General features: G+C 64.4%; 49 protein-coding genes (1 of these 49 running past the window's edge). 23 read left to right on the top strand and 26 right to left on the bottom strand.

Annotated features, from left to right (window positions below; all coding sequences use genetic code 11):
• From DL240_RS18415 to DL240_RS18385, 7 genes are all read right to left on the bottom strand, one after another.
• Positions 1–76, bottom strand: partial view of an acyltransferase gene (locus tag DL240_RS18415; protein ID WP_111731371.1) — the beginning only. 473 nt of this gene lie to the left of the window's left edge; 76 of the gene's 549 nt are visible here — the first part of the coding sequence; it begins with the start codon at positions 74–76; its stop codon lies beyond the left edge, outside the window.
• A 130-nt stretch (positions 77–206) separates the two neighbouring features.
• Complete coding sequence (locus DL240_RS18410) at positions 207–779, bottom strand: hypothetical protein (protein ID WP_111731370.1); 573 nt, start codon at positions 777–779, stop codon at positions 207–209.
• Between the two features lie 126 nt (positions 780–905).
• Positions 906–1,271, bottom strand: coding sequence for a response regulator (locus DL240_RS18405; RefSeq protein ID WP_111731369.1), 366 nt, complete (start codon positions 1,269–1,271; stop codon positions 906–908).
• Between the two features lie 105 nt (positions 1,272–1,376).
• Positions 1,377–2,849 carry a methyl-accepting chemotaxis protein gene (locus tag DL240_RS18400; RefSeq protein WP_111731368.1) on the bottom strand — a complete coding sequence of 491 codons (1,473 nt, stop codon included), beginning with the start codon at positions 2,847–2,849 and terminating at the stop codon, positions 1,377–1,379.
• 129 nt (positions 2,850–2,978) lie between these two features.
• The gene (locus tag DL240_RS18395; protein ID WP_111731367.1) at positions 2,979–3,890 is read right to left on the bottom strand and encodes an alpha/beta fold hydrolase; all 912 of its coding nucleotides are present in this window, start codon (positions 3,888–3,890) and stop codon (positions 2,979–2,981) included.
• A 136-nt stretch (positions 3,891–4,026) separates the two neighbouring features.
• Positions 4,027–4,791: an alpha/beta fold hydrolase gene (locus DL240_RS18390; protein ID WP_199589865.1), complete on the bottom strand. Its 765-nt coding sequence runs from the start codon at positions 4,789–4,791 to the stop codon at positions 4,027–4,029.
• 49 nt (positions 4,792–4,840) lie between these two features.
• Positions 4,841–6,928, bottom strand: coding sequence for a hybrid sensor histidine kinase/response regulator (locus DL240_RS18385; RefSeq protein WP_111731366.1), 2,088 nt, complete (start codon positions 6,926–6,928; stop codon positions 4,841–4,843).
• A gap of 479 nt (positions 6,929–7,407) precedes the next feature.
• On the opposite strand from DL240_RS18385, the gene DL240_RS18380 reads away from it, so the two are divergent.
• Both DL240_RS18380 and DL240_RS18375 read left to right on the top strand, forming a co-directional pair.
• Positions 7,408–9,234 (top strand): ABC transporter ATP-binding protein, encoded by a 1,827-nt coding sequence (locus DL240_RS18380; RefSeq protein ID WP_111731365.1) that lies wholly within the window; start codon positions 7,408–7,410, stop codon positions 9,232–9,234.
• Between the two features lie 90 nt (positions 9,235–9,324).
• Positions 9,325–11,847, top strand: a complete 2,523-nt coding sequence (locus tag DL240_RS18375) for a helicase-related protein (protein ID WP_146618411.1) — start codon at positions 9,325–9,327, stop codon at positions 11,845–11,847.
• Here DL240_RS18375 and DL240_RS18370 read toward each other — a convergent pair.
• Positions 11,844–13,175, bottom strand: coding sequence for an MATE family efflux transporter (locus DL240_RS18370; protein ID WP_111731363.1), 1,332 nt, complete (start codon positions 13,173–13,175; stop codon positions 11,844–11,846). The two genes, DL240_RS18375 and DL240_RS18370, sit on opposite strands and share 4 nt — an antisense overlap.
• 559 nt (positions 13,176–13,734) lie before the next feature.
• Between DL240_RS18370 and DL240_RS18365 the strand changes: the two genes are divergently transcribed.
• Both DL240_RS18365 and DL240_RS18360 read left to right on the top strand, forming a co-directional pair.
• The gene (locus tag DL240_RS18365) at positions 13,735–14,694 is read left to right on the top strand and encodes a hypothetical protein (RefSeq protein ID WP_111731362.1); all 960 of its coding nucleotides are present in this window, start codon (positions 13,735–13,737) and stop codon (positions 14,692–14,694) included.
• A 107-nt stretch (positions 14,695–14,801) separates the two neighbouring features.
• The gene (locus DL240_RS18360) at positions 14,802–15,533 is read left to right on the top strand and encodes a hypothetical protein (RefSeq protein WP_146618410.1); all 732 of its coding nucleotides are present in this window, start codon (positions 14,802–14,804) and stop codon (positions 15,531–15,533) included.
• 5 nt (positions 15,534–15,538) lie between these two features.
• Here DL240_RS18360 and DL240_RS18355 read toward each other — a convergent pair whose 3' ends face one another.
• Together DL240_RS18355 and DL240_RS20830 are read right to left on the bottom strand one after the other, a co-directional pair.
• On the bottom strand, positions 15,539–16,000 hold the full coding sequence (locus DL240_RS18355; RefSeq protein ID WP_111731360.1) for a DUF427 domain-containing protein: 462 nt from the start codon (positions 15,998–16,000) through the stop codon (positions 15,539–15,541).
• Positions 16,001–16,093: 93 nt separating this feature from the next.
• Complete coding sequence (locus tag DL240_RS20830) at positions 16,094–16,654, bottom strand: FKBP-type peptidyl-prolyl cis-trans isomerase (RefSeq protein WP_199589864.1); 561 nt, start codon at positions 16,652–16,654, stop codon at positions 16,094–16,096.
• A 525-nt stretch (positions 16,655–17,179) separates the two neighbouring features.
• On the opposite strand from DL240_RS20830, the gene DL240_RS18345 reads away from it, so the two are divergent.
• Positions 17,180–19,126 (top strand): response regulator, encoded by a 1,947-nt coding sequence (locus DL240_RS18345; RefSeq protein WP_158542766.1) that lies wholly within the window; start codon positions 17,180–17,182, stop codon positions 19,124–19,126.
• Here the strand turns inward: DL240_RS18345 and DL240_RS18340 are convergent.
• The 8 genes from DL240_RS18340 to DL240_RS18305 form a co-directional block, all read right to left on the bottom strand.
• A complete protein-coding gene (locus DL240_RS18340) occupies positions 19,115–19,768 on the bottom strand; it encodes a CatA-like O-acetyltransferase (RefSeq protein WP_158542764.1) in 654 nt (217 codons plus the stop codon). The two genes, DL240_RS18345 and DL240_RS18340, sit on opposite strands and share 12 nt — an antisense overlap.
• A gap of 5 nt (positions 19,769–19,773) precedes the next feature.
• Positions 19,774–20,451, bottom strand: coding sequence for a ribulose-phosphate 3-epimerase (gene rpe / locus DL240_RS18335; protein WP_111731356.1), 678 nt, complete (start codon positions 20,449–20,451; stop codon positions 19,774–19,776).
• 49 nt (positions 20,452–20,500) lie between these two features.
• On the bottom strand, positions 20,501–21,823 hold the full coding sequence (rsmB, locus tag DL240_RS18330) for a 16S rRNA (cytosine(967)-C(5))-methyltransferase RsmB (protein WP_111731355.1): 1,323 nt from the start codon (positions 21,821–21,823) through the stop codon (positions 20,501–20,503).
• Between the two features lie 12 nt (positions 21,824–21,835).
• Complete coding sequence (gene fmt, locus DL240_RS18325; RefSeq protein WP_111731354.1) at positions 21,836–22,849, bottom strand: methionyl-tRNA formyltransferase; 1,014 nt, start codon at positions 22,847–22,849, stop codon at positions 21,836–21,838.
• A 9-nt stretch (positions 22,850–22,858) separates the two neighbouring features.
• Entirely contained in the window at positions 22,859–23,419 is a 561-nt protein-coding gene (gene def / locus DL240_RS18320; RefSeq protein WP_111731353.1) for a peptide deformylase, read from the bottom strand.
• 123 nt (positions 23,420–23,542) lie between these two features.
• Positions 23,543–24,403 carry a J domain-containing protein gene (locus tag DL240_RS18315; protein ID WP_111731352.1) on the bottom strand — a complete coding sequence of 287 codons (861 nt, stop codon included), beginning with the start codon at positions 24,401–24,403 and terminating at the stop codon, positions 23,543–23,545.
• The gene (locus tag DL240_RS18310; protein WP_111731351.1) at positions 24,400–25,170 is read right to left on the bottom strand and encodes a hypothetical protein; all 771 of its coding nucleotides are present in this window, start codon (positions 25,168–25,170) and stop codon (positions 24,400–24,402) included. Before DL240_RS18310 ends, DL240_RS18315 begins: the two co-directional genes overlap by 4 nt.
• The gene (locus tag DL240_RS18305) at positions 25,170–25,922 is read right to left on the bottom strand and encodes a hypothetical protein (RefSeq protein WP_146618409.1); all 753 of its coding nucleotides are present in this window, start codon (positions 25,920–25,922) and stop codon (positions 25,170–25,172) included. The genes DL240_RS18310 and DL240_RS18305 overlap by 1 nt, the downstream gene beginning before the upstream one ends.
• Before the next feature lie 160 nt (positions 25,923–26,082).
• On the opposite strand from DL240_RS18305, the gene DL240_RS20825 reads away from it, so the two are divergent.
• From DL240_RS20825 to DL240_RS18290, 3 genes are all read left to right on the top strand, one after another.
• Entirely contained in the window at positions 26,083–27,663 is a 1,581-nt protein-coding gene (locus DL240_RS20825; RefSeq protein WP_158542762.1) for a serine/threonine-protein kinase, read from the top strand.
• Positions 27,664–27,690: 27 nt separating this feature from the next.
• The gene (locus tag DL240_RS20820; RefSeq protein WP_111731348.1) at positions 27,691–28,497 is read left to right on the top strand and encodes a tetratricopeptide repeat protein; all 807 of its coding nucleotides are present in this window, start codon (positions 27,691–27,693) and stop codon (positions 28,495–28,497) included.
• Between the two features lie 427 nt (positions 28,498–28,924).
• Positions 28,925–29,905 carry a penicillin-insensitive murein endopeptidase gene (locus DL240_RS18290; protein WP_158542759.1) on the top strand — a complete coding sequence of 327 codons (981 nt, stop codon included), beginning with the start codon at positions 28,925–28,927 and terminating at the stop codon, positions 29,903–29,905.
• A 15-nt stretch (positions 29,906–29,920) separates the two neighbouring features.
• Here DL240_RS18290 and DL240_RS18285 read toward each other — a convergent pair whose 3' ends face one another.
• From DL240_RS18285 to cls, 4 genes are all read right to left on the bottom strand, one after another.
• Entirely contained in the window at positions 29,921–30,655 is a 735-nt protein-coding gene (locus DL240_RS18285) for a DUF3015 family protein (protein WP_146618408.1), read from the bottom strand.
• Positions 30,656–30,743: 88 nt separating this feature from the next.
• Positions 30,744–33,539, bottom strand: a complete 2,796-nt coding sequence (locus DL240_RS18280; protein WP_111731345.1) for a lipoprotein N-acyltransferase Lnb domain-containing protein — start codon at positions 33,537–33,539, stop codon at positions 30,744–30,746.
• Between the two features lies 1 nt (position 33,540).
• Positions 33,541–35,781: a 3-dehydroquinate synthase family protein gene (locus DL240_RS18275; protein ID WP_111731344.1), complete on the bottom strand. Its 2,241-nt coding sequence runs from the start codon at positions 35,779–35,781 to the stop codon at positions 33,541–33,543.
• Between the two features lie 26 nt (positions 35,782–35,807).
• Complete coding sequence (gene cls / locus DL240_RS18270) at positions 35,808–37,352, bottom strand: cardiolipin synthase (protein ID WP_111731343.1); 1,545 nt, start codon at positions 37,350–37,352, stop codon at positions 35,808–35,810.
• Between the two features lie 274 nt (positions 37,353–37,626).
• Between cls and DL240_RS18265 the strand changes: the two genes are divergently transcribed.
• The 6 genes from DL240_RS18265 (at position 37,627) to frr (ending at position 43,208) form a co-directional block, all read left to right on the top strand.
• A complete protein-coding gene (locus DL240_RS18265) occupies positions 37,627–38,091 on the top strand; it encodes a hypothetical protein (protein WP_111731342.1) in 465 nt (154 codons plus the stop codon).
• 6 nt (positions 38,092–38,097) lie between these two features.
• Positions 38,098–39,456, top strand: coding sequence for a hypothetical protein (locus DL240_RS18260; RefSeq protein ID WP_111731341.1), 1,359 nt, complete (start codon positions 38,098–38,100; stop codon positions 39,454–39,456).
• A 416-nt stretch (positions 39,457–39,872) separates the two neighbouring features.
• Positions 39,873–40,709: a 30S ribosomal protein S2 gene (gene rpsB, locus DL240_RS18255; protein WP_111731340.1), complete on the top strand. Its 837-nt coding sequence runs from the start codon at positions 39,873–39,875 to the stop codon at positions 40,707–40,709.
• A gap of 102 nt (positions 40,710–40,811) precedes the next feature.
• On the top strand, positions 40,812–41,723 hold the full coding sequence (gene tsf / locus DL240_RS18250; protein ID WP_111731339.1) for a translation elongation factor Ts: 912 nt from the start codon (positions 40,812–40,814) through the stop codon (positions 41,721–41,723).
• Between the two features lie 108 nt (positions 41,724–41,831).
• Positions 41,832–42,554: a UMP kinase gene (pyrH, locus tag DL240_RS18245; RefSeq protein WP_111731338.1), complete on the top strand. Its 723-nt coding sequence runs from the start codon at positions 41,832–41,834 to the stop codon at positions 42,552–42,554.
• Positions 42,555–42,650: 96 nt separating this feature from the next.
• On the top strand, positions 42,651–43,208 hold the full coding sequence (gene frr / locus DL240_RS18240) for a ribosome recycling factor (RefSeq protein WP_111731337.1): 558 nt from the start codon (positions 42,651–42,653) through the stop codon (positions 43,206–43,208).
• An 89-nt stretch (positions 43,209–43,297) separates the two neighbouring features.
• Here frr and DL240_RS18235 read toward each other — a convergent pair whose 3' ends face one another.
• Complete coding sequence (locus DL240_RS18235; RefSeq protein WP_111731336.1) at positions 43,298–44,278, bottom strand: FHA domain-containing protein; 981 nt, start codon at positions 44,276–44,278, stop codon at positions 43,298–43,300.
• 38 nt (positions 44,279–44,316) lie between these two features.
• Positions 44,317–44,793 carry a hypothetical protein gene (locus tag DL240_RS18230; protein ID WP_111731335.1) on the bottom strand — a complete coding sequence of 159 codons (477 nt, stop codon included), beginning with the start codon at positions 44,791–44,793 and terminating at the stop codon, positions 44,317–44,319.
• Positions 44,794–44,915: 122 nt separating this feature from the next.
• On the opposite strand from DL240_RS18230, the gene mce reads away from it, so the two are divergent.
• On the top strand, positions 44,916–45,326 hold the full coding sequence (gene mce / locus DL240_RS18225; protein WP_111731334.1) for a methylmalonyl-CoA epimerase: 411 nt from the start codon (positions 44,916–44,918) through the stop codon (positions 45,324–45,326).
• 4 nt (positions 45,327–45,330) lie between these two features.
• Here mce and DL240_RS18220 read toward each other — a convergent pair whose 3' ends face one another.
• On the bottom strand, positions 45,331–46,014 hold the full coding sequence (locus DL240_RS18220; protein ID WP_233497089.1) for an endonuclease III domain-containing protein: 684 nt from the start codon (positions 46,012–46,014) through the stop codon (positions 45,331–45,333).
• A 323-nt stretch (positions 46,015–46,337) separates the two neighbouring features.
• On the opposite strand from DL240_RS18220, the gene DL240_RS18215 reads away from it, so the two are divergent.
• The 6 genes from DL240_RS18215 to DL240_RS18190 all read left to right on the top strand — a co-directional run bounded on the left by DL240_RS18215 (position 46,338) and on the right by DL240_RS18190 (position 53,976).
• Positions 46,338–48,398 (top strand): PrkA family serine protein kinase, encoded by a 2,061-nt coding sequence (locus tag DL240_RS18215; RefSeq protein ID WP_111731332.1) that lies wholly within the window; start codon positions 46,338–46,340, stop codon positions 48,396–48,398.
• Between the two features lie 114 nt (positions 48,399–48,512).
• Positions 48,513–49,628 (top strand): DUF444 family protein, encoded by a 1,116-nt coding sequence (locus DL240_RS18210; RefSeq protein WP_111731331.1) that lies wholly within the window; start codon positions 48,513–48,515, stop codon positions 49,626–49,628.
• Positions 49,629–49,663: 35 nt separating this feature from the next.
• On the top strand, positions 49,664–51,160 hold the full coding sequence (locus DL240_RS18205) for a SpoVR family protein (protein WP_111731330.1): 1,497 nt from the start codon (positions 49,664–49,666) through the stop codon (positions 51,158–51,160).
• Positions 51,157–52,269 carry a quinone-dependent dihydroorotate dehydrogenase gene (locus tag DL240_RS18200; RefSeq protein WP_199589863.1) on the top strand — a complete coding sequence of 371 codons (1,113 nt, stop codon included), beginning with the start codon at positions 51,157–51,159 and terminating at the stop codon, positions 52,267–52,269. Before DL240_RS18205 ends, DL240_RS18200 begins: the two co-directional genes overlap by 4 nt.
• Positions 52,270–52,359: 90 nt before the next feature.
• Positions 52,360–52,761 carry a hypothetical protein gene (locus DL240_RS18195; RefSeq protein WP_111731329.1) on the top strand — a complete coding sequence of 134 codons (402 nt, stop codon included), beginning with the start codon at positions 52,360–52,362 and terminating at the stop codon, positions 52,759–52,761.
• Positions 52,762–52,845: 84 nt separating this feature from the next.
• Entirely contained in the window at positions 52,846–53,976 is a 1,131-nt protein-coding gene (locus DL240_RS18190; RefSeq protein WP_158542755.1) for a UTP--glucose-1-phosphate uridylyltransferase, read from the top strand.
• Positions 53,977–54,080: 104 nt separating this feature from the next.
• On the opposite strand, the gene DL240_RS18185 is transcribed toward DL240_RS18190, so the two are convergent.
• Entirely contained in the window at positions 54,081–54,467 is a 387-nt protein-coding gene (locus DL240_RS18185; protein WP_111731327.1) for a hypothetical protein, read from the bottom strand.
• A gap of 239 nt (positions 54,468–54,706) precedes the next feature.
• Between DL240_RS18185 and DL240_RS18180 the strand changes: the two genes are divergently transcribed.
• The gene (locus tag DL240_RS18180; RefSeq protein WP_111731326.1) at positions 54,707–55,297 is read left to right on the top strand and encodes a hypothetical protein; all 591 of its coding nucleotides are present in this window, start codon (positions 54,707–54,709) and stop codon (positions 55,295–55,297) included.
• Positions 55,298–55,456: 159 nt separating this feature from the next.
• A complete protein-coding gene (locus DL240_RS18175; protein WP_111731325.1) occupies positions 55,457–56,368 on the top strand; it encodes a bile acid:sodium symporter family protein in 912 nt (303 codons plus the stop codon).
• Positions 56,369–56,477 lie beyond the last annotated feature (109 nt).

Below are 56,477 nucleotides of genomic sequence, written 5' to 3'. Positions count from 1 at the left end.
GGATGCGCTTGAAGCGCAGCCAGCGCATGTGGTGAATCAGGCGAAAGCGCAGGTGCTGACGCATCTGGTTGCTCATGACGACCTCCCGACCGCTGCAGGGGACTGGCCGGAGGTCAGGGATCGCCCCCCGGCGTCTTCGTCGTATGAGTCAAAGCTACCCACCACCGGCCCCCCGACCAGCCGGGGGGCGGTGCGCTGAGGTGGGCTTAAGGGGTGGGGGCCTGGTCGGCAGGGGCGCCTTCCTCGACCGGCGCGGCGTCGGTGGGGGGCTCGTCTTCCGGGGCTTCCTCGCCGCCGGGGGTACTCTCGTCGGTGGGTACGTCGTCGGAGCTGGTGGGGGCGTTGAGCGCGACGATGTCGAAGGCCGAGGAGGTGAGTTTCTTGAAGTCCAGGCCCACGGGCATCTCGATGGAGGTGGTGAAGCGGTAGCGGCCGGGCTGGAGTGCGGAGGCGTCAAAGCGGGCCTCGCGCACGCCGCCGGGGTTGACGATGACGTAGGCGTCTTCGCAGAACCAGGTCAGCTCCTGCTCGGAGGGCTCCCACTGCTGGTCGAGCTGCTGGTGAAGCTCGGCGTGGCAGAGGTTGGCTTTGAGGGGGCGTCGGGCGGTGTTCTCCAGGCGCAACAGCAGCTGGCCATCGTCGGTGGGGGCGGTGGTCAGGTGGATCAGGGTGAGTTCGGATTGCGCGGTGCCGGTCTCGGCGTTGGGGGTGGCGCAGGCGACGAGCGCCCCGGTGAGGAGGAGCGCGGCGGTGGCGTTGAGGATCGTGTGTCGGGACATAAGGGGCTCCGCTAAGAAAGAGGGAAGTCAGTCTATAAAGAAGCAGCGGCGGATAAGGATGCCACGAAAAAAAAGCGCCGACCGCGGGGCGGAGGGCGCTGATGCTATCGAGGTCAGGCGGGGGCCTTAGCCTTCGAGAAACGCATTCATCTTGCCGAGGAGGCGCTCGATGTCGACGGGCTTGGTTTCGAAGTCGTCGCAGCCGATGTCCAGGGCCTTGGTGCGATCGCTTTCCAGCGCGTGCGCGGTCAGGGCGATCAGGGGGATCTTGGCGGTGGGGGTGTGGGCCTTGATCTGGCGAGTGGCTTCCCAGCCGTCCATCACCGGGAGGCTCAGGTCCATGAGGATCAGGTCGGGCGACTCGCTGCGGCTCATGTTCACCGCCTCTTGACCGTCGGTGGCCACGGCCACGGTGAAGCCGCGGCGCTGGAGGCGACGCGCCAACATGTCGCGGTTCATTTCATTGTCTTCTACAAGGAGGATCTTCGCCATGCTGATACTCTCACTGCCTGGTGGTGGATGCTTTTTGGGAGACGTTGATGGATAGCATTGTGTACAGGACGCGCGTGGGCGCAAGTTTGTTCCACTCCCGGGGGGTCATGCTCCGTGGGCGGGATGGATGTCGAGGGCCGAGTCACGCTGCTGAAGTTGCCAGGGCTCCACGCCATGTCGTTCGCCTACGTCAAAGCGCTCTACCATTTCACGCAGGGATTCTGAAAGGGTGGCGAGTTCGGAGGCGGTGACGGTGACCTGGCGGATGCCGGCCACGGAGTTGGTAACCAGGCGGGAGAGGTCTTCCATGGCGCGGTTGACCTCGCCGGTGTTTTCGCGCTGATCCTGGGTGACCACTTTGATCTTTGTGGCGACCTCGGTGGTTTCTTCGGAGCGGTCCAGACCCTCCTGGCAGGCCACGGCGGTGGTGCGGGCGGAGTCCTGGATGTCGCCGACCAGGCTCTTGATCGCGCCGACCGACTCCATGGTGTTTTCGGCCAGGCGGCGCATTTCGTTGGCGACCAGGGCGAAGCCCTTGCCGGCTTCGCCGGCGCGGGCGCCTTCCAGGCTGGCGTTGAGTGCCAGGAGGTCGGAGCGGTCGGCGATGTCTTTGATCAGCTTGAGGATCTCGGAGATGCGCTCGCTGTGCTGGTTGAGTTCCTGGATGTGGGCGCCGATCTGGCGGTTTTTCTGGCAGGTGTCCTCGGCGGCGCGGGAGACCTGTCGGGCGCTGTCGGCGATGGCGTCGGAGGAGTTGAAGAGGCCCTCGACGGTGAGCTGGGTCTGGCGGATCTTGGCGGCCTGGTGCTGGGCGGAGTTCTCGTGCTGGTGGAGGACCTGGAGCATCTCCTCGGTGGAGGTGGCCACGTGCAGGGCGCTGCGCATGATCTCTTCGACAACCTCGCGCAGGCCGGTGACCATTTCGTTGAACACGTTGGTCAGATCGCCGTCCCCCTCGACCTGGCTGGTGAGGTCGCCGCGGGCGATCTCGCCGGCGCGTCCGGCCAGGTTGCGCAGGTTGCGGACCATCATGCCGAAGGCGTCGCCGAGCTCGCCGGGGAGCTCCTCGTCGAGGGCCGGGTTAAAGAGCTGGTCGTTGGCGATGATGTAAGCTTTGACGGTGAGGCGTCGCAGCTGGTTGGTGAGCTGGGCGAAGCTGCGGTTGAGATCGCCCTGGCTGGAGCTGGAGGGGAGGTCGACGGCGGAGAGTTGTCCGGTCTCCAGGACCTTGCTCTGGAGCTGGCGCACGCCGATGTAGCCGTTGGCCAGTTCGGTGGCCTCTTCGCTGAGCATGCGCAGCTGGGTGAGGAGCTGGTTGACGGCGGTGGCCATGCGGCCGATTTCTCCGCCGAGGGTCACGGTGAGACGAGGCTGGGTGAGATCGCCCTGGGCCAGTCGCTCGATGGCGTCGATGACTTCGCCGTAAGGGTTGAGTACCGAGCGGGTGTAGAGGATGGCTGCCAGTCCCCCGGCGCCGATAAGCAGGGCGCTGAGGTTGGCTCCCTGAACGAGCGCGGCGATGGCCCCGAAGAGGGTGGCCAGGCCGATTACCGCGGCGATCTTTTTCCAACTGCTCATCTGACCGATCCTGAACGCAATCTTGCAGACAAAAAAACGCCCGACCCACAGTCGTTTTACGCGGGCCGGGCAAAGCGGCCCGGAGCAAATAGAGGGCTCCGAGCCGGCATTATGCAGCAGGAGTGGCGATCAGTCGAGCCCACTGATGAAGGCGTCAATGTGCGCGGCGGTGGAGGCGGGATCTTCGACCAGGAGGTAGTGACCGCTGCCGGGGAAGTACTCCACCACGCTGTCGTCGATCAGGTCGCCGATGGCGGCCTGAAGGAGGGCCGGGTTCATGAAGGGGTCGTCGGAGACCAGGATCAGGGTGTCGACGTCGATCTTGTGGAGCTTGTCGGCGAAGTCAGCGCCGGTCCAGGCGTCGAGCGCCTGGCGGATGGCCTCGGGTTTGACCCCGGCGGCGTCGTCGGCCATCGCGGCGAAGTCTTCGGGCTGGAGATCGACGCTGGAGATCTGGATGATCAGCTCCTGGAGGGAGGTGTCGTAGGCCGCCGCCGCGAAGAGGTCATAGCTTTCCTGTGGCAGCGGGAAGCCGGAGGCGGGCACCGGCGACATCAGGATCAGGCCCTCGAGGTCGTCGTCGTAGCTGGCCGCGTAGAGCTGGGCCAGGGCGCCGCCCATGGAGTGACCGGCCAGGATGAAGTCGTCGGCGTCGGCGTCGTCGACCACGGCCTGGATGTCTTTGATGTAGTTGCGCAGCGAGTAGCCGCCCTTGGGCATGCTGGAGAGGCCGCTGCCGCGCAGGTCGGGCACGATCAGGCGGTAATCGGGGCCGGCCAGCTCTTCGATGAGGTTGTCGTACACCGCGCCGGAGACCATCCAGCCGTGGACCAGGACGACGTCCTGCTCTCCGTCACCGATCACGCGGTAAGCGATGTCTTTGCGATCCTTTGTACGCGCATAGCGCACCTGAGCGTCTTCTCCCAGCGCCTGCGTGAGCGCGCCGGTGTTGTCGTCCGGTGCCGGCTGTTCCCCACAGCCGACGATTCCTGCCATCCCCACCACCAACGAGAGAGCTACCATCTTCATCGTGTTCTTCATCTTCCTAACTCCTTAAAACAACGATTCGACATCTACTTTGGGGTGTTGACGCCCGCCGCGTGTGCGGTGGCGTCGACAGTGCACGTACATCGGATCAGACCATAAGACCTCGGGTTGAGGGTGGGGTGAGTGGTGCTCAGAAGAATGCGTTGATGATGGCGGCCAGCTCGGCGCTGCGCTCGACCTGGGGGTAGTGACCGGGGCCGGGCAGGTAGGCGAAGGAGGCGTTGGCGATCGGCTCGACCATCACCGCTTTGAGGAAGTCCGGGGGCAGGAAGGGGTCATCGGTGCCCACGACCAGGGTGGGGGCTTGGATGCTGGCGAGTTCGTCTTCGAAGCCGCCGCCGGTCCAGGCGAGGTAGGAGGCTTTGATGCACTCGGCCGGGATGGTCATGGCGTCGTCGAGCATGACTTCGGCGGCGTCTTCGGAGAGCTCCAGGGTGGCCATGCCCAGGATGGCAGCGAGTTTCTCGCGGTTCTGGCCGGCGCTCAGGAAGAGATCGTGGGCCTCGGGGGGCAGCTCCATGCCGGTGGCCGGGACGGCGCAGACCAGGGCGAGCTTTTTGATCCGTTCGGGGTAACGGGCGGCGAAGACCTGGGAGATGAGGCCGCCCATGGAGTGGCCGAGCAGGTCAACGGAGGAGACGTCGGCGTGGTCGAGCACCGCTTTGAGGTCTTCGACGTAGTCGTTGATCGTGTAGCTGGCGCAGGGGGAGGAGGCGCCGGCGCCGCGATGGTCGACGACGATGATGCGAAAGCGGGAGGCGTCGAGGTGAGGAAGAAAGCGGTCGAAGACCGCGCTGGAGGCCATCCAGCCGTGCACAAGGACGAGAACTTCGGGGCCTTCACCGTGGACTGAGTAGGCGATGGTGCGACCGTCTTTGCTGAGCAGCTTCTTCACGTCGACTCCTTGCGCGATGCCTGGATGGTGGTGGGTCAACCTGCGGCGTTTAGATGCGAACTTTCCTGGAGGGCCCTCCGAGCCCGATGACGTCCATGACCTCGGTCATGACTTCGTCGATGGAGCGAACGTTTTTGCTTAAGATGCGCGAGACCGAGCGTCGCAGTCTGGCGGTTTCGGCGTCGTCGAGATCCATGGCGGTGACGACGACAATGGGGATGTCTTTCCAACGGGGTTCGCTGCGCATGATTTCGGCGACTTCGAAGCCGTCCATCTCGGGCATCATCAGGTCGAGGAGGACGACGTCGGGGCGTTCGTCTTCGAGGATCTCCAGGGCCTGGCGTCCGTGGGCGGCGGTGTTGACCGACCAGCCGGCGTTGCGCAGGTGACGGGAGATCATCTCGCGGATGTCGGGCTCATCTTCGACGACCAGGGCGCTGGCGCCCTCTTCGGGGTGGAAGCGCGAGAGGGTTTTGAGGAGGCGGTCGCGCTGGATGGGTTTGACCAGGTAGTCGGTGGCGCCCAGGGCAAAGCCGATGTTGCGGTCGTCGACCATCGAGATCATGACGACCGGGATGTGTTCGAGGCCGGCGTGAGATTTGAGCGTGGAGAGCACGCTCCAGCCGTCTTTTCCGGGCATCATCACGTCGAGTGTGATGACATCGGGGAGGTGTTCCTGGGCCAGGGTCACGCCCTGGTCGCCGCTGTAGGCCGAGACCAGCTGGAAGCCGCGCGGGGTTAAGATGCGGCGCATCAGTTCGTGGACGTTGGGATCGTCGTCGATGACCAGGATGCGGGGGCCGGCGTCGAGCTCCGGATGGAGGGCGGCGCCTTCGAAGTCGGGTTTCCAGAGCACGTCGGAGTGTTCCTGAAGCCCGGAGGGATCTGCCGAGGGCAGAAGTACGCGGAAGATGGTGCCCTGGCCGAGCTTGCTTTCGACCTCGATGTTGCCGCCCATCATCTCGCAGAAACGCTTGCAGATGGTCAGGCCGAGTCCGGTGCCGCCGTGTCGGCGGGTGGTGGATTCGTCGGCCTGGGTGAAGGGCTGGAAGAGGTGTTCGATCTTGTCGGCCGAGATCCCCATGCCGGTATCTTCGACCTCGATGCACACGCCCGCCATGCCGTGGACGGTGGTCGGGGAGGTGCTAAGGCGGATGGTGCCTTCATCGGTGAATTTTACGGCGTTGCCCATCAGGTTGAGCATCACCTGCTTGAGCTTGGTGCGATCGGCAACGAACTCGCCATGGTAATGGGCGTTCATGTCGAGGGCGTTGTCGTTCTGACGGGCCAGGGGCTCGATGGTGTCGATGACTTCCCGGACCAGGTCGGCCAGGTCGAAGCTCTCCAGGAAGAGCTCCATTTTACCGGCTTCGACTTTGGAGAGGTCGAGGATGTCGTTGATCAGGCTGAGCAGATGATTGGCCGAGGCGTGAATCTTGGTCAGATCGCGGGCGACGCCGGGGACATCGATGTGTTCGGCACCCAGGCCGAGATCTTCCTGGATGAGTTCGGTGTAGCCGATCACGGCGTTGAGCGGGGTGCGCAGCTCGTGGCTCATGTTGGCCAAAAAGGCGCTCTTGGCGCGGCTGGCTTCCAGGGCACGTTGCTCGGCTTCGGTGCGCTCCTCGACCTCGCGCTGGAGGCGGGCGTTGATCTCGACGAGCTGCTGGGTGCGCTCTTCAACGCGACGCTCGAGTTCGTCGCGAGCCTGGCGCAGCTCCTCTTCCATGTGCTTGCGATCGGAGATGTCCTGGATGGCGACCAGTGAGCCCCACTGGGTGCCGTCGTCCTCCCGCATGGGTTTGGCAGAGACGAGCGTCCAGACGCCGTGACCGTCGCTGTGAGAGAATTGGTGGTCGAACATCTCGGCGACGCCTTCCTGGCGGCGCGCCAGGTTTTCGCGAGCTCGCCGGGCCCAGGCTTCGGTCATGAAGTCGAAGAGGGTTTTGCCCACCATCTGTTGTTGTGCGTAGCCGAGCATCGTGGCCATGCTGACGTTGGCGTAGATGATCGTGCCATCCATCTCACAGACGAGGATGCCGTCGTTGATCGTCTCAACGATCGTGTCAAAGGGGAGATCCCAGTCGTGATGAGCGGGAGTCGAGAGCCCTGATGATTCTTCCCTGCGATCGGCCATAGATTCGTCCAGCTACACACAGCGCGCCCTTGATGGGCGCCCTGCCTTTCTTTCGTCGCGGCCCTGCCAGGGGCCGACATCGAGTTGTTCCTGACTCTGGCCCTTCTACTATCCGGTATCGTTAAGAACCTTTGCAAGGAAGGAATCGCGGAGGGGGGCGCAAAAGGCCTCGGAAACGCGCCAAGTCCGGCGTGATGGAGGACGGTTGCGAGGTCTCCGGAGCGAAGAAGTGCAATAAGTCCGCGGGTTTCGGTCAGCGGGGGAGAAGGTGTGTGAAATTTGCGCCGAAAAGAAGGGTTTGCGCAGCATTTGCGTTGTAAATGGGTGTAACTCGATCGTGGGAGGCGATCGCCCGGGCCTTGAGAGGAGGAAGCTGGACGTGAGGAGGGTCTCGGGGGAAGAGTGGGCGGGAGGTTGGTTCGTTTTTTTGAAGTGCCGGTTTTAGCGCGTGAGGAGTTATGGCCCCCCGAGGACATTCTATGGTGGAGAGCCCGGCGGCGGACGTCGGGTTGCGCGAACGCTATCTGGGGGTCTTTCGCTACAGCGGTGAGGCGTTGCGCCTGGTGTGGTCCACCAGCGCAAAGCTGACGGTGTTGCTGGGGGTGCTCACGCTGGTGGCCGGGGTGATGCCGGCGGCGATCGCGTACGTGGGCAAACTGATTGTGGATCAGGTGGTTCAGGCGGCCGGGTCGGGGGCGGTTGCCGATCGGGAGCTGGCGCTGATGTACGTGGGGTTGGAGGCGGCGCTGGTGGTGGTGATGGCCGGGGCGCAGCGGGGGTTGACGGTGTGTCAGAGTCTGCTGCGCGCGCTGCTGGGACACCGGGTCAACACGTTGATTCTGGAGAAGTCGCTCCAGCTCTCGCTGACACAGTTCGAAGATAGCGAGTTTTACGACAAGCTGACCCGGGCTCGGCGGGAGGCGTCGTCGCGGCCCTTGAGTCTGGTCAACCGTACGTTTGCGCTGGTGCAAAACGCCATCACGTTGGTGGGGGCGGCGGCGCTGCTGTGGCAGCTCTCTCCCTGGGCGGTGGTGATTTTGTTCGGGGCGGGGCTGCCGGCATTTCTGGTGGAGACGCGTTTTAGCGGGGAGGCGTTTCGCTTGTTTCGTTGGCGTTCTCCGGAGGCTCGTCAGCAGATGTACCTGGAGACGGTGCTCGCCAGGGAGGACTACGCCAAGGAGGTCAAGCTCTTTGGGTTGGGGCCGATGCTTCTCGAGCGTTACCGGGCGATTTTTGAGAAGGTCTTTGGTGAAGATCGCAGTCTGACGTTGCGCCGGGGATTCTGGGGTTATGCGCTGGGGCTCTTGAGCACCGGGGCGTTTTACGGGGCGTATGTGTGGGTGGTGATCGAGACGGTGAACGAAGCGATTACGCTGGGGGATATGACGATGTACCTGTTGCTCTTTAAGCAGGGGCAGTCGGCGGTCTCGGCGAGTCTGAATTCGGTGGGGGGGATGTATGAGGATAATCTGTATCTCTCGACTCTGTATGAGCTTTTGGAAGAGCCGGTGGAGGATGAGGATGAGGGGGTAAGCGTGGGGGATAAGCCTGGGGATGGGCTGCGATTTGAAGATGTGTGGTTTGCGTATCCGGGGCAGGACGAGTACGCGCTGCGGGGGCTGAGTCTGCATTTGCCGCCGGGGCAGAAGCTGGCGTTGGTGGGGGAGAACGGTTCGGGGAAGACGACGTTGATCAAGTTGCTGACGCGTTTGTATCGGCCGAGCCGGGGGCGGATTTTGCTCGATGGTACGGATCTGCGGGACTGGCGGCTTGCGGAGTTGCATCGTCGGATCGGGGTGATTTTTCAGGATTTTGTGCGCTACCAGTTCAAGGTTGGGGAGAACATCGGGGTGGGTGATGTGGACTACCTTGAAGACGAGGTGCGCTGGGAGCGGGCCGCGGCGCAGGGGATGGCCGATACCTTTGTGACGTCGATGCCGGCGGGCTACCACACCCAGCTGGGGAGGTGGTTTAAGGACGGGCGCGAGCTCTCGGGGGGGCAATGGCAGAAGGTGGCGCTGGCGCGGGCGTTTATGCGTACCGGCAGCGATATTCTGGTGTTTGATGAGCCGACCTCGGCGATGGATGCCCGGGCCGAGGCGGAGGTCTTTGATCGGATTCGGGAGCTGACTGAGAAGCAGATGGCGATATTGATTTCGCATCGGTTCTCGACGGTGCGCATGGCCGACCGTATTGCGGTACTCAGCCAGGGGCAGGTCAGTGAGCTGGGCAGCCACGAGGCGTTGATGAAAGAGGGGGGAACCTACGCGCGGCTCTTTTTGCTGCAGGCCGAGGGGTACCGTTGATTGGGTTGGGGAGTTGAAAGGGGGGCGTTGAGCCCGGGGGAGTCGGGAGGTATGAGGGGAGGGCTTGAGGACCCGACTTCAGGAGGAGTTTTGCACTTGCCGGTCGATGAGATTCGCGATGCGTTTTTGGAGGCGTTGGGGGAGCATTCGCGCCATATTTTGACAGCGCCCACCGGGTCGGGGAAGTCGACCCGGCTGCCCTTGTGGCTGGCCGAGCATACGGGCAAGGCGGTGTTGGTAGTGGAGCCGCGGCGGGTGGCGTGTCGCTCGTTGGCGGGGTTTCTGGCGGAGCAGCGCGGGGAGAAGGTCGGGGCGTCGGTGGGGTATCGGGTGCGCTTTGACGATCGCAGCAGTCCGGAGACCCGGGTGCTCTTTGCGACGACGGGCATCGCGCTCCGGATGCTTCGTGAGCGTGATGGGGAGCGCGAGCGTTTTGGGGCGGTGCTGATCGACGAGTTTCATGAGCGGGGCTGGGAGGTCGATGTGCTTTGCGCGGCTCTGCTGCGCGCGCAGGCCCAGGGGCGTTTTGAAGGGCAGGTGGTGCTGACTTCGGCGACGGTGGACGCCCGGGAGATTGCCGCCGGCATCGACGCCCGGGTGCATCAGGCCTCGGGGCGCACCTACCCGGTGGAGATTTGCTACGCGGAGGATGTGCCGGCGCCCACGGGGGAGGGGTTAGCTGCCCGGGTTCGCGATGCGTTGGTGCGTCGGCTCGGGGCAGAAGGTGACGACGGGGGGGATGTGCTGGTGTTTCTCCCGGGGAAGCGGGAGATTCAGGCGGCGGAAGATGCCCTTCAAGGGTTGGCGCGTGAGCACGAGCTGGAGCTTGTGCCGGTGCACGGGGGGCTGCCGGTGGAGCAGCTGCAGCGGGCGTTTAAGGCGTCGGCGCCGCGGCGGCGGGTGTTTCTGGCGACCAATGTGGCGGAGACGTCGGTGACGTTGCCGGGGGTGACGCTGGTGCTCGACGGTGGGCTGGCGCGGATGCGAGTGCATCGGGGCGGGCGTTCGGCGCTGGCGCTGGTGCCGGTAGCTGAGGCGTCGATGGATCAGCGGGCGGGACGAGCCGGGCGTGTGCGGGCGGGGCGTTGTGTGAGGTTGTGGAGCGCGCGCTATCAGGCTCGTGAGCACGCCGCTCCGGAAATCGAGCGTATCGAGCTCGATGATGTGTTGCTCGCTGCGGCCTCGGTAGGGCTGGAGGGGCCGGAGCTATTGGGAGCCCCCTGGATTTCGCCGCCGCCGGAGTTTGCGGTGGAGACGGCGCGCGCTCGTCTGCGGCGCGCCGGTGCGCTGACGGCGGAGGGTAGGCTCACCGAGCTGGGGCATCAGCTGGCGGCGATGCCGGTGTCGGGTGCTGAGGGGCGTCTGTTGATCGACCCTCCGGAGGCGCTGGCCGCGACGCTCTGCGACCTGGTGGCGATTCTGCAGCGCGGTCGCGATCTCTTGTTGCCCGAGCATCTGTTGGGGGCGAGGCGCCAGGAGGTGCGGGAGCAGCGCCGGGAGCTCTTTGAGGGGGTGGGCGATGAGGTGAGTCTGCAGCTGGTGACGCTGCGGCGCGGGGACAATCGTCGCCACGGGCTGCACGCGGCGGCGGTGCAGGAGACGCGGCAGGTTGCCCGATCGTTGCGCGAGCGCCTCGGGGTCAAGCGTTTGGAGCCGGTGGGGGACCCGGACCTGGCGTCGTCGCAGGAGCTGGTGCGCTATGCGCTGACCCGGATTGAGGAGTCGGCCTTTGTGGTGCGCAAGCGTGCGCTCAAGCGTCGTATCAAGGGGCGGGGGGCTCGGGGGAAGGCGGAGCCCTGGGGCAATGGTGAGATCGAGCTGGTGGTCTGGCCCTTTGAGAGCCCGGGGCTGGGCCAGGGGCAGGAGTCGCCGCCGGACCCGGTGGCCGGGGTGATTCTGGATACCTTCTGGATCGGCGATGACGGCACCGGGGTGCGGGGCTCGGGCAAGATGGTGCTTCCTTGTACGTATCAGGATCTGGTGGACGCCGGGGTGGGGCAGCGGCAGGTGGGGGAGGTGCGTGCCGGGGAGCGTGGCGGGGCGCCTTTTGTTCGGGCTCAGGTGCAGCGCGAGTTGGCCGGTGTTGTTTTGAGCAGTCGGGAGGAGGCCTTGCAGGGAGAGGAACTCTGGGAGGCGGCCGCGGCGGCGATTCTGGAAGGTCGGATGATGAAGCCGGCCGGGGAGATGGTGCTCGACGACTTGCATATCTGGGGCGTGCTGGCGGACTGGCCCGAGATCGATCGCAGCTGGGAGGGGCGCCAGGGGCCTGCGCCGCCGCAGGACTATCTTCGGGAGCGTCTCCGGCAGCTGGGGGTGGAGCGGGAGGGGGATCTGCTGCTGGTGGAGCCCGGGGATCTGCGACCGGAGCTTGAGGATGAGCTGCAGATTCATCGCTTCGATCTTGAGCCCTTGCGCGAGGAGTTTCCCCGGGTTTGGGAGTATCTGGGCTTTCGGTATCACTGCCGGGTTTCGGCGCTGGCGCAGCGGGTGACGATGACTCCGATGGATAAGAAGAGTGCGCGCGCCGCGGATCCCAAGGCCAGTGTGCTGCCGCGCTTTCGGGGATTTCGGGTGCGCTATAAGAATGCCAGTCGGGTGCTGGACCTTCGTTAGGGAGCGGTATCCAGGCCCGGGACGCGTTTTAGCCACCAGGGCAGCCCCAGGGTGATGGCGCGCACGAGCATCAGCGCGGTGATGGCGGACCAGACCCCGAAGAGGCCCCAGCCAAGGGCGTGTGTGGCGGCGAGGATGCTGGCGGCCACGGCGGTGCTGATGAGCATGGCGAGTGCCAGAAAGCGGAAGGCCTGGGTGCCCATGAAGAGACCGTCCCAGACGAAGACCGCGGCGTTGAGGGGTTGAAGCAGGGCGACAAAGGGGATGAGCGTCAGGATCAGGGCTACGAGTTCTGTGTCGGAGGTGAAGATCGGGGCGATCCAGGCACCGGTGAGCCAGATGCCGATGCCGAGCGTCAGTCCGCAGGCCAGGCCCCATTGCAGGAGGCGATTGCCCAGGGCTCGGGCCTGAGCGATGTCACCTCGACCGATGAACCCGGCCAGGAGTGCCTGGCCGGCGATGGCGAGCGCGTCGATGAGCAGGGCGAAGAAGCCCCATATCTGGTTGGCCACCTGGTGAGCGGCCACGGCCTGGGTGCCCTGGCGAGCGGCCACGGCGGTGGCCAGCGTCATGGTGCCGACCAGCGCGCCGGTACGCAGCAGGAGCGCGCTGCCTACGCGGAGCAGGGGGAGCATCCCCGCGATCGAAGGCCCTATGCGGGGCACGTGGAGGGGGCCTCGTCGGCGAAGGACCAGGAGCCACACGAAGATCAGCGCACCGGTCCACTGGGCGGCCACGGTAGCGGCGGCCGCGCCGGCGATGCCCAGGCCAAATCCGAAGATCAGCAGGGGATCGAGGACGAGGTTGATGAGGTTGAGCAGAGCGGTGACCCAGAGGGGGGTACGGGTGTCCTGGATGCCGCGAAATGCGCCGTGAGCCGCGGTGCTGATCAGCAGGGCGGGGCCGGCAAAGGCTCGGATGTGCAGGTAGGTCTGAGCGGGCTTAAGCACGGCGCCCTGTGCGCCCATCAGGTCGAGGATGGGGTTGGCGGCGACCAGGAGGAGACCGGTCATGAGCACGCCGCAGAAGGTTGCGAGCCAGAGCGCGTGGGCGACGACCTGGGAGGCTTCTTCGGGGCGGTTGCGGCCCAGGTGTTCGGCGATCTTGGGGGTGGTGGCGTAGGCCAGGAAGTTGAAGATGATAAAGGCCATCGCAAAGATCGCGCTGTTGATGCCGAGCGCGGCGAGTTCGGCGGTGCCGAGGTGACCGACAAAGATGGTGTCGACCAGGGAGACCAGGGGATCGATGGCGAGGCTGCCGATGGCGGGGATGGCCATGGCCAGGATGGCCCGGTCGTGGGGGTGTTTGAGAGGGAGGAGCGTGTGCATGGGGGCCTGTGCCGGCGAGGGGGAGAGGAGACATCGAGGGAGAGGATGCCCGGGGGGGCTGTGCGGTCAAGGGGGAGTCGCGGGAAGGAGGCTAAGGTGGGGGGCGCGGCGGGGCGGACGAGTAAGGGATTGAATGGGAGTCGAGTTCAAGGTCAGGAGGTCGGGTAAGGGGTGAGATGGGAGTCGGGTCCGGAAGTAGGGGGGCGAGTAAGGGATTGAATGGGAGTGGAGTCTGAGCGTGAGGGGTCTGGGAAGGGATTGAATAGGGGTTAAGTCTGAGCGTGAGGGGTCTGGGAAGGGATTGAATGGGAGTGGAGTCTGAGCGTGTGTGGTCTGGGAAGGGATTGAATGGGAGTTGAGTCTGAGGGTGAGGGGTCTGGCAAGGGAATGAATGGGGGTTGAGTCTGAGGGTGAGGGGTCTGGCAAGGGAATGAATGGGGGTTGAGTCCGGGAGGAGGGGGGCGAGTAAGGGGTGAGGTGGGAGTCGGGTGGCGCCGTTGCAATCTATCGGTACATTCAGGAGGATGGCCGCGGGTTAAGTAACGAGATGAGGTTGGTTATGACGTACCAAAGGATCTGCATTGTGGGGCTGCTCGTCGCGATGACCGGGTGTCTGGCAAGCCCCACATCGGGCGAAGGCGCCGGGGCGAATGAGGCTGCGCCATCTTTGGAAGAGGCCTCGCAAGGCGAGGCGCTTGAGGCGGAGGTCAGCGCGGCGCTGCCCTCTCTTCCGGACCCGTCGGCGGTGGAGGAAGGAGCTCCCGAGGATACGTCGCCCCGGCTGAAGGCCGAGGCGGCGTTTCGCAACGTGGGCTGGGAGGCGATGCAGGCTAAAAGCGAGGCGTTTAAGGCCTGTGCAGGTAAGGGGTTTGCCACGAGTAATGCTTACTTTGAGGCCGTCGCCGAGCGAGGGGCCGAGGGTTTTGAGCTCGGGCAGATCCAGGGGAAGGAGGCCGAAGAGGCGTTGGGGCGCTGTGTGCAGGCCCGGATGAGGGAGGTGTTGGCCGAGGTTCAGGGGGAGGCGCCCGAGCATGTGGAGCGGCTGGGCTTTAGTGTGTGGCTGCTCGGCCCGCAGACCAAAGGTGCGAATTGCTCCGGCGAGGGGGTGATCTGCGCCGGGTTGGGCGGGGCGGAGCCTGGCGAGGCGCTGCGTACGATGACCTTTGGCCAGGAGGCGCCCTGTCCGCATAGCGGGGCGATCCTCGACGGTGGGGAAGAGGTCTTTGAGGCGTCGATCGAATGCCACACGCTGGGGCAGGGAATCGCGAACGCCGGCGGTGATGCGATGCCGCTGGGAGCGCAGGCCTGGGTTTCGGTGCGATATGATGGGCAAAGCGGGGACCATATGGTTTATGGCCGCTACACCGATGAGCGCTACCGGGAGGTTGCCAGCTGCCTGGTGGAGGTTCACAGGTCCCTGGCGTTGGAGGGAGAGGGGAATGTGAGTTGTCAGCAGAACCTCTGCTCTCGTCTCTACTCCTTTGCCAGGCATCCGGTGCTTTCGCTGATGGTGCACTGAGGCGAGAGCTATGAAGCGTGAGCGTGTGTCCTCGGGATTGGGGCGCCCGTCATGACAAGAGACCCCATCGTCGTGGGCGCGTTTATTAGACGGATAAGGGAAACGAGATGAGAGCTTCTGGTGTGGGTTGGATCGCGGGGAGCGTGGTGTGGCTCGGGATGTTGGGCTGCGGCGGTGGCGATCAGGATCAAGAGCCCTTTGTGTACGAGGGGACCTGGGCGGTGGAGGGGACGGTGTGTCAGGAGGGCTCGGAGCCTCAGCTGGTGGAGGTGGAGCGCGTGGAGGGGGAGCTTTTGGCCTGGGTGATGCGCGACGACGCGTGTCGGCAGCGTGGGGAGGTGCTCTGGGAGGGGCAGCCGGATACCTCGGGGAAGGTGAGTCTGGGGGATGCGTCGGTGGCGGTTCGAAGCGAGGGTGCCCATCGCCTGCATCTGGAGGCGGCCGATGGTGCTCTGCTCATGCGGCGGGTGTATCCGGAGACCGGTCCCCCGGTACGTCCCGATCTGGGGGAGTTTTCGCTCAGTGGGCAGTGGATGATGGAGGGATATCCCTGCCAGGACGGGCTGGTGCCCCAGCTGGTGCAGGTCAGGGAGGCCGGGGGCTCACTGGGGGTGACCAAGGTGTTGGGCGACGGCTGCATCGGGGCGGGAGTGCGTTTTATTGAGGGCCGTCTGGATGGGACCTCATTGGAGGTCGACGCTTACCTGGAGCCGCCTGATGACTGGGGAGAGGTGGAGGGGCATCCGAGCACGGGGCGGGTGCGGGTGCCGGAGTATTTCCGGCTGGATGTGCTCGGGCAAAGCGTGGGCTTTCGTCGGGTGCTGGGCGACTTATCGTAGCGAATTCAGCGAAAGGGGCCGACGAGGTCGGGGGTGATCCAGCCGCCGCGTTCGGGTTGGGCTTCGGGAGAGACGCTCATGTGGTCGACCAGGCAACGGTCGACCTTGTGGGGGAAGAACGCGATGTAGTCGCGAAGCGCCTGGAAGTTGCGGGGGGGGCGCAGGTAGGTCCAGGCCGCGGCTTCGATGAGGGTGGAGCCCAGGCGAAGATCGAAATAGGTGGCCACGCCCTTCCACTCGCAGAAGCTGCAGTGGGAGGATGATTGGAGAAGGTCGAGGCGCACGTCTTCGGGGGGGATGTAGTAATGGGGCGGGTGGCCGGTGTGTACCAGGCGAAGCGTGCGGGTGGAGTCAGCGACGGCGGTGCGGCCCACCAGGACACGGATATGGCGCCGATTGGGCTCTAAGGCCGGCGGGGTGGGGTACTCCCAGATCGATTCCTGAGAAGGGGATGTGTGCAGGCTCATGGGGCTCCCGGGGGCAGTGGTCAGGTTTCAGGCTGGAAGCTAGGTACACGCCCGGGGCGTGGCCAGCGCCGGGAGCCCCATGAAACGCGGGGCTTACTTGACGATCTCAATGAGCTCCACGTCGAAGACGAGCATCCCGGCCGGGGCCCCCGGGGCGCCGCGGTAGGCCAGGTCCTGGGGGATCCAGAAGCGGCGTTTTTCGCCCTCGACCATCAGCTGGACGCCTTCGGTCCAGCCGGCGATGACGCGATCCAGGGGCATGGTCAGGGGCTGACCGCGCTTCACGGAGCTGTCGAACATTTTGCCGTCGGTGGTCCACCCGGTGTAGTGCGCTTTGACGGTGGAGGTGGCCGTGGGGTGGGTGGTGCCGGAGCCGGGCTTGAGGACCTTACTGGCGAGTCCGCTGGAGGTGACCTCGGCGTCCGCCGGGGGAGCGGCGACGTCGGCCGGAGCGGCCAGGGGATCTTCGTTGGCTTCGGGAGCTTCGGCTTCGGGGGCCTTTTCAGCTTCGGGGGCTTCGGCTTCGGGGGTCTCTTCGGCCTGGGGCGCTTCGGCTTCGGCGGAGTTGTCGGTGGTTTCGGCGGGCTGGGGCGAATCGCAGGCCAGCAGGAAGATCAGAAGCAGGGGCATCCACACAGTGAGGCGTCGCAACATAAGTACACTCTCCATTGAGGGGGCGCTCCGCGGCGTGGCGCCGGGAGGCCGGGTTAAGGTGGGACAGGTGGTCCGCGTATCTGAGCGCGGAAGGTTGGCATGTCGTCGGTGGGCTCGGCAAGTCGGATGCCGATGCCGGGAGCGGCTCTGGGGGGCAGAGGGGGCGGTGTGAATCGACCCGGGAGGAGGAGCAAAGTGCGCCAGTATGGCACAATGGGAGGACGTCGCCGTGTCGGCTCCTGTCTCCGGGCCGGGGGCAGGAGTGCTGCCGGGGCTGGCGGGATGACCTAAATAGGTTGGGTTGGGGCGATGGGAGAGGCTGTGACCGGCATCCCGCGTATGGGGTATGTTAAATATGGGCTCTTGGCTCGGTTCGTGCTCGACAATCATCGAGGTGCCGGGCACACTGCCGGGTCCAACATGATTGAAGGTAGGCGCGTGAGGGGCGGCAGCGGGATCCGTCGTCCGGAGCGCATGAATCGCGGTGGTTTGCGTAGCTCCACCGAGAGCGCGGGAGTAGTGAACGTGGCATTGAGTGCAGATCATCACCCAGAGGAGCCGATCGCTGATCGTACCGAGCTGGAAGAGCTGCGCCGGCGCCATCAGACCCTGATGCGTGGCATCGAGTTGCTCAGCCAGGGCGGGGCCCAGAAGGGATTTTCCGCGGTGGTGGGGCTGCTCGACGATCTGGTCGGCGGAGAAGGCGGGGCCGTCTTGACGGTGCGCGATGACGGGGAACTCACCGTGGTGGCGGCCAGCGATCCGCGGCTGGGTAATCTTCAATGGTGGGTGGGAGCGTTGACCGAGTCGGTGCTCGAGGGCACCTCGCTGGTGCTCGAAGATGTGCGTGATAGTGCCGCCTGGAAGACGATGCTCGCCACGGTGGAGGTTCCGGTGGCGTCGGTGATGATGGTGAATGTGGGGACGGCGCTGAACCCGGCGTTGTGGCTCTGTGTGCATTCGGAGCCGCAGCGTTTTGGGGAGGAGGAACTCGCGCGTGCCGAGGCGATGCGGGGCTTGCTGACCCAGGCGCTGGTCGGTTGGATGGCGGGCCGGCGCTGGGCGATGATGAGTCATGAGCTGCGTACGCCGATCAATGCGATGATCGGGTATGCGGAAATGCTCGGCGAGGAGCTGGGAGCGCGGGGCGCCGGACACGTGCTGGAGAAGCTCTCACGGATTGAGCAGTCGGGGGCCGAGGTGCTCGGGATTGTGAGCAATCTTGTGGCGCTGGCGCAGCTGGAAGCGGGCAACGTCGAGGTGGAGGTGCGGGCGCTCATCTTTGATGACGTGGTCGACGCGGTGATTGAGCAGATGAGTGAGGTGGCGCAGCGCCGAGGGATTGAGCTGCGGGTGGAACGACCGGAATCGGTTGGCGGGGTCCACGGTGATTCGGAGAAGTTGCATCAGCTGCTGACCGGGGTTTTAGGTGAGGCGGTGCGCTTTACGACGGCCGACGAAGTGTCGGTGAGGTTGAGTCTGGAGGAGGATCGGGTCGGCTTTGAGGTGGTGGATCTTTCGCCGGGGCGTCGGGGGAGGGCGCGACGTCTGGAGCAGGCGGTGGTCCGGCAACTCGGTGAGCTGCTGGGGGTGAGCTATGATGTGGAGCGAAGCCTGCGCCGGGGGACGGTGGTGAAGCTGGGGATTCCACGGGCCTGGGTGGGGGAGGGGGCCGAGGAGCCCGGGAGTGTTCAGACGCTGGTCGCCGAGGAAAGCGGCAAGGTTGTGCTGGTCATTGACGACGATCGCGACACGCGTGGGGTGCTCAAGCGTACGCTGGAGCGGGTGGGACACCGGGTGGTCTGTGCGCGTGATGGGCGGGAGGGGCTTCGGCTGGCAGCGGAGGTGCGCCCCGATGTGATCACGCTTGATGTGATGATGCCGCGGATGGACGGGTGGTCGGTGCTGGGACGTCTGAAAGAGGACCCCAGGCTGCGCAACATCCCGGTGATCATGCTGACCTTCGTCGACGAGAAGCAGCGCGGGCTGGCGTATGGGGCGGACCACTTTATGTCCAAGCCCGTCGATCGCCGTGAGCTGATCGAGGTGATGCAGGCCTATGAGAGCGCGGCTCAGGATGGCGATGTGCTGGTGGTCGAAGACGACGAGGCCTCCCGTCAGATGCTGGTGCGGCATCTGGAGCGCGAGGGCTTTAAGGTGAGCGCGGCCTGCAACGGGGCGGAGGCGCTGGCGCGGCTGGAGTCGATTGAGCCGAGTCTGGTCTTTTTGGACCTGATGATGCCCCAGGTCGACGGATTTGAGTTTTTGAGGCGCTTTCGCGAGCGCCCCGCGTTTCGCGACGTGCCGGTGGTCGTGATGACTGCCAAGTACCTCACCGCCGAGGACTACACTCGCCTGGCCGGCAACGCGACGCAGGTGATTCAGAAAGGGGGCGGGGAGTACATGAGCCTGCTGGAAGAGCTTCGCGATCTGGTGATGCGGCTGACCCGGGGGAAGGCCTCACGCGGGTGAGTGGGGCAGGGAGGCCAGGGCGCGCAGGCGCCGGTTGAGGTGTTCGAAGAACTCGGCGGCGTCGCGACCATCGGCCAGGGCGTGATGGGAGGTGAGCTGGAGGGTGGCCTCGAAGCCGCCGGCGGGCGTGGGGACGACCTTGCCCCAGGCGATGCGGGGTGCGGAGTCGAGGCGATCGCCGGGGAAGGGGTGGCTGATGCTCTGGAAGTCGAGCCAGGGCATGGAGGTGACGTAGATCAGCTCCAGGCGGTCATCGTCGGAGAGGAAGAGCTCGGGGAGGTTGCGGGTGCGGTCGGCGTGGGTCTGCAGGGTGCGATTGAACTGGTGGAGATCGTCGAGCAGAGGGGCGGTGGCGTAGTTGAAGGTGCCCTGGTCGCTCATCACGGTGAAGGAGGGGGCGATGCGGGAAACGCGGGCCACGCCCTCGGGGATGAGGCGCAGACGGAGGGCGTCGGTGTCGTTGGCCGCCAGGCAGACCGTGTGCAGGAGGGTGGGGAAGAGGCGGAGCTCACTGCGACGGGTCAGTTCGACCAGGGGGGAGACGTCGATGCGGGCCGCCACGTCGAAGAAGGGCTTCTCAAAGCCGAGGAAGAACTCGTAATGAGGGCGGCGCTTCCAGGTGTTGAGGTCGATGCGTTCCACAGGATTCACCCGGCGAGAGAGGCTTGCTGGCGGATGGCGTCGATGGCCTGTTTGTAGTTCGGGGCGCCAAAGACGGCGCTCCCGGCGACCAGGACATTGGCGCCGGCGCGGCGGAGCTGCTCGGCGTTGGAGGGGCTGACGCCGCCGTCGACTTCGATGTCCAGGTCGGCACCCAGGGCTTCCAGGCGCGCGGTGAGCTGGCGGATTTTGTCGACGGTATGGGGGATGAAGGCCTGGCCGCCAAAGCCGGGATTGACGCTCATGATCAGGGCCAGGTCCAGGTCGTGGGCCAGGTGGTCCAGCCAGTTCAGCGGGGTGCCCGGGTTAATCGCCAGGCCGGCTTTTTTGCCCAGGGCTTTGATGGTGTGGATGGCGCGGTGGGGGTGGCGACTGGTTTCGGGATGAAAGGAGACCAGATCGGCGCCGGCGCGGGCAAAGGGGCCGACGAAGTCGTCGGGGTTGTCGATCATCAGGTGCACGTCGAGGAAGGCGTCGGGCAGGGCCTGGCGCAGGGCCTCGACCACCGGCAGGCCGATGGTGATGTTGGGCACGTAGTGCCCGTCCATCACGTCGACGTGCAGCCAGTCGGCGCCGGCGTCGATGACCGCCTGGCACTGGTCGGCCAGGTGGGCAAAGTCAGCCGAAAGGATCGAGGGGGCGATGCGCAGCTGGCGGGTGGTCATGGGAGCCTCAAACGTGCACAGGGGAGCGGATTGGCGAGGTGTGACGGTATCAGGTGGAGCGCAGGCGCACGCGCGCCGCAAAGAAGGCGTCGCAGTCGTGGTCGTGAGGGTTTAAGTCCAGCTCCTGGCGCTCGTTGACGAAGGGAGACCAGTCAAAGCCGCGCTCCGGGAGGGGCGCGCGCTCCAGCCGGGGGTGGCGTTTAAGCAGGCGTTCGATCTGTTGGGGGCCCTCTTCGCGGGTGAAGGTGCAGACGCTGTAGATGAGTGTGCCACCGGGGTTGAGGCGTTGGAGGGCGTGGTCGAGGAGCTCGGTCTGCAGCTCGGCCAGGCTGTCGACATCGGCCGGGGAGCGACGCCAGCGGGTCTCGGGATGGCGGCGGATCACGCCCAGGCCGGAGCAGGGGGCGTCGACCAGGATCACGTCGAAGTTTCCGTCGGCCGCCGGGAGTTGTTGCAGGGTCGTCTGGCGCAGGACGACGGTCGGTTCAATGGGGAGGGCCGCCAGGGTGTTGGCGAGCATCTCGAGTTTGGAGGGCAGCGGGTCGCAGGCCACCAGCGTGTCGCCGGTGGCGAGCTGGCTGGCGAGGAGGAGCGATTTACCCCCCAGGCCGCAGCAGGCGTCGAGGACGCGCTGGCCGGCGTGGGCGCCGCAGTAGTGGGCGATGAGCTGGCTGCCCAGATCCTGGATGGTAAGGCGGTGTGCTTCGAGCAGGCTACGCAACTCTGGTGAGGAACTCTCCGCGCGCAGTGCTCCCGGGGGAGCATCGAGACGTCGGACGCCTTCGGGAAGTTCCACGCCGTTGGCGAGTTCGCGCAGGTAGAGGGGCGGTCGGCCGGCGAAGGCTTCGGCGAGTTCTTCGGCGCGTTGCAGGCCATGGCGATCGAGGAGCCGGGAGGCGATCCAGTCGGGGAGGGAGTGCTTCAGGCCCAGATATCGGGCGGGATTGTGCGTGCGGTCGGACTCCACGAAGGGGGCCCATTTATGTTTGCTTCGGAGCATGTTCCGGAGCACGGCGTTGGCAAACCCGGCGGTGCGCTGGCCGCAGGCGCGCTTGACCAGCTTCACAGCGTCGTTGACCAGGGCGTGGGCCGGGATGCGGTCCAGGTAGATCAGCTGGTAGGCAGCCATGCGCAGGTTGAGTCGCACGGGCATGTCGAGGCGGTCGAGTTTGCGCGAGACGAAGCGGGAGAGCACCGTGTCGATGGAGCGCTGGCGGGCCAGCGTGCCGTAGACCAGTTCGGTGGCGAGGGCGCGATCGCGCATGTCGAGCTCGGCGCTGGCGAGCTGATTGGAGAGCGCGATGTGGCTGTAGGCGTCGTCCTGTTCGATGCGGCTGAGCACTTCCAGGGCGAGGGTGCGGGCGGTGGTCACGGTGGGCTCGTTTTACGCGGTGGGGGCGTCGGGTGCGGCAGGGAGGAGGAAGCGTTGGCCGGCGCTTAGCGCGTAGCCGTTGAGGAAGTCGGCCGTGGGCAGGGCGCGCTTTCCGGGGGCCTGAAGGGTGAGGCATTCGATGTGGCCACGGCCGCAGGCGATCCAGAGTCGGTCCTGGTCGGCGCGAATCACCGTGCCCGGGGTCACTTCCAGGGTCGATCCGTTGGCGAGCGCATCATGTGCATGGGCCAGGTGAAACTTAATGCGCTCGGGCTCGCTCTCACCCTCGTTGTCCAGGAAGGCGTAGGTGCCCGGCCAGGGGTTCATTCCGCGGATCAGGTCGGCCACTTCACGGGCGGATTTTCGGAAGTCGATCTGACCATCGCTCTTTTTGAGCATCGGCGCGTAGGAGGAGAGGCTGTCGTCCTGGGGAATCGGGTTGAGGCTGTCGAGGTGGATCAGTCGCATCACATCGACGATGAGGTCGGCGCCCATGTCGGCGAGGCGCTCGGTAAGATCCTGAGCGGTGTCGAGGGGCTCGATGGGGGTCTTGCGTTTGAGGAGCATCGGGCCGGTGTCCAGGCCCTTTTCCATCTGCATGATGGTCACGCCGGCCTCGGCCTCCCCATTGACGATGGCCCAGTTGATGGGGGCCGCTCCCCGGTAGCCCGGGAGCAGAGATGCGTGGATGTTGATGCAGCCGTAGCGGGGCAGCAGGAGCACGTCGGTGCGCAAGATCTGGCCGTAAGCCGCGACCACGATCACGTCTGGGCTCCAGGCGCGCAGCTTTTCGAGGACTTCGGGACCGCGCAGCTTTGCGGGCTGATACACCTCGATGCCGGCGCGCTCCGCGGCGACTTTGACCGGGGGCGGGGTGAGCTTCTTGCCCCGGCCGCGGGGGCGATCGGGGTTGGTCACCACGCCGACCACGTGGTCGGAGGAGGCGATGAGTTTTTCGAGGGCCGGGACGGCAAAGTCCGGCGTGCCCATGTACACGATGCGCAGAGGCGAACGGGCGGCGGTCATGGGCGGTCCTTAGGTCGGGGAGGCGTCTTTTTCGGCCTGTTGTTGCTTCTGCTCTTCGAGCGCTTCGAGGTGCTTTTTGTAGCGCTTGAGGGCGAGCTTGCGCTTGAGGTGGCTGAAGTGGTCGAGCATCAACACGCCGTCGAGGTGATCGACTTCGTGTTGAATGCAGACGGCGAGAAGTTCGCTGGCTTCCAGCTCAAAGGGGCTGCCGTCGCGGTCGAGGGCCTGGACGACGATGGTCTCGGCGCGGGTGACCTTGTCGTAGACGCCGGGGATGGAGAGGCAGCCCTCTTCCCAGACGATTTTGCCCTGGCGGTGGACGATCTGCGGATTGATCAGGGTGATAAGCTCGCTGTCGGCGCCTTCTTCGCGGGAGGAGACGTCGATTACGGTGATGCGGCGAGTGTCGTTGACCTGGGGAGCGGCCAGTCCGATGCCGGGGGCGGCGTACATGGTCTCGACCATGTTGTCGACGAGCTGGCGGACCTGGTCGTCGACCACGTCGACCGGGGTGCAAGTCGTTTTGAGGACGTCATCGGGGTAGAGGACGATGTCGAGAAGCGAAGCCATAGGAGACTCATCGAAAAGTGGAAACGTGGGCACGCACCAGCGTGTCTAGCCAAGGGGTGAACCTTTGGCAAGGGGTTAACCTTCCGGGACGGAGGGCCGGGGGGCGTGAGGGGGAAGGTAGGCTCAGGGACGCAGGGTGTAGCGCAGGTAGGGCTCACGTAGCGCCGGGTCGCCGAGCACGGCCCAGGCGTCTTCGAGGGCGTCGCGAATCTCGGCCAGGGCTTCTTCGAAGGCGTGGGCGGTCTGAAAGTCGATGTTGCGGGGGTCGAAGCGGGCGTAGAGGCGATGGAAGGCCTCGCGGATGGGCTGAGTTTCGGCGCCGCGGCGAACTTCCAGGATGGCAAAGTAATCTTCGTGTCGCACCGCTTTGAGCTTGCGGCGGATGAGCTCGGCGTCGACCGGGGCGTCCGGGTAGGAGAAGTCCCGGGTGGGGAAGATGCTCTGGCGATCGACCTGATGGGTGGGGCCGGGGTCGAGGGGCTCCAGGGTGAGGTCGCCGCTGCGAAAGACCCGGGAGGGGGGCGCGGAAGGCTCGGGGGGGGCGCTTGCGTCGGGAGCCTCGGGGGCGAAGCTCGGCTCGGCGTGCGGGGTTGAGGGCGATGGTTGCGCGCTCAGTGAGACATCAAGGGCGGCTTCGATGCGTGTGAGCAGGGCCTGCGGAGAGGTCTCGGGGGGGAGCCAGCCGACCAGGTCCAGGGTGTCGGTGGCGGCCTGGAGGCGTTCGGCGTCGGGCAGCGGGCAGACGAGCATCAGGGGCACCAGCTGGCCCAGCGGGCGGTTGCGCAGGGCGCCGGCCAGGATCTCCACGCGTTCGCCGCCCTGGTCATCGGCGATGATGATGAGATCGGCGGGCGATTCCTCAAAGCGGCGGATGCCGGCGGAGGGGAGGCGCTCGTGATCGATCTCCAGCTCGGAGAGATGGAGTTGGTGGAGGCGGTCGGCCCATTGAGAGCCGGGGCGTCCGATGATCAGCAGGCGGATCATAGGAGGGAGAGTCTCCAGGAGACCAGGGTGTGGTGGAGGAACTCGTAGTTCTGAGGTCGCTCCGGAAGGGCACTCGGGGTGGTGTCCAGGGTGTGAATCAGGCGCTGGAGTTCATCGCGAAGTGCGTGGCGCTCGGCATCGGTCAGCGGTGCGTCGGCCGCTTGCTCTACGATAGGCGTGATCGAGGTGGAGGCGCAATGATTGAGGAGGTCGGGGAGTCGGGTGCTCATCACCGCGTCGGTGTGCAGCAGTGACGCCGTGTAGAGGCGTCGCAGGCCGGCCAGCGCGGGCAGGCGATCGCCGGCGGTGATGGCGTCGAGGGTCGCGGGCAGCACGCCGCGGTAGACTTGGAGCACGCCGGTGGTGATGGCGCCCTCGGCCAGCGCCAGCAGGGAGGGGCGGGTCAGGGGGGCTTCCAGGTGCAAGGGGGCGGAGGTTGCCAGAAGTTCCAGTGCCAGCACGCTCTGGTAGAGGGCCATGCGCAGCACTTTTTCCAGATCGAAGATCACCCGCATGACGTCGCGGCCGTCGGGGGCGGCGCCTGTGAAGTGATCTTCGTAGGCGTCTTCGAAGCCGCGCAGGCCCAGGAGCGTGGAGGGCGGCAGGATGCAGAGGCCGCCCAGGCGCCAGGGGGTCGCGATCCCCTCGGCGCCGGGGCCTTCAACCCAGGAGAGCAGCGCCGGGGGCGGCGCGCTGTGCTCCCAGCTGCGGAGCGCCCCGGAGATCGGGGGTGGGGGCTGAAGGGGGGCCAGGGTGCGGAGCTTCATCAGCGTCCGGCGACGACGAGGCCCTCGCCATCGAGTGAGAAGCCTCGGGGCAGTGCTTGAGCGACGGCTTCGCGCTGATCTTCGGCGATGCTCCAGGCGGGGCGCTCTGCGAAGGCTTCGGCCAGCTTCTGGAGGATGCGCAGCGAGTCTTCCCGGGTCAGACGCGGGGTCAGCGCCTGAAGGGCCAGCTCATCTTCGTTTTGGGCGAGCAGCGCGTCGACAGCGAGAAAGCGAATGGTTTCGTTGTCGTCTTCGACAAAGCGGGCCACTTCTTCTGCCAGCGCCGGGTTGCTGAACTCGGCGGCGCGCAGCATCAGCTCCTGCTTCTTCTCGGGATTGAGCGTGTAGTCAACGCTGGTGCCCTGGAGGAGTTCCACGACCACCTGGACCATATCGTCGAGGCTGAGCAGGTCGGTGAGGACCTTGAGCGGCCAGTTGATCTTCTCCTCGACGCGCTTGAGGTAGGTGGTGATCACACCGACGACGTCGGCTTCACCGCGGCGGCCCAGGTCGACCAGGACCTCGTAGACGAATTGTTTTTCGTCGGCGTCGGTGGTGTGGTTGGGAGCGGTTTGCTCAAAGCGCGCCAGGAGCGCGCCGACGGCGTCTTCGTTGCCGATTTCGCGGAGCTGCTCAATGGCGTAGCTGCGCTCACCGGGCTGCACGTACATGTGCGAGACGGTTTTTTTGAGCTTGGTGATTTTGCGCTCTTGCGCTTTTTCTTTATCGAAGAGGAAGTCGAGAAAACCCATCGGGGCCTCCAGGGTGGTGGAGCCAGGCCAACAAAGTGACGGTGCAGCTACCACACCGCGGCTCTGTGCGACAAGGGGCGCGCTTGCCGCGAGGGGTGGTGCGGGGTTAGGGTGGTCAGGAGTGGAGAGCCCACAGGATCGAGCAGTGAGTGCGCCGGGTATGGGGCCAGAAGAACAGGTGTTTGTGGCCGGCGACGTGATCGCGGGCCGCTACCGTATTGAAGAAGAGTTGGGGCGGGGAGCCTACGGGGTGGTGTTTCGGGCCATTCAGTTGGGGATTGGTCGGGCGGTGGCGCTGAAGACGCTCTTGCCCGGCGTTGGCGAGGAAACCCAGGAGCGGCAGCGCTTTGAGCGCGAGGCCCTGTTGATCAGTCGACTCAATCATCCCAACATCATCACGCTCTTTGACTATGGCGAGCACGAAGGAGTGCGCTTTATGGTCATGGAGTACGTGGAGGGGCAGAGTCTGGGGGAGCTGATCCGGGAGCGCGGACGGTTAAGTCCGCCGGCGGCGCGGCGTATCATCGATCAGATGCTCGATGCGTTGCATGTGGCCCATGCCCGCGGCGTGGTTCACCGCGACTTAAAGCCCGAGAACATTCGCATCGTCGCGGGCGAGTCGATGGACGGTGCGGGGGTGGAGGTGGTCAAGATCCTGGATTTCGGGATTGCCAAGATCGTGCAGCCGGTGGCCGAGGTGCCCTCGTTGCTCGATCGGCTTACCGAGTCGGGCAAGGCGATGGGCACGCCCCAGTACATGAGTCCGGAGAACATCACCGGCGATCCGGTCACACATAAAGCCGATCTCTACGCGGTGGGGCTGATTCTCTACGAGATGCTGGTCGGGCAGGCGGCGTTTGCGGGCAAGACGCCCCGCGAGGTGATGGTCTCGCATGTGCGCGACGACGCTCCGGTGTTGCCCGATGAGGAAGGGTTTGCCGCGTTTGGTCGGGCGATGGCCGCGGCGTTGATCAAGCAGCCCGATGATCGGGTGGCTTCGGCGCGCGCGATGCGAGTGATTCTGGAGGAGGACGGCGCGGGGCGTGCGACGGGGGGGGGGCCGGTGATGGTGCCCGAGACGTCTTCGATGACGCGGGCGCTGGTTGCGGTGGCGCTGGCGGTGGCTGTGGTCGTGGTGTTGATGGCGCTGGTGGTGCTGGGGGGCGGGCTGGGGCCGGGCGAAGAGTCGCCGGCGTCTCGGGAGCTTGCTGTGCCAGCGCCGGGCGAGGAGGTTGCCGTGGCAGCTCCCGACGAGGATTTGGAGCCGCGGCCCCGGGCTTCGGAGTTGGTGTTTGTCGAAAGCGTGGAAGAGGCCGCGGGGGCCGAAGAGGCGTCTGAGGCCGTGAGGCCGGAGCTCCCGGCGGAGCCCCGTCGCGAGCAGGAGGAGCCGGCGGGGCTGGAGGCTGAGCCGCCGGTAGCGGTCGGGGCGTCGTCGAAGGCACAGGAGGCCCCGGTTGCTCCCGACGACTACCACGGTGCCGGCCGCGCCCGGCTGGCCCGGCCAGCAGCGGTCGAGGTTGCGATGCAGGTGAACTCGGTGCCGCCGGGAGCCCGGGTGTCTGCCGATGGCCAGCCGCTGGGCACCACGCCCTTGCGCTGGAATGTGTCCGGGCAGGAGACGCCGGTGCGATTGAAGTTTTCGATGATCGGCTATCGCGATACCGAGGTTGAGGTACAGCCCGGGGCCGAGGACGAGGTGTCGGTGCGGATGCAGCGTGCTCGCCTGAAACTCGTGGAGTAAAGGAGTGCCGTGAGAACGAGGATCTCCATGAGAGCTCGCCGGGGGATGGTGGCCGCGCTGCTGACGGTGACGCTGGCGGCGTCACCGGCCCAGGCGCAGGCTTCGGGGGGCGACCCGCACGATGCCGCCCAACGGGCGGAAGTGCATTATCAGATGGCGATGCGTCTCTTTAATCAGGGTCGCTACCGCGAAGCGGTGGAGGAGTTTGATCAGGCGTTGGTCTTGCTCGACGATCCGATCTTCTGGTGCAATCGCGCGGTGCCGCTGATGAAGCTCGATGAGATGGATGCCGCGCGCGAGAGCCTCGCCAGCTGTCGCGACGGGTTGCCCGCGGGCAGCGAGGATCGGGCGCAGGTCGACGCGCAGCTCGCGGCGCTCACCGTGGCGGTGCGTCAGGTGCGTGCGCGGGCCCGGGAGCTGGCGAGCTGGGAGAAGATGCCCCTGCCGGTGGTCGCGCCGAGGGTGGAAGAGGTTGAGGGGATGTCGGGCCGCAGTGTGGCCGGCTGGTCGGTGGCCGGCGCCGGAGTGGCGCTGGTGGGGGCGGCCTGGATCATTGACCTGCGCAGCGCGGGGGTGGTGGAGACGTTTCAGCAGGCCAGCGCGCAGGGGGGGAGTCGTGAGCGCTACGACGCGCTGCGCAGTGAGGTGGCGTTGCGTCAGCGAGTGGTCTGGTCGCTGGCCGGCGTGGGCGCCGCGGCGGCGCTGGTGGGAACGGGGCTGCTTACCTGGGATGTGCTCGCGGACGACGCGGAGCCGGGGTCGGGCGTACGTCTGGCGGTGGAGCCGGTGGGAGGTGCGGGCGTTGTGGGGGTGGGGGTGCGCTTGTCTCGCTGAGGCGAGTGCCCAGTTTTGGGAGTACACGACTTGAGAAACAACAGGGGGGGCTGGCTCGCCATCAGGCGCCTCAGCCGATCGCCGTCGCCTGGGCATCGGCTGGCGAGCGTGTGTGCTCTGTTGCAAAATGTTGACCGAGTGGTTGAGTGTCTGTAAGCTCGCGCGCCGGAAGGATTATTCTGACCAATGATTGATGCCTGGACTCTCCCGGACTGACGTGCCAGGGGAGTCGCCGATGCGGTGGAAGAAGTCCTGCGTGGGCCCTTTTGGTCAAGGGCTGCGCAGCGAGCGCTGGAGTCGGTGAGCGTGCGCCGTGCTGTCGGGGGGCCGGGCAACACCCATGGGATGAACTATGAGCTCGAACACGACCCATCTGAATTTCAGGCCGTGGAAGATGTGCAGGACGCTGTTGTGTGCGGGGATCGGAGTGTTGCTGCTCTTCAGTGCGGCTCCCGCGGCGGCCCAGGGGCAGGCCGGTGTGTCGGCCATGCTACGAGGAGCGATGCTGGGGATTGGCCCCGCGCCGGTGGCGAGCATGATCGCGCCACAGGGAGAGGAGTGGCTCGAAGACGAGCAGGTCAAGGAGTGGCTCTGGCCCTCGCCCCAGGCGCGCTCCTGGCCTTTGGATGAGGAGGGGCGTCCAGTCGTGGAGACTCGCCGCCGGGAGGTCTTCTGGCACGAGGTGGGACCCCGCGATACGGTCCATCGCCTGCGTTCCATGTACCGGGTTTCCACCAGCAGGTTGCGCGAGCTGAATCCCGAGATCGACTTCCGCGAGCTGGTGCCTGGCACTGAGGTCAAGATCTGGGAGTTGGATGAGGAGAGCTGGCCGCGAAGCGTCGGCCGCAGCAACACCGGGCGTCTGATGAATGGTGAGCCCATGCCTCCCGGAGAGCACTACATCTTGCTCTATCCGCACCGGGCATTTGGGACGCACTACGCGGTCAGCGAGACGGTGCGCGTGCTCGACGCCTATTATCGGACCTTCGCCGGGGCGCCGCCTGTGATCGTGGGGGATATGAGTTTTCGTACCGGTCGCAAGATGAGCCCGCATCGCTCCCATCGAAGCGGTCGCGACGTCGATGTGACCCTTCCACGGCTGGTCGAGCCGCCGAACTACAACCGCTTTCACCACATTCGTCGGGCTCACCTCGACACCGAGCGTGCCCTGTGGATGATTCTTACCTTTCTGGAGGGGGGGCAGGTCGAGCACATCTTCTTAGACTGGTATCACCAGCGTGCGCTCTACCGTCTGGCACGGGAGCAGGGGGCGCCCGAGGAGTGGCTACGCGAGGTCTTTCAGTATCCCCGCCGCGGCGGCTCCGGCATCGTGCGTCACGAGCCCGGGCATCGCAAGCACCTGCATGTGCGCTATCGCTGTCAGCCAAGCGATCGCTGGTGCGGCTGAAGTGATGAACTCGGGTCAGTCGCCGTAGGCCTGCGCGATGATCGCGCGGGCCAGGTCGTGATCTTCACCCAGTGCGCGGGCCAGGTCGCTTAAGAAGGCACGGGTGTGCTCGGCATCCACGGAGCGCGGTTCTTCGAGGTGGGCCACCAGATCGTGGCGAGCCTGGCGGGTGACTTCGGCAAACCTTGGGTAGGCGTGGGTGGGGACGCCGCAGAGGTGTGCCAGATCTTCGAGGGCCTCGCCGGCCCCGCGCTGGATGTGGTGGCGCACGGCCAGGGCGTTGTTGCGCAGGTAAAGTTCGGCGCTGAGTTCATTGACCGCGAAGATGGTCAGGAGCACCGAGCCCACCGTGGAGGCGGTTACGGTGCCCAGCGCGCTGGTGGCGATGATCACATCGGAGGCGTCGGTGGCGTCTTCGTCGGGTGGGACGGGCTCTGTGGCGTCGCGATTCGAAGAGCCCGAACTTCCTTCGGAGGCTTCTGTGGCGTTGGTGGAACCGCCGGAGGTGCCCTCGCTGGCCGCCGAGGAGTTGGCGCTGGCCTCGGACGATGCGCCCGAGCCGGCAGACGAGCCCTGGGAGCCTTCGGAGCTGTTCCCTGAGTTGGTGGCCATGCCCCGGGCGCTGCTCGCCGAGAGTGGATGCGGGCCATTGCCTACGCCACTGGACGTGGAGTGCGCCCGGGCGGGCATCGCGGCGCTGGCAACGAGTGCCGCGCCTAAAAGCGCTGCCAGGTAGGGTGAAACAGCCATGTTCTTCCTCATCACGGGAGTCTCCGTTGGGAGACAGGGGCTGTAGTCTGGCAGAGGTAGGGCAGAGGCGCAACGATTGCGGCAGGTGTTAAAGCGCGTCTTTGACGAGCTCCAGGCGCAGGCCGGCTGCCGTGGCGGTATAGGATTGCCCGAGGTCCGATCCCATGGAGGTATGCTCCAGGCTCAGGTAGGGGCGCAGCAGGAGCGCGTGCGGGGCGAAGGGGAGGGTGAGGTCGATGTCCAGGGTCGCGCGCAGGTTACGCTCGGAGGTCAGGGGCAGCAGGTTGAGAAATTCCGCGTGCCGGACCCGAAGACTGAGCGCGTTAGCGTAGTACCCTCCCAGATGTTGACGGGCCATCAGGTAGACTTGCGGGCCGACGAGCCCGCTGGTTTCGGTGAGGCCAACGTTGACATCGGCAGCCGGCCCCAGCCCCAGCGCCAGCAGAGACGTCCCCGATTCGCTTCGAGCGATGGGCCAGACCAGGCCAAAGAAGCCATGCGCGCGCAGCGGAAGTTCTCCGGCGATATGGCGCGCGTCGAGCTCCAGTGCCCAACCAAAGCGGTCGGTAAAGCTGCGGCGAGAGCCGGCCCGCGGGGTGGCGAGGCTGATGTAGCGGAAGAGGGTGAGTTCGAGGTCGAGTCTGGCGAAGAACTCCTGAGAGAGAGGGGCGCGAGCCTGCAATCCCAGGGCAACGGCCTCGACTTCGGGGCGGTGCCCGTGAAGGCGATGCTCCCCCAGTCGGTCGTTGAGGAGGGCCACATCCAGGTGGGCGCGCAACGCGCTCTGTGGGGGGAGCGCTCGCGGATCAAGGCTCAACCCCAACCCCCACCGCCCGGCATTGGAGGTGCGTAAGGAGCGCTGGCTGCGAGCGAGTTGGACGGAGCGAAAACGATCTTCACGAGCGCGAAGGGCCTGGCGAGGTTGGTAGTGTTCGCGTGCCACCATCCAGTCGATAAGCTCCCCCTGTGTGTGGGTGGCCGCACGGTGTGCAGCCACCAGCGCGTCTCTCCATTCGCGCGCCCGCAGCTCCGAGCGGGAGGGCTCGGCGCGCGGTGCCCGCAGCAGATGTTCGTGGACTGCACTCAGAAACTCGTTGCGCTGGCGAGCCCGCAGGGCGGCGCGTTCGTGGCGGTAGAGATCGCGGCGAAGCTCAAGAATCTCAGAAGCGCTAAAGCGCAGCGGTTGAAGTTTGGCGCGTTCTTCAAACTCCAGGAGGGTTGTTTCCACCAGCTGCAGTTCGGCGGTCTCCAGGGCGATGAAGGCGTCGAAAAGCGCCGACGCCGAGGTGCTCAGGGCAGGGTCGGCATGAACGGCGCTTTGCAGCTGGGGCAGCAGCTCACCGTAGTAGCGGGCGCGTTCGGCAGGGGGCGCGCGGCGGAGGGTCTCCACCAGGGGACCGAGTTCTTCCGGGGCGCTCTCGTTCAACGTGAACGTCGACTGCAACCCGGCCAGGGTCTCACTGGCCTGGATGGCGCGTTCCTCGGCGCTTAACACGTCGGCATCGGGTTTGCGCAGGAGCGGGCCCCCATCGTCGGCTGGAATGCCGGCCAGCATGTCGAGCACCTCGGTGGGCATCGCAATGATCTTGCCAGGCAGCGGTTCCTCGCGTTCCAGCGCGGGAGCGATTAAGTCGAGCAAAAAAGACGCGCAGTTATGCGTGGTGAAGAAGTAGGGATAGGCAAAACGGCGCTCCACCTCCCAGATGCGCTCCAGCAGGTAGCGTTTTTGTTCCGGGGCTAACGCCAGGCGAAAGCGGCGTAGCGTGCGCTGCTCCAGTTGCAGGTAGGTGCGATCGATGCCCCGGAACGTGGAGAGATCAAAGACCGCCAGAAACCCACCGGCCATCCCTTCGACGACAAAACGCAGCGGATGAATGTCGGAATCGGTTACCGCGCCAAACTGATAGACGTATTCAAAGCCTGTGCTGCGAAAGAGTTCGGCGGAGCGGTGTCTCACGTGGATCAGCAGGTGCCCGAAGAGTGACTGCGGCCGGTCGGTCCGCTCGGCGGCGAAGAGCACATCGATGCTGTCGAGGTTGTCGAGATCGGCCCAGCGTTCAAAGGCCGGGCAGTGGTAGCTGCCGGGATCGTTTTCGCGGGAGGTGCCCCGGCGCCACTGCGGGTCGAGGTCGTCGAAGAAGCCGCTTAAGATGCGTCGGCGGGTGAACTCCTGGCAGCTGAAGGTCAGATCGGGGGAGTAGGTCTCGCTGGCGAGGGTGGAGTCGGCGGCGATGAGATCTTCTTCACGAAAGAAAAAGGCCTCAGCGCTGGTCACCAGGTCGAGGTGGGCTGAGCTGGTGCCCTGCGGGCGTAAGAAGCCGTGGAGATCGCGATTTTTGGGGCGCGCGCCGGAGTTGTCCCAGCCGTTGATGGAGCGCCAGCGGTAGGTCTGGCTCAGGTGCTCCTGGTGGTCCAGGCGCGCGACGAGCGCGTGGGCCAGCGCGCGCTGGCGCCAGAGCTGTCCCTGGGCCTGCGGGGGGAGCGCCCGCTGGCGGGCCAGGGGACCTTCTGGAGCCATCAGAATCAGGTCGTAGATGTAGAAGGTCTGGCCGTCGTCGGAGAAGGTGGGGCAGGCGCTGGTGTAGCGTCCGATGCCGAAGAGGCAGGGGCGGCGTCGGCGCTCCAAGAAGAGCGGCGCTTCGGCGTCGGGATGCAGCAGGTCGGGAAGTTGGTCGGCGGCGCGGGCCAGTTCTTCGAGTTCTTCGGGCTGCCAGGGGCCGGGACGGGCGATGATATGAAACTCCGCCAGCGAGCGGGCTGCCGGGGATTCCACAAAAGCCGGCTGGGAAGGCGGCGGGGAAGCGGTGCTCGCGCACGCACTCAGACCGGCCGTAAGCGTCAGAGCGGTGAGCAGAAAAAGAACCTGGCGAGCGGGCGAAGGCATATCAGAGCATCGTATCAAGAGCGAAGGAAGCCGAGGTGATGATGCCCGTTCGCCGCGCTTGACGCCAGAGGTCGGGGTAGGACTTGGTCACGCACCCGGCCTGGTTGAGGCGCACGGGGCGCTCGCCAGTGAGGGCGAGCGCGCACATGGCCAGGCGATGATCCCCGTGGGTTTCAAAGCACGCGTCGGCGTCGACCGCTTGAACTTCGGCGGGCACGTCGAACCCCTCCGGGGTGGGGTGAATGTCAATGCCCAGGGCCCGCAGGCTGTCGGCCAGGGCGTCGATGCGGTTGCTCTCTTTGTGGCGCAAGTGGCCGGCGCCCTGGATGCGCACACCGACCGGGAGGCGCGCGGCCAAAGCGGCCAACACCGGCGCGAGATCCGGGGCGTTGGTCAGATCGACCTCGAGGATGGTCCCCGGGGTGCTGCGGGTGAGCCTGCGGGCCAGCTCCTCAAAGCAGGCGTCGGGGTGGTCGTCGGCGGCGGGTTCCGGGGGGGCGATATCGCCCGGCAGATGATGGAGGGCCAGCCAGACCACCGCGGCACTGGCGTCGCGGGGAAGGTCCAGGCGCAGCGCCTCACAGAGCGTGGGGCCCGGGGAAAAGCGATGTTCGGTGGCGCTGAGGACCTCGACCTGCACGCCGGCCTGGCGCAGACAGCTAAGAGTCAGCTCGAAGTAGGTTTGACTGGGCCAGGGTTTTTCGCCGGTGCGCTCAAGCACAAAGCTGTGGCCGGAGGCGGCCAACAACGCCAGCGCCGAGGCGTACTGGGAGGAGGGAGCGGCCGCCACGCGCAGGCGCTCCGGTGGCGTCGTCCACCCGCGGATATCGTAGCCGTCGTCGGTGGCCTCGATGTGCGCGCCGGCTGTGACCAGCGCGTCGATCAGGGGTTGATGGGGCCGGGCCTGGAGCGAGGGCGCAAAGCGCAGGCGGGTCGGAGCCGGCCGGGCGGCGGCCGCCGCCAGGGCAAAGCGCCCGCCGGTGGCGCCTTCGCCCAGGTAGAGCTCCAACTCCGCGTGGGAGGGCTGACCCAGGGCATGCAGAGCGCGGGCGGTGAGGCGAACATCATCGGGCGGGGTGTCATTTTCGCTGGCGAGCGTGACCGCTCCCGGGCGTAGGGCCGCGATCACCGCCAGGCGCTGCGCACGGGATTTGTCGACCGGAAGTCGGGGGGAATGCCCGCTGGCGGGGCCGCGTCGCAGGGTGAGTTCGCGGCCTCGCCACAGGTCGTGAGCCTGGAGCAGGGCTTCCCACCAGTCGTCAGCACTCCAGTCGGTGGTGAGCTGCGGTTGGCCCGGGCCCCGCAGTCCGATGGAGATGAGCTGGCCGTGGCGGCGTTTTTTGTCGGCTTTCAGGCGCGCGACGAAGGCCTGGCGCTCGGCATCGCTCGGAGGGAAGGGCAGGGGGCATAGGAGCGGGTCGAGATGGGAGAGCAGCCGGTGGGCCTGGGCGCGCTCCAGCCCCATGTCACGAAGGCTCAGAAGTGCGCAGGCTGCCATCCCCCAGGCCACCGCGCGTCCGTGCGGCAGGCCGTAGAGCCCCTCCAGCCCGTGTCCGGCGGTGTGCCCCAGGTTCAAGAAGGTTCGAATGCCCCGTTGTTCACGTGGATCTTCGGCAACGATGCGGAGTTTGAGGGCGACGGCCTGCTCAATGACCTCATCCAACGGGCGGGCGCAGACGTCGACCGCTGCGGTGAGGATGGCGTGGCGCTCGTCGTCGCGGTCAAAATGGGCCAGCGCGGGCGCCCCGTCGAGCCAGAGTGCTTTGAGGGCCTCCACCAGCCCGGCCTCTCGTTGATCCAGGGGGAGCGACGCCAGGAGCTCGCGGCAGATCACCACGCGGCGAGCGGGGTAGAAGGTGCCCAGCTGATTCTTTTTGCCGCCGAGGTTCAGCGCGGTCTTGCCGCCGTGCGCCGAGTCCACCATCGCCAGGAGGGTTGAGGGAACGTGCCAGAGGTCGACGCCTCGCCAGAGAATGCTGGCCAGAAAGCCCACCGCGTCGCCCAGCGACCCGCCGCCTACGCCCACCAGCACCATCGGGCGTGTGGAACGCCTGGCGAGCACCTCTTCGGCGAGTTCACCCAGGCGCGCGAGTGTTTTGAGGGATTCGCCGCACTCGACGATGATCGGGTCGGGGAGCGTCGAGAGGATGGGCTCCGGGAGGTTGGCATCGGCGACGACGACCGCGTCGGCGGGCAGCGCGAGGTCGCGCAGGCGCGGCAAAACATCAAGGGTTGGCAGCATTGCAGTGGGACCTGGAATCGGGTGCGTCAGAGAAGGGGGCTGAGCAGGCGCGCAACCCCCTCAAGGAGGCGGGTGCGGTAGTGGCGAGCGCGGTGCCCGGCCAGCTGAATCTCGGTCGAGCGGGCCTGAGTTTCAAGGAAAAGTCGGCACATCTGCCGGTTGAGTGGGTGGCTCTCCAGGACGCAATTGGTCTCGAAGTTCAGCCGGAAACTGCGAATGTCCATATTCGCGCTTCCCATAAAGACGTGGTCGCGATCGTGGACGATGAGTTTGGCGTGTAACACCTGATCGCGGTACTCAAAGATGCGTATCCCGACCTCCAGAAGCCCCTCCCAGTAGGAGCGACCGGCATGCTGGGTGACCGGCACGTCGCTCTGCTGGGGGACGATGATGCGCACGTCGACGCCGCGCATCGCCGCGGTCTGCAGGGCGGTCATAATGGCGCTGTCGGGCACAAAGTAGGGGGTGACCAGGTAAAAGCGTTCGCTGGCCGAGGTGATCGCCAAAAAGAACATCTTGTGGATGGTGTTCAGGGTGTCGTCGGGCCCGCTGGAGACCACGCGGGCGATGGCCGGAAGATCGCGCACGGCGTCGCTCGCATCCTCCTGGGAGGTCTCATCGTCGGGGGAATCGTATTCCGAGAGACCGCTGAAATAGCGCTCGTCGGCCAGGTCTTCGCCGGTCGCGAAGTGCCAGTCCTCGGCAAAGACCTCCTGGAGTTGGTAGACCACCGGGCCCTTGAGCTCAACGGCCATATCAAACCACTCCAGGTAGTCGTCGGCGATGTTGACCCCGCCGGTAAACCCCACGCGGGAGTCGACGATGAGGAGCTTGCGGTGGTTTCGGAAGTTTACCCGCAGGCGACGCTCCAGGAGGCGCACCGGAAGAAAGGAGGCGACCCGGGCCCCGGCGTCGATCAGGGGCTTCAGAAAGGCGCGGCGAATGCCCTTGCTGCCGATCGCATCGTAGAGCACGCGCACCTCCACGCCGGCGCGCGCCCGCTCGGCCAAAAGATCGCGAAAGCGCCGGCCGGTGGCATCGTCGCGCCAGATGAAGAACTCGAAGTGGATGTGGTGGTGAGCCTCCCGAATGGCCTCCTCAAAGACGTCGAATGCGCGTGGGCCCGAGTTCAGGGGGGTGGCCCGGTTGTGGCGCGTGGGCGGGAAGATGCCGTGTTCATCGTGCAGGATCAGGTTGCGGGCCTGAGAGAGCGCCGAGAGCGGGCTCAGTGGGTTTTCGGTGGCGTCGGGCACCTCGGAGGCCGCCGGCTCGCGGGGCTGGGCCAGATTCACAAAGGAGCGGGAGATGCGGGCCTGGGCCCGGGAGCGCCTTCGCTTGCGTCGTCGCAGGTGGTTGCGGCCGATGAGCCACCACAGCGCCACGCCGATAAAGGGAACCGCCAGCAGCGTCAGAATCCAGGCCAGCGCGGCCATCGGACGGGTGCCCCGTTGCAGGAGCACTGTGGGTATGAACGCGATGCCCAACACGCGGCCACTCCAGGACAGGGTGGTCCACCAGGTCCACTCCCACTGCCAGGTGGCAGGATCGAAGCCGGGGAAAAACTCGAACATTCCGTCGCCGGGGCCGGTCGGGGGATGATGGGCGCGCCAACACGCGCATGCGTCCAGGGTTGTGACATGCTGAGCACCGGCGCGCAACGCAGCTGATGCGCCGGCAGTCCCAACTCCCGGACTCCCTGGCTGCGGTTGCCGCCCGGGCGGCCGGCGCGGTAGGTTTGTGGTGTCGGGTTACGATCAGGTACGTCGCTGGCAGTGCACGTGCCGGGTTGCGGCCCCTTTCTGGCGTGTCCGTCGATTCGACATCTTCCTTCCTGGCGAGGTCTGTATGTCAAAAGCTGGATATCACGACCGCACCAACGCTCCGATTCAATGCCCGCTTAAAAAGAGTGTGATCGCCTGGGCCCGCTGCAAAGAGTATCGCGGCGATTACAAGTGCCTGTGCAAAGAAGCCCGCGACCGGCTGCGTCTCAAAGGCGAGGGGCGAGAGGCGTTTGAAGAGAAGTTGCGCGAGATTCGTCAACCGATACCCGAGGAGCCCCAGGGCTGGAAGGTGGAGCGTCAGACGCGGTTTTATCTGATTCACGACGAAGCCGGGGCTCTGGTACACCGGGCGACCAACCAGGCGGAGTGCGCGCATTTTCTGCAACTGGCCGCGCGCGCTCGGGCGCTGGAAGAAGAAAACGAGAAGTTGTGGGCGCTGCTCGAAGACGAGCTTCTGGGCCAGGACAACCCCTGGGACCAGGTCGATGAGATGTTGATCGAAGAATCGGTCGCCGATGAAGAGGAGTAAGGCAGTATGAAAAAGGTAGCATGGCGAAACAATCTGGCTTGGTTTGGCGGCGCCGGGGTGGGAATGGGGGCCTGTGTGGCCGCGGTCATGGCGCTGAGCGCGGGCACCGGCTGTGAGATGGCGCAGGCCAACTGTGGCGACGTCGAAAGCGACTACGAACAGGCCGTGCAGGCTGAATCGGGACTGGGGGAACTCGATGTGCATGGCGAGCCCCAGCTGGCGATGGCCCTGCGCATGGACATGGTCAATGGCCTGGCCAACAAGGTGCTCTCCACGGTGCTCAGTGAGACGCTGGACTTTGAAGGGACTCTTCCGGTCAGCGGCACCCAGGGCGTGAGCTTTAATGTGGCGCGCCCCAGCTTGCAGGTGGAGTTGGAGGCCTCCTCGGCCTGTGACACCTGTGTGCGCATGAAGGGGGATTGGGGCGGTGATTTCGGTGTGACGATTCCGGTACTGGGGCGTCAATCCAGTCCCCTGAGCGGAAGCGTGGACTGGACCGTGCCCCTGAGCGTGGAGCGCGACGCCAATGGCGAGGTCGCCATCTTCTTCGACTCGCCGGCGGCGGTGCGCATGGGGGCACCGCGCATCACCGGCTCGATTGAGTCCTTGCCCTCGACCTGGTCGCGTACCCTGGAGCCGGCGTTGATGCGGCTGGTGCAGGAACGCCTGGCCGATGAGGTTCCGAAGGTGCGCATCGCCGGCTACGCCATGCCCAACTTCGGGGTGGCCGGGCTGGAATTTGCCCCCACTCTCTTTAAGCTCGACAACCGCTCCAATGCGCTGATCCTCGGCGTGCGCACCAACCTCGATGCGCCCGGCTCCGATGTCGCCAAGCTGAGCTCGGCGCTGAGCCTGAGCGAGGGGCAAAACGTGGCGCTGGGCGTGCAGCCCGGCCTGATTGTCGAGAGCGTGCGCCTGGCCATGCGCGAAGAGAAGATCGCCCGGCGCTACAGCCTCACCGGTGACGAGCGCAGCGACGGCCCCACTTATGCGGTGGTGGATAGCCTGCAGGTGGGCAGCGCCTCGGAAAGCGCGGTGCCGCTGGGGCTGGACTTCCGCCTCTTTAACCACGGGGCGGGCTGGGGTTGCTTCTCGATGGACGGGCGGGCTGTCTCGGCGCTGAAGGTCGAAGATGGCCAGGTGTCTCTCGACCTGGAAAAGGTCGAATTCACCGGCTCTCGCCTGGCCGATGCGGCCAACTGGGGTGCCTCCCAGTTTGTGACCCGCACGCAGGGGCTCTTGACCGCGGCGCTCAACGACGAGGTGGTCGTGGGCTCCGAGATGGGCGTGAGCGTGCGCAGTAATCAGGTCGGTGCCGGCGCCGGCATGCTGGTGCTTAAGGGGCAGGGAAGCACCGCCGAATGAGCCATTAAAAGGGGGGGGGCTGGCGCGCCAGCCCCCTCTCCTTGGCCTGGCACGAACACGAATCAGGGGAGAAGCGGGGCGTCCGGGGCATGGCCACAGAGTCGACCGGCGCACATGCCGGCGCTGACGCTCTATAAGGGGGCCTTGCCTGCGGGGGCGCCACGTCTTTGGGCGATGGCGAACTCCCCTGATGAGATCAGATTTAACCGGGGAGGCCGGGGTTTTGATGGGATGAGGCGATGAAGTGAGGGCGGGGCTTGCCGGGTGAAAAACCCTGTGCTAAGGGGGGCTCCAAATCTGCACGCCTTCGGACGAAGGTCCCAGGTGCTTCGGCGCGCGAGGTCGCGTTTGCCGGGGTGGGAACCGACGGTTGATGAAGGCGGAAGAACAACAAATTTCTCATCAGGAGCAACACCATGAACCAGGTAACGATGCGCGACCTTCTGGAAGCCGGCGTCCACTTCGGCCACCAGACCAACCGATGGAACCCCAAAATGCGCCCCTACATCTTCGGTGCGCGCAACGGGATTCACATCATCGACCTGAGCCAGACCGTGCGTATGTTCGCCGACGCCTACGACTTCGTGACGAAGATCGCGGCCAAGGGTGAGTCGATCATGTTCGTCGGCACCAAGAAGCAGGCTCAGGACGCGATCCGCGAGCAGGCCGAGCGCGCCGGTCAGTTCTACGTGATCAACCGCTGGCTCGGCGGCACGATGACCAACTTCCAGACCATCCGCAACAGCATCAACCGCCTCAAAGAGCTCGACAAAATGTCGCGCGACGGGTCGTACGCCAAGTACACCAAGAAAGAAGTGCTGATGTTTGAGCGCGAGAAAGAGCGCCTGGAAAACAACGTCGGTGGTATTCGCGACATGACCGGCCTGCCCGGCGCCCTCTTCATCATCGATCCGAAGAAAGAAGAGAACGCCGTCAAAGAAGCCAAGAAGCTTGGTATCCCGGTTGTGGCCGTGTGCGACACCAACTGCGATCCGCGCGAGATCGATTACCCGATCCCCGGCAACGACGACGCCATCCGCGCCATCCGCCTCTTCGCCGGTGCGGTTGCCGAAGCCTGCCTGGAAGGCTCCAAGTCGGCCAGCAAGCGTCGTGAGCAGAGCGCCCGTGAAGCGGCCAAAGAGTCCGCCGACTTCAATGCTCCGCAGAAAGGCAAGGCCGCCGAGGTTGAGGTCCAGCACGTGAGCCGTCCCGAGAAGGGGGAAGGCGACGCTGGCGAAGCCAAGGCCAAGTAAGTCTGAGTCATCAGCAGACGCGCACTTAGATGGGGATTGTTGGAGTCTAAGTGCGCGTTTTTATAAGTAATTCAGAAGCGAAGACGAGCGTAAGGAGCGAAGATGTCGATTTCTGCCCAGGAAGTCAAAAAGCTGCGCGAGATGTCGGGCGCCGGCATGATGGACTGCAAAAAAGCCCTCCAGGAAACCAACGGTAACCTGGAAGAGGCCCTGCTTTACCTGCAGAAGAAGGGCTCGGCGGCTGCCGCCAAGAAGGCCTCCCGCACCGCGGCCGAAGGTCTGGTCCAGATCTGGACCAACGACGACGCCACCGAAGCGGTGATGGTTGAAGTCAACTGCGAGACCGACTTTGTGGCTCGCAACGATCAGTTCATGGCCTTTGTGCAGCGTATCGCCAAGACCATCGGTGAGTCGGGTGTGGAGACGATCGAAGCGCTTGAAGACGCCACGATCGCCGATGGCGACAAGTCGGTGGCCGAGTACATCACCGAGCAGATCGCGACGATTGGCGAGAACATCAAAGTTCGTCGCTTCGTGCGCTACACGGTTGAAAACGGCGTGATCGGCCCCTACATCCATGCCGGCGATCAGCTGGGCGTGATGGTCATGCTCGAAACCCCGGCCGGTGCCGACACCGACAAGGCCGGCGAAGTGGCTCGTGATGTGGCGATGCACATCGCGGCGATGAAGCCCGGGTACCTGCGCGACGAAGATATCCCGGCCGAAGCCGAAGCCGCGCACAAAGAGATCCTGGCCGCGCGCGCTGCCGAGACCGGCAAGCCCGCCGAGATCATTGAGCGCATGCTCACCGGTCAGATCAAAAAGTGGCGTGCCGAGAGCGTGCTGCTGAGCCAGGCCTTCGTCAAGGACTCCGACAAGACCGTCGGTGAGTTCGTCAAGACGGTCGATGGTGCCTCGGTGGCTAGCTTCGTTCGCTTCGAGGTGGGTGAGGGGATCACCAAAGAAGAGAAGAGCCTGAGTGAAGAAGTCGCAGAGCAGTTGCGCGGCTCCTGACACTGAGAAGGGCGCCCGCCGGGCGCCCTTTTTTTTGCCCATTCGATGCCACACTTTTGGGAGGGCCTGCGCGATACGCAACGGGCGCTGCCAGATGCAGGAGCGAGCATGTCCGCCAATTACAAACGAGTCCTGATCAAACTCTCCGGGGAAGCCCTTCAGGGGGAGCAGGGCTATGGAATCTCGCCACATACCCTGGAAACCTTTGCCGGGGAGATCGCCGAGCTTCAGCGCATGGGGATCGAGGTGGCGATCGTCATCGGCGGAGGAAACATCTTCCGCGGGGTGGCCGGAAGTACGGCCGGAATGGACCGCACCTCGGCCGATTATATGGGGATGTTGGCCACGGTGATGAACGGGATCGCGCTGCAGGACGCCATTGAGCGCCTGGGGGTGCCCACCCGGCTGCAGACCGCGCTGGAAATCAAAGAGATCGCCGAGCCTTACATTCGCCGTCGGGCCACGCGTCACCTGGAGAAGGGGCGAGTGGTGATCTTTGGCGCCGGCACCGGTAATCCCTACTTCACCACCGATACCGCGGCGGCGCTGCGGGCGATGGAGGTCCAGGCCGAAGTTATTCTCAAGGCCACCAACGTCGACGGGGTCTACGACAGCGATCCGCGTCAAAACCCCGAGGCCGTACGCTTTGAGCGGTTGACTTACCTCGATGTCTTGTCGAAGAATCTCCGCGTGATGGACTCCACCGCGATCAGCCTGTGCATGGAGAACGACCTGCCGATCATCGTGTTTGATCTGAATCAGGCCGGGAACATCAAGCGGGTGATTGAGGGTGAAGATCTGGGGACGCTGATTTGTCCCAATCCCAGGTAACCACGCCGACGATTACGGGCTCGTCAAAGCGCGCCGGGTGAAGAGATTCCCCGGCGTGTGTAGCGACGGCCTGTTATGTGATGAGAGGAAGATAAAATGGTTCAGGAAGTCATCGATGGTCTGCGCAGCGATTATGAACAGACGCTCGACAAGCTGCGTCGCGAGCTGACCAAGATCCGTACCGGTCGGGCCAACGTCAACATGCTCGATGGCGTACGCGTGGACTACTACGGCTCGCCCTCGCCGCTGAGCCAGGTGGCCACCCTGCGTGTGCCGGAGCCCCGGCTGATCACCATTCAGCCCTGGGAGAAGAACATTATCTCCGACATTGAGAAGGCCATTCAGATGTCGGACCTGGGGTTGAACCCTTCCAACGACGGTACGCTGATCCGGGTGCCCATTCCCGCGCTGACCGGGGAACGTCGTCAGGAGCTGGTGAAGGTCGCCCGTCGCACGGGGGAAGACCATAAGATCGCGCTGCGCAACCAGCGCCGCGATGCCAATGATATGGTCAAGCAGCTGGAGAAAGACTCCGAGATCACCGAAGACGAGATGCACAAGGGCTATGAGAAGATCAATAGCCTGACCGAGGAGTTTGCCAACAAGATCGACGCGATGCTGGCGAAAAAGGAAGCCGAGATCGTGGAAGTCTGAGGGTACAAGGGAGCGGCACTTGGTTGCTCCCGGCTGTGGTCTACGAAGAGAGCCCGACGCGTCTGCGTCGGGCTTTTCCTGTATCCGGGCTAGAGAAAGGCCCATAGCAGGGCGCCAGTTGCAGCAAAAAGCACCAGGCCGCCGGCTAAAAGAAGGTGCTCCAGGCCTAACCGTGGCCGGGCCGGAGCGCTCAGTGAGAGCGCGGTGGGTTTGCGCTCGGTGCTCGCCCGAGCCGGGGCGGCGTCGGGCTCCGGGGGAGGCGGGGAAGTCTCTGGAGCGGGTGAATCCGTGGTCGGAGGGGGAGCTGTCTGCTCCTCGGAGAGGTTTACGGTGGGGCGAGAGGCAGGGCTGGGAAGGTTGCGGGGAGCCACCAGAGCTTCGAGAGGATCGTAGAGCAGGAGTTCACAGCTGCCGATTTGCAGACGGGCCCCACTGGCAACCGGGGTCGGGCTCTGCACGGGCTGCTGGTCCAGGAGAAGCTCGGCGGTGCCCAGCGGGGTGAGGATGTATCGGGAGGCCTCGGTGTGCACGGTGGCCACCTGGTCCGGGAGCGAGGCGTCCGGCAGACAGATGGACGCCTCGCGGCTTCCTCCCAGCGTGATGCGGGCCTCGCCGCCCAGAGCAAAGCGCCGTCCGCTGCCCGGACCGCTCAGAATTTCGAAGAAGGCCTGCAGCTCCGAGGCGTCGCTCTCATCGAGGGCGTGATGGACCTGCTGATGCAGTGAGGTGGCGGATTGCGCCGTGGTATAAGGCTCGTTGGAGGCGTCGACCAGGTGCATGTTCAGCGTCAGGTCGCCGATGCGCAGGGGGTGATGCTGGGCGACGGCGGTGGGATGATGTGAGCTGAGCCGATGGGTGCCAATGAAGGTGCCGTTGGTGCTCCCCAGATCGGTGACCAGGATCTGTTCGCCCTGCAGGTCGATGCTTAAGTGGCGGCCGGAGATGCTGGTAAATGGGATGGGGAGGTCGTTATCGAGCTGACGGCCCAGCCGGAAGGGAAAATGATCGGCGATGGCTTGGCGAGCGCGCTTGCCATCAGAGGTTTGAATCGAGATGTGGAGACGGCGCATGCATACCTCCAGAGGTGGTATGCCAAACGGCGCTAGGCTTAGACGAGCCCTAGTTGGCTAATGAGAAAGAAGAGGGCGGATACGATAAATGCGGTCGCGATGGCCGCGGTCAGGCCGCCGCGGCGCATCCGTCTACGAGCGATTCGGGCGCGCTGCTGCTCCTGGTCACGTACATCGACGAGTTGTTCGGGGTCGGTCAGGAAGGCTTCGGCGGCACGGACTTCACGTTTCCAGAAGGCCCGCTCGGTGTCGTTGAGCCGCTGGCCCCGTACGTCGATGATGTAGTGCGCTTGTACTTCTTCTTGGAGCGCCTGCAGGCGAAGTTCGGTTCCCAGCCCGCTCATCTCAGAGGTGCGCCATCCAGCCCCCGGGGTGCCCCGGGTTAGCATGAGCTCAGCGTCCTCGGAGGGACGGGGCATGTAACCGTTGTGGACAAAGAAATCACCGAGTGCATCGAGCGGCGCGGGATGCTCAGCAGGCAGTCGAATGGTATGGGTGATCTCGTAAGTAGACACCGGCCAGTCCGGAAGAAAGAAAGGTCTCAGTTGACGGTTTGCGACGGGCGAGAGGTTAGCATGCGTGAGGATCTCCCCGCAACGCGGCCGCTTCGCGGCGGATGCAACCCCAGGGAGTGAACATGTTGGAGAAGATCGATCATATTGGCATTGCTGTGCGCTCGGTGGAGGCCAGTTCAGTTCTATATCGCGATGTGCTGGGCCTGGCCTATGAGGGGACCGAAGTGGTGGAGAGTCAGGGCGTGAAGGTCGCTTTCTTCAGGCTCGGAGAGGCCAAAATCGAGCTTCTGGAGCCCCTCCATGAGGAGAGCCCCATCGCGCGTTTTCTGGAGAAGAAGGGGGAGGGAATTCACCATATTGCGCTGGGGTGTGATGATATTGAGGCCTGGCGCGCGCGCATGGAGGAGGCCGGTGTGCGCCTGCTCAGCGAGGAGCCGATCGATGGCGCCCACGGCAAGCTCATCACCTTTATGCATCCGGCCGATACCGGGCGCGTGTTGCTGGAGTTGACCCAGCGCCGCCAGCAGCCGTGAAGGGTTAGCCTTCGGTCAGGAGCTGCTGGCCGAAGGGGCAATCTTCCGTCAGGGGGCACTCGTCGCAGCGCGGGTTTCGAGCCCGGCAGGTGGTACGGCCATGGGCTACCAGTGCCATATGTGCCGGCAGGCGATCGGCGGGGGGGATGAGCGCCTGCATGGTCTGGTGAGCCGCGTCGTCGCCAAGGGCGGGATCCAGCCAGCGCAGGCGTTCGAAGATCCGGAAGATGTGGGTATCCATGGGGAAGAGGGGCATGCGTGCAGCGGCCATCAGCGTGAAGGCGGCAGTTTTGGGGCCGACGCCCTTGAATTTCAAAAGGTAGGCACGCGCCTGGTCGGGCTCCATCTGGTGCAGATGCTCCAGGGTGTACTGCCCGCGTTCTTGATGAATCTGGCGCAGCAAAGCCTGGATGCGGCGAGCCTTCTGGGAGGCCAGACCGGCCCGGCGGATACGATCTTCAACGATGTGGGAGGGGGCGTGAGCGATGCGGTGGAAGTCGGCCTCGAAGTGCTCCAGGAGCTGGCCGAAGGCCTGATCCGTGGCCTCTCGGGTGGTCTGCTGACTTAAGATCGTACGCACCAGGGTGCCCAGAATGTCATCGGACTCGCCCTGTCGTGGTGGGCTGTAGCGAGTGTAGAGACGATCAAGTGTACGCCGCAGGGTGGCGAAGTCAGGGATGGTGTACATGCTCACCGGGGCACTCGTCCTTGCTGGAGGTAGGGGCGAAATAGAGTTGATTCGCCTCCGGGTTGATCCCATGGCGAATGCTCATGGGGGTGAAGCTCGAAAAGGGGTTTCGCCTGGAGGCGATGTCTCCTAGTCTGCTGGCATCGCACATCATGATGATGTCGGGCATCGGGCAAACCGGGAGGTTTTCCGAGAGCAAGCCGGCATAGAAGTTGCTCTACCGTAGTCATTCGCAGCCCAGAGGCGGTCGCCGCGTTGCGTCGTGGGGATAGCTTCATACGATTATCGAAGCGCATTCGAGAGACGTCAGGAGAATACCATCTATGAGCGCTAAAGAGAGCCTGCTGCATAAAATTGGTCGTCACCATGACATTGACGAGTACCGTGATCTGCACTGGGAGGGGAGCTTCGAGGCGTATCTCGATCTGGTGCGCGAGGATACGCGGATAACGCGCAACGCCTACCAGCGCATCTTTGATATGGTGATGTCGTACGGGACCGAGGAGTACATCGACAATAAGAAGAAGATCGTACGCTATAACTTCTTCAAGGATGAAATCAGCGGTGGGGCCGACGCGATCTACGGGCTTGATATTCCGCTGATGCGCCTGGTCAATGTCTTTAAAGCGGCGGCCAATGAGTACGGCACCGAGAAACGCATCATCTTGCTTCACGGTCCGGTGGGAAGCTCCAAGTCGACCATTGCTCGCCTGCTGAAGAAGGGGATGGAGGAGTACACCCGCACTGAAGACGGGCGACTCTACACCTTTAGTTGGGTGATGCCGGAGGAGCTCCAGCACCTCACGGGCGGACAGGAGGTACTCCATGATCCGATGAATGAGGAGCCGCTCAAGCTCATTCCCCAGGAGTGGCGTCGCGGGGCGCTGGAGGAATTGGGGGTGGAGAACGTCGAGTCGATCCGGGTGCGCGGGGATCTGAATCCGGCCAGCCGCTTCATCTTCAAGGAGCTGATGCGGCACTACGGCGGCGACTGGACCCGGGTGATGGAGCATGTGCGGGTGAGGCGGATGCTCTTCAGCGAAAAAGATCGCGTGGGCATCGGGACCTTCCAGCCCAAAGACGAAAAGAACCAGGATTCGACGGAGCTCACCGGCGACATTAACTATCGCAAGATCGCCATTTATGGCTCCGACAGCGACCCGCGGGCGTTCAACTTCGATGGTGAGTTCTGCGTGGCCAACCGCGGCATCATCGAGTTTGTGGAGATCCTGAAGCTGGATGTGGCCTTCCTCTACGATCTGCTGGGAGCGACGCAAGAGCGCAAGATCAAGCCCAAGAAATTCGCGCAGACCGATATCGACGAGGTGATCATCGGTCACACCAACGAGCCGGAGTACCGCAAGCTCCTGGGCAACGAATACATGGAGGCGTTGCGCGACCGCACGGTCAAGATCGATATCCCCTACATCACCAAGTATCAGGAAGAGATTCGCATCTACAAAAAGGACTTCAACAACGAGAAGGTCAAAGGCAAACACATCGCTCCGCATACGATTGAGATGGCGGCGATGTGGGCGGTGCTCACGCGTCTGGAAGACCCGAAGAAGCACGACCTGACCCTGTTGCAGAAGTTGAAACTTTACGACGGGAAGTCGCTCACCGGGTACACCCAGGACAACGTCAAGGAGCTGCGTAAGGAGACGGTGCGAGAGGGGCTCACCGGGGTGAGTCCGCGCTACATTCAGGACAAGCTCTCCAATGCGCTGGTCAGCGATAAGACCGAGAGCAGCATTAACCCCTTCCTGGTGTTGAATGAGCTGGAGGGAGGTTTGAAGAACCACAGCCTGATCAGTTCTGAAGATGAGCGAGGGCGCTACCGGGAGATGCTGGCGGTGGTGAAGCAGGAGTACGAGGACATCGTTAAAAACGAAGTCCAACGGGCGATTTCGGCCGACGAAGAGGCGATTTCCAAGCTTTGCGCCAACTACATCGACAACGTCAAAGCTTACACTCAGAAGGAGAAGGTGCGGAATAAGTACACCGGTCAGTACGAGGAGCCCGATGAGCGTTTGATGCGGTCGATCGAGGAGAAGATCGATATCCCTGATAGCCGCAAAGACGACTTCCGCCGCGAGATCATGAACTACATCGGGGCGTTGGCCATTGATGGGAAGCAGTTCACCTATCAGACCAACGAGCGCCTGCGGAAGGCATTGGAACTCAAACTCTTCGAGGATCAGAAGGACTCGATCAAGCTGGCGAGTGTGGTCTCCAACGTGGTGGATCGCGATACCCAGGAGAAGATCGATATCGTCAAACAGCGTCTGATTCGCGACTACGGCTACAACGAGGAGTCGGCCACGGATGTGCTTAACTTTGTGGCAAGCATCTTTGCGCGTGGGGACTCCAAGCAGCAGTCGTGATCCGGGCGCGGAGGTGATTCGATGGGTCGGCGCCGCTCCCTGGCCGGGGCGAGCGCCGGCTCTCTTTGAGCAGGTGGCGCAGGGTCGGGCATGGCCTGACGAGGGATTTGAGTCATGACGGAATTGAACAAGATCAAGCAGGATCATCGCCGTTTTAAGCAGATCGTACGCGGCAAGATCAAACGCAACCTGCGCAAGTACATGAGTCAGGGTGAGATCACCGGCCGCCAGGGCAAAGACATTGTGAAGGTCCCGCTGCCCCGGATCGATATTCCGCGCTTTCGATTCAGCCAGAAGCAGCAGGGCGGGGTGGGGCAGGGCGAGGGGCAGCCCGGGGATAGCCTGGGGCAGGGCGAGGAGTCACCCGGGCAGGCCGGTCCGGCGGGCAACCAGGAGGGCGAGCACGGCGTGGAGGTCGATGTCTCGCTGGAAGAGCTCGCGGAAATCATGGGCGAGGAACTGGAGCTTCCCAATATTGAGCCCCGGGGAGTGAAGCGGCTGGAGACGGTGAAGGATAAGTACTCGGGCATTCGCACCACCGGCCCGGAGAGCCTGCGGCACTTTAAGCGTACCTATAAGTCGGCGCTTCAGCGGATGATCGCCAGCGGAGAGTACAACCCGGACAACCCGATCATCGTCCCGACCAAAGAGGATATGCGCTACCGCTCCTGGAAGCAGACCTCGCTCCCGGAATCCAACGCATTGATCCTGTATATGATGGATGTCTCCGGCTCGATGGGCGATGAGCAGAAGGAGATCGTACGCATCGAGTCGTTCTGGATCGATACGTGGCTACGCAGTCAGTATGAGGGCATTGAGAGCCGGTACATCATCCACGATGCCACGGCCAAAGAGGTGGACCGGGAGACGTTTTTCCGCACCCGGGAGTCGGGGGGGACGATGATCTCGAGTGCTTATAAGCTGGCGTTGCAGATTCTGGAGGAGGAGTACGCGATCGATGAGTGGAACGTGTACCTCTTTCATTTCTCCGACGGCGATAACTGGTCGGTGGATGATACCGGTGACTGCATGAAGTTGATGCAAGAGGGCTTGCTGCCCAAGGCCAATCTCTTCTGCTACGGGCAGGTAGAATCGCCCTACGGCTCGGGACAGTTCATTAAAGATATCAACGAGCACTTCGGAGATCATGAACGGGTGACGGTCTCGGAGATCAAGAACCGCGACGGGATTTACGATTCGATCAAAGAGTTTTTGGGGCGGGGCCTGTAACGAAGCGCCATGAGCCTGCGACGAGAAGGTATTTCATGAAGGCATTATCGCCACAGATTCAAGAGATCATCGCGCATATCAAAGAGGTGGCCGAGGACTTCGGACTGGACTTCTTTGAGACGATCTTTGAGCCGGTCGACTATAAGCAGATGAACGAGATCGCCTCGTACGGCGGTTTTCCCACGCGCTATCCGCACTGGCGTTTTGGGATGGAGTACGAGCAGCTCTCCAAGAGCTATGAGTACGGGCTCTCGAAGATCTACGAGATGGTCATCAACAATGACCCTTCTTATGCTTATCTGTTGGAGGGGAATAATCTGGTCGATCAGAAGACGGTGATCGCCCACGTGTATGCACACGTCGATTTCTTTAAGAACAACTATTACTTCTCAAAAACCAACCGGCGGATGGTCGATGAGATGGCTAACCACGGCGCGCGGATCCGGCGCTACGCGGACCGGCAGGGTATTGAGGCGGTGGAGAACTTCATCGATACGTGCCTCTCGATCGATAACCTGATCGATTATTACAGCCCTTTCATTGAGCGGCGTGGCGAGGAGATGAATCCCGAGGAGATGCGCCAGCGGGAGGTGCCGAAGTTTCAGGCCAAGGACTACATGGATGAGTTCATCAATCCGCAGTCCTTCATCGAAGAGCAGAAGAAGCGCATGGCTCAGGAGGCCGAAGAGGCCCGCCACTTCCCCAGGCGGCCGGAGCGCGATGTGATGCTCTTTTTGCTTGAGCATGCGCCGCTGGAGGGGTGGGAGGCCGACATTCTGTCGATCATGCGCGAGGAGGCGTATTACTTCGCTCCGCAGGGGCAGACGAAAATCATGAACGAGGGGTGGGCGTCGTACTGGCACTCCAAGATTCTGACCACCCGGGTGCTGAACGACTCCGAAATCATCGACTTTGCCGACATTAACAGCCGGGTGATGTCGAGCGCGCCGGGGCAGCTCAACCCTTATAAGCTGGGGGTGGCGCTCTTTCGGGACATTGAGGATCGGTGGAACAAGGGCAAGTTCGGCAAAGAGTGGGAGGAGGTCGACGATCTGGAGCGACGCGATTCCTGGGATAAGGAGCTGGGGTTGGGGCGCGATCAGATCTTTCGGGTGCGCAAGCTCTACAACGATGTGACCTTCATCGATGAGTTTTTGACCGAGGAGTTCGCCTCCCAGAGCCAGATGTTCACCTACGGGTACAATCGAAAAAGTGGGCACTGGGAGATCGAGAGTCGCGAGTTTGAGGAGATCAAGAGACGTCTGCTCGACTCCCTGACCAACTTCGGCCAGCCCTTTATCTACGTGCGCGATGGAAATTTTCGGAATCGGCGCGAGTTGCTCCTGCATCACAAGTTTGAGGGCACCGAGCTTCGCGCGGACTACGCGCATGAGGTGTTGGAGTCGATCTATCGCATCTGGAAGCGCCCGGTGAGTCTGGAGACGATGCGCGAGGAGAAGGGGTTGTTGATGTCTTATGATGGTACCGAGCATAAGGAGCAGAGCATCCCTTACGAGACGATCGGCGTGTGAGCGCGCGCAAAGGCAGTCGCGTGTATCGGGCGGTGCGAGGGGTGTTGTTCGGCCTGGATGCCGAGCAGGCTCATTATCTGGTGATGGGGGCGTGGTCGAGGTTGATGCGCCCGGCTCCGATTCGAGAGCTGGCGCAGCGCGCGTTGCGCGTGGATGACCCGCGTCTGGGGCAGAAGCTCTGGGGCGTGCATTTTGCAAACCCGGTGGGGCTGGCCGCGGGGTTTGATAAGGATGCGCGCTGGGTCAATGCCCTGGGGGCGCTGGGGTTCGGGCATGTCGAGGTGGGGACGGTGACCGCGCTGGCGCAGGCCGGAAATCCCCGGCCGCGGCTTTTTCGGTTAACGGAGGACGAGGCGCTCCTCAACCGGATGGGGTTTAATAATGGGGGCAGTCAGGCTGTGGCGCGGCGTCTGGAGGAGCTGCGGGTGGAGCCGGTGCTGGGCATCAATATCGGGAAGTCGAAGGTGACACCGCTGGATCGGGCTCGGGAGGATTACGCCACCACCCTGCGCGAGCTGCATCGATTTGCAGACTATCTGGTGGTCAACGTGAGCTCGCCCAATACGCCGGGGCTGCGCTCGTTGCAGGAAAAGGCACCCTTGAGGGAGCTGCTGGGGAGTCTGCAGGCGCTCAATGCGTCGTTGAGCGAGGGCACTCGTCGTACACCCCTGCTGGTGAAGATGGCGCCGGACCTGGGAGAGGGGGCGATCGATGATGTGCTCGAGGTGGTGGCGGAAGTGGGTATCGACGGGGTGGTGGCGACCAACACCACGATTTCGCGGCAGGGCTTGCGTGCCCCCGGGGTGGAGGAGCTGGGCGCCGGCGGGGTGTCGGGACGCCCGTTGGCCCGACGCAGCCGCGAGGTGATCGGGTACATCTATCGGCGCACTCGGGGGGAGGTGCCGATTGTGGGCGTGGGCGGGATTTTTGACGCCGAAGACGCGCTGGAGGCGCTGGAGGCCGGAGCCTCGTTGGTCCAGGTATGGACGGGCTTTGTGTACGAAGGGCCCCTGATGGTCCGGCGGATGCAACTGGAATTGTTGGAGTTGCTGGAGCGTCGGGGCTACGCGAGTGTGTCCGAGGCCGTGGGCGCGTCGCATCGAAGGTAAAGCGGGCTTTGCCCGGACCCGGGAGAGGAGCGTAAGATGCGATGTGCGTGATGTCGTGATGGTGGTCGGCGTGAGCAGCGGAGGTAGGTGATGAAGAGAGGTCGACGAGCGCTGGCAGGCGTCGGGGTTATGCTCCTGGTGTTGGGTGTGGCCGCGGTCGGGTATGCGCAGGGGCGAGACGCGGACGGTTCGCGTATGCAGGCGCGCCAGCTCGCGCCGGGGGCCTCTCATAGCGATGCCATCTCGCCGCCCCGGGACCGCGAAGACTGGTTCTTTGTGCGGGTGGATGAGGCCCGGGAGTTGACCTTCTCACTGAGGGCTCAACGCGGTGAGGCCAAGATGACGTTGGAGTTGCAGGGGGCGACCGGCGACCGCCTGGGAGTTTCCACCACCGAGGGTGGTAAGACTGCGTTGGCTCGGCGGGTGAATCCCGGAATCTATTACGTGCGGGTGAGCGGCGAGGGTGGGCGCTACGAGTTGCGAGTGCGATGACTTCGTACGCAGGGAGGGGGCGTCGTGGAAGGGGACGCGATGCCCTGACCGATCTGGCGAGACATCTGAATGACGAGGGGATGCATGGTTTCGAGCGTGATGGAATCGCTGAGGGACGAGGAGCGCGCGTTGTTGCAAGCTCATGGTTTTGATGAGGCGATGTTCGCGCGACTGCGCGCTCGGCTGAGGTCGGGGGCCTGGCAGGAATCCGATAATCAGGTACGGGGACAGGTGGAGAGGCCGGCGCCTGACGATGTGGAGGTCTTGCCGGCGCCCGGGAGTGTGCGGGAGCGGGAGCTTCACGAGCGGGGCATGGCCGCGTTGCGGGCAGGCGAGGTCGGAGCGCTGGTGCTGAACGGAGGCATGGCCACGCGCTTTGGTGGGGTTGTGAAGGGGTGTGTGGAGGTGCTGGAGGGGTGCTCGTTTCTGGGGATGAAAATGGGCGACGCGCGGGCCTGGGGGCGCTGTCCGGTGCTTTTGATGAACAGTTTTGCGACGGACATGCCGACGCGCGCGCATCTGGAGGCCCATGATTACTTCGGGATGGATCCGGAACAGGTGCTTCCCTTTACGCAGAACGTAAGCGTGAGGTTGACGCCTGAGGGGGAGGTGTTTCGGGGGCGCGCGGCCGGGAGTACGCTTTATGCGCCCGGGCATGGCGATGTGGTGGAGGCCCTGGGGCGCGGGGCGCTCCAGGCGTTTCGGGCGCGCGGCGGACGCTATCTGCTGATGTCGAACGTCGATAATGTGCTCGCCGATCTGGACCCGGTGATTGTGGGGGCGCATGTGGAGGCGGCCGAGGAACGCGGGGTGGAGATGAGCGTGGAGGTCGTGCAGAAGCTTGCGGGCGATCAGGGCGGGATGCCGGCCCGGGTCGATGGGGCGTTGCAGATCCTGGAGGCGTTTCGCTTTCCGAAGCGCTTTGATGTGAGCACGATCCCGGTCTTTAATACCAACTCATTTATGTTCAGTGCGGCGGCGCTGGAGCGTGGGTTTGAGCTGACCTGGTTCATGGTGCACAAGCGGGTCGACGGCGCTTCGGTGGTGCAGTTTGAGCGGCTGGCCGGGGAACTCTCGGCGTATCTGAAGACCCGTTTTGTGGAGGTGCCTCGTAGCGGCGTGCGCTCGCGTTTTTTGCCGATTAAACGACGGGAGGACCTGCGGGAGCATCGGGCTTTTCTGGCCGATGTGCTCGCGGAGCGAGCCGCAGAATGAGGTCGTAAACGAAGAGGGCGACGAGTTCTTCGGGCTCGGACGAAAAAAGCCCACCGCGCGTATCGCGCGGTGGGCTTTTTTGTGTGGCCGGTAGAGGGCAGCGATCAGTGGGCGTGATCGTGGCCTTCGTGTCCGTGGGCATGACCATGGCCCGCCTCGGCGGCGCCCTTCTTGGTGAGCATCATGTTGCAGAGCGGGCAGCGGGTGTCACCGTCGTTGGCGATGGCGTAGTGCACGGTGCCCATGTCGCAGTAGTAGACCCCGTCGGGGAGCTGCTCAGCCTTCACCGGGGGATCGAACTTGGTGCCTTCGGCGCTGACTTCGACGGCCGCAGGAGCTTCGGCTTCGGCGGGAGCTTCGGCTTCGGCGGGAGCTTCGGCTTCGGCTTCGGCAGGGGCTTCGGCCTCGGCGGGAGCTTCAGCTTCGGACTTGTTGTCGCAGGCAATCAGGGTCAACGCGATGGCGAAGAGGATGGCGAGCTGTTTGAACATTGATATGGCTCCATAAAAGGGAGTTGAGTGTGTGGTTAAGCGCGTCCTGCGGTGTGCGCTGGCCCGGAGCATAGCACGGTATGTTGAAGAGGTGGAGCGGGCTGTGGGGGGAGGGGGGAGCGGTCAGGCGCGACAATTCGCCAGTACTTGAAACGTGGTGCGTAACCTGAATAGGGTATAGGTCTGGTCACTCATTTCTATGCGAGCCGAATGAGGTCGCGCAACGCTGAGGGGATACGATGAAGAAGCTGATGATGGTGGTGTTGGTGGGGGGGGGGGCGGTTTCGGGGTGTTCAGTAACGGAACCGCTCTATGGCAACGAAGTCTGCGACTATATTGAGACCGCTGTGCTCTGGGAGGATGAGGCGCCCGGTGGGGTGGTGCCGGGCGATGTGTTTGATGGGTTGAGCACAATGGCGACGGTGGAGGCCGAAGAGTCTCCGAGCGGTGGAGAGGAGCTTTCGGTGATGATTGAGCGCGACGGCGACCATGCGTTTTATCTGGAGAGCGAGGTGTGTAAGTCGCGTCTGGAGCTTCCGTTGATTTTCAGCGTGTCGAGTGTCGCGGGCGATGCGCTGGATGAGGCGTTTGAGGTTCGGGCGGTGGTGGAGGGGGAGCGCGTAAAAGTAAACTACCGCTTTGACGTGAGTGAGTTGAACGGGAGCTATGTGCCGAGTCTTGATGGGGAGGGTGGCACGGTTCTGGGGTTGGAGTTGGCTGCGGATGTGGGGCCGACGGAGAGTGAGGCGCAGATCCTGGTGGATTTGGAGCAGCAACGCGGAGACGCGATATCGAATTTCATGCAGCAGGACTGGGCCTGGGGTTGGTGATGGTTGGGGGGGGGCGGTCGGCCCCGACGGGGGGCGGCGGCCGGGGTTGCGGGGAGTTGCGTCAGAAAAGGGGGGAGGGGATACTTCGAGCTCACGATTCAATGGTGAATGCGCCCGGTGATGTCATGTCGCCGGGGCGCCTGAGGCTCGGAGGGAGCAATGGAAGAGAGTGTTCTGACGTCGTTGGTGCTGCCGCTGTCGCTCTTCATCATCATGCTGGGGATGGGGCTGTCGCTGGTGGTGGAGGATTTTAAGAGGGTGGTCGTCTTTCCGAAGGCGGTGGCCGTGGGGCTTCTCAATCAGCTGGTATTGCTGCCCTTGGTGGGGCTGGGGCTGGCGGTGGCGTTCGGGTTGAGTCCGGAGATGGCGGTGGGGTTGATGATCATTGCGGCCTGTCCGGGCGGGGTGACTTCCAATTTGATCACGCATGTCTCGCGGGGGGATACGGCGCTGTCGATCACGCTGACGGCCATCAGTGGATTTGTGACGGTGGTGACGATTCCACTGATCATTGTGTTTTCACTGGGGTTCTTTATGGGGGAGGCGACGACGGTGCAGCTTCCGCTGGCGCAGACCATCGGGCAGATCGTGGGGATTACGGTGTTGCCGGTGAGTCTGGGGATGGTGTTGCGTTGGCGTAAGCCTGCGCTTGCAGATCGCTTGGAGCGGCCGGCGCGGGTGGGGTCGGTGGTGGTGTTTGTGGTGCTGCTCATCGGGATCATTGCGGCGAATATTGAGGTGTTGCGCAATCACTTTGCGGAGCTTGCGGCGGTGACGATCGGGTTGAACGTGGCGATGATGCTCATCGGGTTCTGGTCGTCGAAGATGCTGAAGCTGGAGTTGCCGCAGGCGCTGGCGATTTCCATTGAGTCGGGGATGCAGAATGGGACGCTGGCGATCGTGATCGCGACGTCGATCCTGATGCAGGGGCAGATGGCGGTGCCCGGGGGCATTTACAGCCTGGTGATGTTTGCCACCGGCGGGGTGATGATGGCGTATTTCGGGCGCCGGGGCGCGGCGTCTGGCGAGCCGGCGGGAGCCGATGGGTCGGCGGAGATCGCTGCGGCCTGAGAGGGAGGGGCAAGAGGGCACGCAGAGGTGTTGCCCCCCTTGGCGGGCGTTCGCGAAGGTGTCGCGCCCCCCTCGACCCCCTCGGTGGGGCGTTCGCGAAGGTGTCGCG

It is taken from the genome of Lujinxingia litoralis (assembly GCF_003260125.1).
In the GTDB taxonomy this organism is placed as follows: domain Bacteria; phylum Myxococcota_A; class Bradymonadia; order Bradymonadales; family Bradymonadaceae; genus Lujinxingia; species Lujinxingia litoralis.
Note: the sequence above shows the minus strand (reverse complement) of the source record. Positions and strands in the feature narration are given on the sequence as shown.

Excerpts from the sequence above, each read along its gene's own strand:
- DL240_RS18190 (WP_158542755.1), top strand. The coding sequence starts at position 52,846 with ATGGTTTCGAGCGTGATGGAATCGCTGAGGGACGAGGAGCGCGCGTTG.
- DL240_RS18385 (WP_111731366.1), bottom strand. The coding sequence starts at position 6,928 with ATGGCCGATCGCAGGGAAGAATCATCAGGGCTCTCGACTCCCGCTCAT.
- DL240_RS18305 (WP_146618409.1), bottom strand. The coding sequence starts at position 25,922 with ATGGGTTTTCTCGACTTCCTCTTCGATAAAGAAAAAGCGCAAGAGCGC.
- def (WP_111731353.1), bottom strand. The coding sequence starts at position 23,419 with ATGGCTTCGCTTCTCGACATCGTCCTCTACCCCGATGACGTCCTCAAA.
- DL240_RS18280 (WP_111731345.1), bottom strand. The coding sequence starts at position 33,539 with ATGCCTTCGCCCGCTCGCCAGGTTCTTTTTCTGCTCACCGCTCTGACG.
- DL240_RS18400 (WP_111731368.1), bottom strand. The coding sequence starts at position 2,849 with ATGAGCAGTTGGAAAAAGATCGCCGCGGTAATCGGCCTGGCCACCCTC.
- DL240_RS18285 (WP_146618408.1), bottom strand. The coding sequence starts at position 30,655 with ATGGCTGTTTCACCCTACCTGGCAGCGCTTTTAGGCGCGGCACTCGTT.
- DL240_RS18370 (WP_111731363.1), bottom strand. The coding sequence starts at position 13,175 with ATGCACACGCTCCTCCCTCTCAAACACCCCCACGACCGGGCCATCCTG.
- rpsB (WP_111731340.1), top strand. The coding sequence starts at position 39,873 with ATGAACCAGGTAACGATGCGCGACCTTCTGGAAGCCGGCGTCCACTTC.
- DL240_RS18175 (WP_111731325.1), top strand. The coding sequence starts at position 55,457 with ATGGAAGAGAGTGTTCTGACGTCGTTGGTGCTGCCGCTGTCGCTCTTC.
- DL240_RS20825 (WP_158542762.1), top strand. The coding sequence starts at position 26,083 with ATGGGGCCAGAAGAACAGGTGTTTGTGGCCGGCGACGTGATCGCGGGC.
- DL240_RS18265 (WP_111731342.1), top strand. The coding sequence starts at position 37,627 with ATGTCAAAAGCTGGATATCACGACCGCACCAACGCTCCGATTCAATGC.
- DL240_RS18360 (WP_146618410.1), top strand. The coding sequence starts at position 14,802 with ATGAGAGCTTCTGGTGTGGGTTGGATCGCGGGGAGCGTGGTGTGGCTC.
- DL240_RS18185 (WP_111731327.1), bottom strand. The coding sequence starts at position 54,467 with ATGTTCAAACAGCTCGCCATCCTCTTCGCCATCGCGTTGACCCTGATT.
- mce (WP_111731334.1), top strand. The coding sequence starts at position 44,916 with ATGTTGGAGAAGATCGATCATATTGGCATTGCTGTGCGCTCGGTGGAG.
- frr (WP_111731337.1), top strand. The coding sequence starts at position 42,651 with ATGGTTCAGGAAGTCATCGATGGTCTGCGCAGCGATTATGAACAGACG.
- DL240_RS18315 (WP_111731352.1), bottom strand. The coding sequence starts at position 24,403 with ATGATCCGCCTGCTGATCATCGGACGCCCCGGCTCTCAATGGGCCGAC.
- DL240_RS18310 (WP_111731351.1), bottom strand. The coding sequence starts at position 25,170 with ATGAAGCTCCGCACCCTGGCCCCCCTTCAGCCCCCACCCCCGATCTCC.
- DL240_RS18205 (WP_111731330.1), top strand. The coding sequence starts at position 49,664 with ATGAAGGCATTATCGCCACAGATTCAAGAGATCATCGCGCATATCAAA.
- DL240_RS20820 (WP_111731348.1), top strand. The coding sequence starts at position 27,691 with ATGAGAGCTCGCCGGGGGATGGTGGCCGCGCTGCTGACGGTGACGCTG.
- DL240_RS18275 (WP_111731344.1), bottom strand. The coding sequence starts at position 35,781 with ATGCTGCCAACCCTTGATGTTTTGCCGCGCCTGCGCGACCTCGCGCTG.
- DL240_RS18210 (WP_111731331.1), top strand. The coding sequence starts at position 48,513 with ATGACGGAATTGAACAAGATCAAGCAGGATCATCGCCGTTTTAAGCAG.
- DL240_RS18235 (WP_111731336.1), bottom strand. The coding sequence starts at position 44,278 with ATGCGCCGTCTCCACATCTCGATTCAAACCTCTGATGGCAAGCGCGCT.
- DL240_RS18365 (WP_111731362.1), top strand. The coding sequence starts at position 13,735 with ATGACGTACCAAAGGATCTGCATTGTGGGGCTGCTCGTCGCGATGACC.
- tsf (WP_111731339.1), top strand. The coding sequence starts at position 40,812 with ATGTCGATTTCTGCCCAGGAAGTCAAAAAGCTGCGCGAGATGTCGGGC.
- DL240_RS18380 (WP_111731365.1), top strand. The coding sequence starts at position 7,408 with ATGGTGGAGAGCCCGGCGGCGGACGTCGGGTTGCGCGAACGCTATCTG.
- DL240_RS18395 (WP_111731367.1), bottom strand. The coding sequence starts at position 3,890 with ATGAAGAACACGATGAAGATGGTAGCTCTCTCGTTGGTGGTGGGGATG.
- DL240_RS18405 (WP_111731369.1), bottom strand. The coding sequence starts at position 1,271 with ATGGCGAAGATCCTCCTTGTAGAAGACAATGAAATGAACCGCGACATG.
- DL240_RS18260 (WP_111731341.1), top strand. The coding sequence starts at position 38,098 with ATGAAAAAGGTAGCATGGCGAAACAATCTGGCTTGGTTTGGCGGCGCC.
- DL240_RS18355 (WP_111731360.1), bottom strand. The coding sequence starts at position 16,000 with ATGAGCCTGCACACATCCCCTTCTCAGGAATCGATCTGGGAGTACCCC.
- DL240_RS18180 (WP_111731326.1), top strand. The coding sequence starts at position 54,707 with ATGAAGAAGCTGATGATGGTGGTGTTGGTGGGGGGGGGGGCGGTTTCG.
- DL240_RS18195 (WP_111731329.1), top strand. The coding sequence starts at position 52,360 with ATGAAGAGAGGTCGACGAGCGCTGGCAGGCGTCGGGGTTATGCTCCTG.
- cls (WP_111731343.1), bottom strand. The coding sequence starts at position 37,352 with ATGTTCGAGTTTTTCCCCGGCTTCGATCCTGCCACCTGGCAGTGGGAG.
- pyrH (WP_111731338.1), top strand. The coding sequence starts at position 41,832 with ATGTCCGCCAATTACAAACGAGTCCTGATCAAACTCTCCGGGGAAGCC.
- fmt (WP_111731354.1), bottom strand. The coding sequence starts at position 22,849 with ATGACCGCCGCCCGTTCGCCTCTGCGCATCGTGTACATGGGCACGCCG.
- DL240_RS18220 (WP_233497089.1), bottom strand. The coding sequence starts at position 46,014 with ATGTACACCATCCCTGACTTCGCCACCCTGCGGCGTACACTTGATCGT.
- DL240_RS18215 (WP_111731332.1), top strand. The coding sequence starts at position 46,338 with ATGAGCGCTAAAGAGAGCCTGCTGCATAAAATTGGTCGTCACCATGAC.
- DL240_RS18410 (WP_111731370.1), bottom strand. The coding sequence starts at position 779 with ATGTCCCGACACACGATCCTCAACGCCACCGCCGCGCTCCTCCTCACC.
- rpe (WP_111731356.1), bottom strand. The coding sequence starts at position 20,451 with ATGACCACCCGCCAGCTGCGCATCGCCCCCTCGATCCTTTCGGCTGAC.
- DL240_RS20830 (WP_199589864.1), bottom strand. The coding sequence starts at position 16,654 with ATGTTGCGACGCCTCACTGTGTGGATGCCCCTGCTTCTGATCTTCCTG.